Source organism: Pseudomonas sp. SBB6 (genome assembly GCF_024213215.1).
GTDB lineage: Bacteria > Pseudomonadota > Gammaproteobacteria > Pseudomonadales > Pseudomonadaceae > Aquipseudomonas > Aquipseudomonas donghuensis.
Genome location: NZ_JANAVH010000003.1, coordinates 1 through 56861, shown reverse-complemented (window position 1 = coordinate 56861; position 56861 = coordinate 1). Strand labels below are relative to the sequence as shown.

Annotated in this window: 52 protein-coding genes, 5 tRNA genes and 1 riboswitch (1 of these 58 running past the window's edge); of the genes, 34 read left to right on the top strand and 23 right to left on the bottom strand. The window is 61.8% G+C overall.

The features are described from left to right. On the bottom strand, positions 1 to 382 hold the 5' portion of the coding sequence (locus NLX68_RS06370; RefSeq protein ID WP_254283354.1) for a TrkH family potassium uptake protein. The gene continues 1073 nt to the left of window position 1, outside the view; the window shows 382 of its 1455 coding nt (coding positions 1-382); it begins with the start codon at positions 380 to 382; its stop codon lies off the left edge, out of view. Between the two features lie 100 nt (positions 383 to 482). Between NLX68_RS06370 and NLX68_RS06365 the strand changes: the two genes are divergently transcribed. Beyond that, positions 483 to 1037: a nitroreductase family protein gene (locus tag NLX68_RS06365; RefSeq protein ID WP_254283353.1), complete on the top strand. Its 555-nt coding sequence runs from the start codon at positions 483 to 485 to the stop codon at positions 1035 to 1037. A 123-nt stretch (positions 1038 to 1160) separates the two neighbouring features. Here NLX68_RS06365 and NLX68_RS06360 read toward each other — a convergent pair whose 3' ends face one another. The 6 genes from NLX68_RS06360 to NLX68_RS06335 form a co-directional block, all read right to left on the bottom strand. Continuing rightward, positions 1161 to 2495, bottom strand: coding sequence for a HAMP domain-containing sensor histidine kinase (locus NLX68_RS06360; RefSeq protein ID WP_254283352.1), 1335 nt, complete (start codon positions 2493 to 2495; stop codon positions 1161 to 1163). Positions 2496 to 2558: 63 nt separating this feature from the next. Further along, positions 2559 to 3020 (bottom strand): Spy/CpxP family protein refolding chaperone, encoded by a 462-nt coding sequence (locus NLX68_RS06355; RefSeq protein ID WP_254283351.1) that lies wholly within the window; start codon positions 3018 to 3020, stop codon positions 2559 to 2561. A 119-nt stretch (positions 3021 to 3139) separates the two neighbouring features. Further along, on the bottom strand, positions 3140 to 3817 hold the full coding sequence (locus NLX68_RS06350; protein WP_254283350.1) for a response regulator transcription factor: 678 nt from the start codon (positions 3815 to 3817) through the stop codon (positions 3140 to 3142). Positions 3818 to 3824: 7 nt separating this feature from the next. After that, positions 3825 to 4229 (bottom strand): translation initiation factor 2, encoded by a 405-nt coding sequence (locus NLX68_RS06345; RefSeq protein ID WP_010223028.1) that lies wholly within the window; start codon positions 4227 to 4229, stop codon positions 3825 to 3827. A gap of 121 nt (positions 4230 to 4350) precedes the next feature. Next, on the bottom strand, positions 4351 to 4650 hold the full coding sequence (locus NLX68_RS06340) for a YciI family protein (RefSeq protein WP_010223027.1): 300 nt from the start codon (positions 4648 to 4650) through the stop codon (positions 4351 to 4353). Between the two features lies 1 nt (position 4651). After that, positions 4652 to 5260 (bottom strand): septation protein A, encoded by a 609-nt coding sequence (locus tag NLX68_RS06335; protein WP_254283349.1) that lies wholly within the window; start codon positions 5258 to 5260, stop codon positions 4652 to 4654. 66 nt (positions 5261 to 5326) lie between these two features. Between NLX68_RS06335 and NLX68_RS06330 the strand changes: the two genes are divergently transcribed. The 6 genes from NLX68_RS06330 (at position 5327) to NLX68_RS06305 (ending at position 11858) form a co-directional block, all read left to right on the top strand. Then, the gene (locus NLX68_RS06330; protein ID WP_254283348.1) at positions 5327 to 6190 is read left to right on the top strand and encodes a PHP domain-containing protein; all 864 of its coding nucleotides are present in this window, start codon (positions 5327 to 5329) and stop codon (positions 6188 to 6190) included. 13 nt (positions 6191 to 6203) lie between these two features. Next, on the top strand, positions 6204 to 6833 hold the full coding sequence (locus tag NLX68_RS06325) for an L-threonylcarbamoyladenylate synthase (protein WP_254283347.1): 630 nt from the start codon (positions 6204 to 6206) through the stop codon (positions 6831 to 6833). Positions 6834 to 6961: 128 nt separating this feature from the next. Further along, the gene (locus NLX68_RS06320) at positions 6962 to 7660 is read left to right on the top strand and encodes a ScpA family protein (RefSeq protein WP_162471132.1); all 699 of its coding nucleotides are present in this window, start codon (positions 6962 to 6964) and stop codon (positions 7658 to 7660) included. Between the two features lie 15 nt (positions 7661 to 7675). Continuing rightward, complete coding sequence (scpB, locus tag NLX68_RS06315) at positions 7676 to 8455, top strand: SMC-Scp complex subunit ScpB (RefSeq protein ID WP_254283346.1); 780 nt, start codon at positions 7676 to 7678, stop codon at positions 8453 to 8455. A 150-nt stretch (positions 8456 to 8605) separates the two neighbouring features. After that, entirely contained in the window at positions 8606 to 9736 is a 1131-nt protein-coding gene (gene rluB, locus NLX68_RS06310) for a 23S rRNA pseudouridine(2605) synthase RluB (protein WP_254283345.1), read from the top strand. A gap of 700 nt (positions 9737 to 10436) precedes the next feature. Next, a complete protein-coding gene (locus NLX68_RS06305; protein WP_254283344.1) occupies positions 10437 to 11858 on the top strand; it encodes an amino acid permease in 1422 nt (473 codons plus the stop codon). A gap of 45 nt (positions 11859 to 11903) precedes the next feature. Here NLX68_RS06305 and NLX68_RS06300 read toward each other — a convergent pair whose 3' ends face one another. From NLX68_RS06300 to NLX68_RS06275, 6 genes are all read right to left on the bottom strand, one after another. Beyond that, positions 11904 to 13031: a DUF1120 domain-containing protein gene (locus NLX68_RS06300; protein WP_254283343.1), complete on the bottom strand. Its 1128-nt coding sequence runs from the start codon at positions 13029 to 13031 to the stop codon at positions 11904 to 11906. An 87-nt stretch (positions 13032 to 13118) separates the two neighbouring features. Further along, positions 13119 to 15581, bottom strand: a complete 2463-nt coding sequence (locus tag NLX68_RS06295) for a fimbria/pilus outer membrane usher protein (RefSeq protein WP_254283342.1) — start codon at positions 15579 to 15581, stop codon at positions 13119 to 13121. Then, positions 15578 to 16294 (bottom strand): fimbria/pilus chaperone family protein, encoded by a 717-nt coding sequence (locus NLX68_RS06290; protein WP_115088150.1) that lies wholly within the window; start codon positions 16292 to 16294, stop codon positions 15578 to 15580. Before NLX68_RS06290 ends, NLX68_RS06295 begins: the two co-directional genes overlap by 4 nt. Before the next feature lie 137 nt (positions 16295 to 16431). Further along, positions 16432 to 17067: a DUF1120 domain-containing protein gene (locus NLX68_RS06285; protein WP_254283341.1), complete on the bottom strand. Its 636-nt coding sequence runs from the start codon at positions 17065 to 17067 to the stop codon at positions 16432 to 16434. 128 nt (positions 17068 to 17195) lie between these two features. Next, a complete protein-coding gene (locus NLX68_RS06280) occupies positions 17196 to 17831 on the bottom strand; it encodes a DUF1120 domain-containing protein (protein WP_254283340.1) in 636 nt (211 codons plus the stop codon). A 164-nt stretch (positions 17832 to 17995) separates the two neighbouring features. Continuing rightward, positions 17996 to 18649 carry a DUF1120 domain-containing protein gene (locus tag NLX68_RS06275; RefSeq protein ID WP_254283339.1) on the bottom strand — a complete coding sequence of 218 codons (654 nt, stop codon included), beginning with the start codon at positions 18647 to 18649 and terminating at the stop codon, positions 17996 to 17998. Between the two features lie 21 nt (positions 18650 to 18670). On the opposite strand from NLX68_RS06275, the gene NLX68_RS26500 reads away from it, so the two are divergent. After that, a complete protein-coding gene (locus NLX68_RS26500; RefSeq protein WP_367949525.1) occupies positions 18671 to 19330 on the top strand; it encodes a helix-turn-helix domain-containing protein in 660 nt (219 codons plus the stop codon). 326 nt (positions 19331 to 19656) lie between these two features. After that, positions 19657 to 20070: an alternative ribosome rescue aminoacyl-tRNA hydrolase ArfB gene (gene arfB / locus NLX68_RS06265; protein WP_115088144.1), complete on the top strand. Its 414-nt coding sequence runs from the start codon at positions 19657 to 19659 to the stop codon at positions 20068 to 20070. Here arfB and NLX68_RS06260 read toward each other — a convergent pair. From NLX68_RS06260 to phhA, 5 genes are all read right to left on the bottom strand, one after another. Continuing rightward, positions 20067 to 21263, bottom strand: coding sequence for an MFS transporter (locus tag NLX68_RS06260; RefSeq protein ID WP_254283338.1), 1197 nt, complete (start codon positions 21261 to 21263; stop codon positions 20067 to 20069). The genes arfB and NLX68_RS06260 overlap by 4 nt on opposite strands. A 100-nt stretch (positions 21264 to 21363) precedes the next feature. Beyond that, positions 21364 to 21492 carry a hypothetical protein gene (locus tag NLX68_RS26440; RefSeq protein WP_010226630.1) on the bottom strand — a complete coding sequence of 43 codons (129 nt, stop codon included), beginning with the start codon at positions 21490 to 21492 and terminating at the stop codon, positions 21364 to 21366. A 230-nt stretch (positions 21493 to 21722) separates the two neighbouring features. Beyond that, positions 21723 to 22916 carry an amino acid aminotransferase gene (locus NLX68_RS06255; RefSeq protein WP_254283337.1) on the bottom strand — a complete coding sequence of 398 codons (1194 nt, stop codon included), beginning with the start codon at positions 22914 to 22916 and terminating at the stop codon, positions 21723 to 21725. Beyond that, entirely contained in the window at positions 22916 to 23272 is a 357-nt protein-coding gene (locus NLX68_RS06250; protein ID WP_036994257.1) for a 4a-hydroxytetrahydrobiopterin dehydratase, read from the bottom strand. The genes NLX68_RS06255 and NLX68_RS06250 overlap by 1 nt, the downstream gene beginning before the upstream one ends. A gap of 41 nt (positions 23273 to 23313) precedes the next feature. Beyond that, positions 23314 to 24102 (bottom strand): phenylalanine 4-monooxygenase, encoded by a 789-nt coding sequence (gene phhA / locus NLX68_RS06245; protein WP_254283336.1) that lies wholly within the window; start codon positions 24100 to 24102, stop codon positions 23314 to 23316. Positions 24103 to 24383: 281 nt separating this feature from the next. Between phhA and NLX68_RS06240 the strand changes: the two genes are divergently transcribed. Continuing rightward, the gene (locus tag NLX68_RS06240) at positions 24384 to 25940 is read left to right on the top strand and encodes a sigma-54-dependent transcriptional regulator (RefSeq protein ID WP_213570568.1); all 1557 of its coding nucleotides are present in this window, start codon (positions 24384 to 24386) and stop codon (positions 25938 to 25940) included. Between the two features lie 125 nt (positions 25941 to 26065). On the opposite strand, the gene NLX68_RS06235 is transcribed toward NLX68_RS06240, so the two are convergent. After that, positions 26066 to 26326, bottom strand: a complete 261-nt coding sequence (locus NLX68_RS06235; RefSeq protein WP_254283335.1) for a DUF2790 domain-containing protein — start codon at positions 26324 to 26326, stop codon at positions 26066 to 26068. A 404-nt stretch (positions 26327 to 26730) separates the two neighbouring features. Here NLX68_RS06235 and acs point away from each other — a divergent pair, with 404 nt between their 5' ends. The 13 genes from acs (at position 26731) to astE (ending at position 41316) form a co-directional block, all read left to right on the top strand. After that, entirely contained in the window at positions 26731 to 28692 is a 1962-nt protein-coding gene (gene acs / locus NLX68_RS06230) for an acetate--CoA ligase (protein WP_254283334.1), read from the top strand. Positions 28693 to 29207: 515 nt separating this feature from the next. Then, positions 29208 to 29993: an ABC transporter substrate-binding protein gene (locus NLX68_RS06225; RefSeq protein WP_254283333.1), complete on the top strand. Its 786-nt coding sequence runs from the start codon at positions 29208 to 29210 to the stop codon at positions 29991 to 29993. Between the two features lie 90 nt (positions 29994 to 30083). Further along, positions 30084 to 30773, top strand: a complete 690-nt coding sequence (locus NLX68_RS06220; protein WP_010226646.1) for an ABC transporter permease — start codon at positions 30084 to 30086, stop codon at positions 30771 to 30773. Then, positions 30770 to 31468 carry an ABC transporter permease gene (locus tag NLX68_RS06215; RefSeq protein ID WP_100783128.1) on the top strand — a complete coding sequence of 233 codons (699 nt, stop codon included), beginning with the start codon at positions 30770 to 30772 and terminating at the stop codon, positions 31466 to 31468. The genes NLX68_RS06220 and NLX68_RS06215 overlap by 4 nt, the downstream gene beginning before the upstream one ends. A 66-nt stretch (positions 31469 to 31534) precedes the next feature. Beyond that, complete coding sequence (locus NLX68_RS06210) at positions 31535 to 32299, top strand: ABC transporter ATP-binding protein (protein ID WP_010226650.1); 765 nt, start codon at positions 31535 to 31537, stop codon at positions 32297 to 32299. A gap of 98 nt (positions 32300 to 32397) precedes the next feature. Further along, positions 32398 to 33378 carry a transcriptional regulator ArgR gene (argR, locus tag NLX68_RS06205; protein WP_010226652.1) on the top strand — a complete coding sequence of 327 codons (981 nt, stop codon included), beginning with the start codon at positions 32398 to 32400 and terminating at the stop codon, positions 33376 to 33378. A gap of 305 nt (positions 33379 to 33683) precedes the next feature. Next, on the top strand, positions 33684 to 34904 hold the full coding sequence (locus NLX68_RS06200) for an aspartate aminotransferase family protein (protein WP_254283332.1): 1221 nt from the start codon (positions 33684 to 33686) through the stop codon (positions 34902 to 34904). Positions 34905 to 35036: 132 nt separating this feature from the next. After that, entirely contained in the window at positions 35037 to 36056 is a 1020-nt protein-coding gene (gene aruF, locus NLX68_RS06195; protein ID WP_254283331.1) for an arginine/ornithine succinyltransferase subunit alpha, read from the top strand. 74 nt (positions 36057 to 36130) lie between these two features. After that, on the top strand, positions 36131 to 37156 hold the full coding sequence (gene astA / locus NLX68_RS06190; RefSeq protein ID WP_010226656.1) for an arginine N-succinyltransferase: 1026 nt from the start codon (positions 36131 to 36133) through the stop codon (positions 37154 to 37156). Continuing rightward, entirely contained in the window at positions 37153 to 38619 is a 1467-nt protein-coding gene (gene astD / locus NLX68_RS06185) for a succinylglutamate-semialdehyde dehydrogenase (protein ID WP_254283695.1), read from the top strand. The genes astA and astD overlap by 4 nt, the downstream gene beginning before the upstream one ends. A gap of 24 nt (positions 38620 to 38643) precedes the next feature. Then, positions 38644 to 39993 carry an N-succinylarginine dihydrolase gene (astB, locus tag NLX68_RS06180; protein WP_254283330.1) on the top strand — a complete coding sequence of 450 codons (1350 nt, stop codon included), beginning with the start codon at positions 38644 to 38646 and terminating at the stop codon, positions 39991 to 39993. A gap of 14 nt (positions 39994 to 40007) precedes the next feature. Beyond that, entirely contained in the window at positions 40008 to 40298 is a 291-nt protein-coding gene (locus tag NLX68_RS06175) for a topoisomerase II (RefSeq protein ID WP_010226660.1), read from the top strand. A gap of 10 nt (positions 40299 to 40308) precedes the next feature. Then, positions 40309 to 41316: a succinylglutamate desuccinylase gene (astE, locus tag NLX68_RS06170; RefSeq protein WP_010226661.1), complete on the top strand. Its 1008-nt coding sequence runs from the start codon at positions 40309 to 40311 to the stop codon at positions 41314 to 41316. 84 nt (positions 41317 to 41400) lie between these two features. On the opposite strand, the gene NLX68_RS06165 is transcribed toward astE, so the two are convergent. Then, positions 41401 to 41907, bottom strand: a complete 507-nt coding sequence (locus tag NLX68_RS06165) for a 6,7-dimethyl-8-ribityllumazine synthase (RefSeq protein ID WP_010226662.1) — start codon at positions 41905 to 41907, stop codon at positions 41401 to 41403. A gap of 92 nt (positions 41908 to 41999) precedes the next feature. Continuing rightward, positions 42000 to 42151: riboswitch (FMN riboswitch) on the bottom strand. 353 nt (positions 42152 to 42504) lie between these two features. Here NLX68_RS06165 and alaS point away from each other — a divergent pair. The 8 genes from alaS to mgtE all read left to right on the top strand — a co-directional run bounded on the left by alaS (position 42505) and on the right by mgtE (position 49306). Then, positions 42505 to 45123 (top strand): alanine--tRNA ligase, encoded by a 2619-nt coding sequence (alaS, locus tag NLX68_RS06160; protein ID WP_254283329.1) that lies wholly within the window; start codon positions 42505 to 42507, stop codon positions 45121 to 45123. Positions 45124 to 45211: 88 nt separating this feature from the next. Then, positions 45212 to 46447: an aspartate kinase gene (locus NLX68_RS06155; protein WP_010226665.1), complete on the top strand. Its 1236-nt coding sequence runs from the start codon at positions 45212 to 45214 to the stop codon at positions 46445 to 46447. A 185-nt stretch (positions 46448 to 46632) separates the two neighbouring features. Continuing rightward, complete coding sequence (csrA, locus tag NLX68_RS06150; protein WP_010226667.1) at positions 46633 to 46821, top strand: carbon storage regulator CsrA; 189 nt, start codon at positions 46633 to 46635, stop codon at positions 46819 to 46821. A 72-nt stretch (positions 46822 to 46893) separates the two neighbouring features. Further along, a tRNA-Ser gene (locus NLX68_RS06145) sits at positions 46894 to 46984 on the top strand. 108 nt (positions 46985 to 47092) lie between these two features. Continuing rightward, positions 47093 to 47169 (top strand) — tRNA-Arg (locus NLX68_RS06140). Between the two features lie 76 nt (positions 47170 to 47245). Next, positions 47246 to 47322 (top strand) — tRNA-Arg (locus NLX68_RS06135). Positions 47323 to 47398: 76 nt separating this feature from the next. After that, positions 47399 to 47475 (top strand) — tRNA-Arg (locus NLX68_RS06130). Positions 47476 to 47863: 388 nt separating this feature from the next. After that, positions 47864 to 49306: a magnesium transporter gene (gene mgtE / locus NLX68_RS06125; RefSeq protein WP_010226669.1), complete on the top strand. Its 1443-nt coding sequence runs from the start codon at positions 47864 to 47866 to the stop codon at positions 49304 to 49306. A 157-nt stretch (positions 49307 to 49463) separates the two neighbouring features. On the opposite strand, the gene NLX68_RS06120 is transcribed toward mgtE, so the two are convergent. Beyond that, positions 49464 to 49790: an Arc family DNA-binding protein gene (locus tag NLX68_RS06120; RefSeq protein WP_010226671.1), complete on the bottom strand. Its 327-nt coding sequence runs from the start codon at positions 49788 to 49790 to the stop codon at positions 49464 to 49466. A gap of 115 nt (positions 49791 to 49905) precedes the next feature. On the opposite strand from NLX68_RS06120, the gene NLX68_RS06115 reads away from it, so the two are divergent. Further along, positions 49906 to 50097 carry a hypothetical protein gene (locus NLX68_RS06115; protein WP_081492854.1) on the top strand — a complete coding sequence of 64 codons (192 nt, stop codon included), beginning with the start codon at positions 49906 to 49908 and terminating at the stop codon, positions 50095 to 50097. A gap of 36 nt (positions 50098 to 50133) precedes the next feature. Next, the gene (phnN, locus tag NLX68_RS06110) at positions 50134 to 50730 is read left to right on the top strand and encodes a phosphonate metabolism protein/1,5-bisphosphokinase (PRPP-forming) PhnN (RefSeq protein ID WP_254283328.1); all 597 of its coding nucleotides are present in this window, start codon (positions 50134 to 50136) and stop codon (positions 50728 to 50730) included. 3 nt (positions 50731 to 50733) lie between these two features. Here phnN and NLX68_RS06105 read toward each other — a convergent pair whose 3' ends face one another. After that, the gene (locus NLX68_RS06105; RefSeq protein ID WP_010226675.1) at positions 50734 to 50925 is read right to left on the bottom strand and encodes a hypothetical protein; all 192 of its coding nucleotides are present in this window, start codon (positions 50923 to 50925) and stop codon (positions 50734 to 50736) included. Positions 50926 to 51229: 304 nt separating this feature from the next. Between NLX68_RS06105 and NLX68_RS06100 the strand changes: the two genes are divergently transcribed. After that, positions 51230 to 51306, top strand: a tRNA-Arg gene (locus tag NLX68_RS06100). Positions 51307 to 51389: 83 nt separating this feature from the next. Here the strand turns inward: NLX68_RS06100 and NLX68_RS06095 are convergent. Beyond that, on the bottom strand, positions 51390 to 56861 hold a 5472-nt coding region (locus NLX68_RS06095; RefSeq protein WP_254283327.1), incomplete at its 5' end, for a VCBS domain-containing protein.

Below are 56861 nucleotides of genomic sequence, written 5' to 3'. Positions count from 1 at the left end.
CCGGCGACATGCTGTCGAGGCCGCTAAGGACGGTAGCGCCGGTGGCGGTGATACCGGACATGCTTTCGAAAAAGGCATCGGTGTAGCTGATGTGCTGGGTCAGCAAGAACGGCAGGGCAGCGAAGATGCACACCACCAGCCAGCTGCTGACCGTCAGCAGGTACATGTCGCGGGGGCGCAGGTGCACGTGCTCGGGGCGGCCCGGGATGACCAGGGCAAGGCCGGCAACAAAGGTGATCATGCTGGCCCAGAGGAACGACGGCAGGTCGCCCGTGCGATCGAAGATCACCAGGGTGGCCATGGGCACGACCATGCTGATCGCCAGGGTGATCAGGAAGATGCCGATGATGAAACCAATGATCCTTAAGGTCGGCAACGCCATGTGATCTGCTCTGACTCGAAACGGAAGGGCGCCATTCTACCTATGGACCTTTTTAAGTAAACGCTAGAATAGCCCGACATTTATTTACAAGGGGTAGCCAATGGAGGCTCTCGACGCATTGCTCAACCGTGTTTCGGTTCCACGTCTGATGGACCCGGCACCCAATGCCGCACAACGTGAGGCGCTGTTTCAGGCCGCCCTGCGTGCGCCGGACCACGGCCAGTTGCGGCCCTGGCGCTTTCTGACGGTCGAGGGCGAGGCGCGCTTCAAGCTTGGCCAGTTGCTGGCCGACGCGGTGAAACTCAACGGTGACGCCAGCGAAGCGGCACTCGACAAGGCCCGGGCCATGCCCTTGCGGGCACCCTTGCTGGTGGTTGTGGTCGCGCGCCTGCAGGATCATTTCAAGGTGCCGCAGTCCGAGCAGCGCCTGGCGGCCGGTTGTGCGGCCCACGGTATTCTGCTGGCCGCCCATGCCCAGGGTATCGGTGCGGTGTGGCGCACCGGTGAGCTGTCGTACAGCAAGCATGTGGCCAAAGGGCTGGGGCTGGCGGATAGCGAAGAGATCATCGCCTTCCTGTACCTGGGTACCCCGCAGCATGAGCCGCGCACGGCGCCGGTGCTGGCGACCGCTGACTTCGTCAGTGCCTGGGGGTAAGTTTTTGTAGGGGCTGTACCGCCCCTATCGCCGGCAAGGCCGGCTCCCACAGTGGACCTGTGTGCACCGGACCTGTGGGAGCTGGCTTTGCCAGCGATGGGCTGCGCAGCAGCCCCGGCATTCTCAAGCCTTGCCCGGCCCGACTAGCGGCAATTCCAGCCTGGCCACAAACCCGCCTTCCGGGTGATTGCCCAGGCTCAGGTTGCCGCCGTGGCGCTCCGCCGCCTTGCGCGCAATGGCCAGGCCCAGGCCGTGGCCGGCGGCGCTTTGCCCGGGCGCACGGTAGAACGGCTCACCCAGTTGCGCCAAGTGCTCCGCGGCCACTCCCGGCCCGTGGTCACGCACGCTCAGCACTATCTTGTCGTTATCCCGTACCCCGGTAATTTCAATCGGTTGCCCAACCGGATTGAAACGCACGGCGTTGCGCAACAGGTTATCCAGCGCCCGTTCCAGTAGCGTCGGCCAGCCTTGCAGGTTGAGCCCGGTTTCATGCTGCAGCTGGATGTCCTGCTCCGGCGCACCCAATTGCGCGTCCTTGTGCGCGGAGGCCAATAGCGCATCGAGGTCCACCGGCTCGGCCCGCGCCTGCTCGGCATCGACCCGCGCCAGCACCAGAATCTCGCTGATCAGCGCTTCCAGACGGTCGCACTCGCGGGTCAGGCGTGGCCACAGGGCTTGGCGCTGCTCGGGTCCGGCGCGTTCGGCCAGGGCCAGGGCGATGCGCAGGCGTGCCAGGGGCGAGCGCAGTTCATGGGATACATCGCGTAACAGCTGGCGCTGGCTGCCGATCAGGCTCTGCAGCCGAGCCCCCATGCGGTTGAAGTCGTTGGCCAGCACGCCGAACTCATCACGGCGGTTGGCCAGGCGTGCCAGGCTGTTCTGCTGGTAGGCGGTTTGCCCCAGGTCATGCACGGCGCCGCGCAGGCGGCTCAGGGGGCGCGTGATCGACAGGGTCACCAGCAGGCTGAACAGGGTCAGCACCACCAAGGCAATCCCCAGCGCACTGAGCGGCCAGAGCAGGCTGTCGCGGTGCCAGGCGTCCAGCTCCGGATGCGGAATGCGGTAGATAAACAGGTAGGTTTCACCGCTGTCGGGGCTGGTGTACTCCTCGGTCAGGCGCCGCCACGGCAGGTGCCTTTCGTCATTGTGGCGGCGTGCTTCGAAAGCGGCGGCGCGGCGCGGGAAGGTTCCAGGTACCACGGCATCGCCACTGTCATTGAGTACCTGCACGTCGATGTTGTAGCGGCGCTTGCGGTGTTCCAGGTAATGCTGGGCATGTTCCGGCCCTTGCTGCTCATAGCGTTGGGTCCAGTTCTTGGCCAGGGTACTGAGGCCCGGATGGCGACTGAGAATCCAGGCGTCCTGGTTCAGCATGTGGCCGAGCAGAATCGACAACCCGGCAACCAGGGCGATGGCCAGCCAGAAACTGGCCAGGATGCGCCAGAACAATGAACGCAAAAGAGACACCTCTAACGGAACAAGCCCGGTCTGCTGGGGCAGGCCGGGCGGGCGACTGACAGCTTACTGGGCCTTTTTGGCTTTTTCAGCTTTCCAGGCTTTGAACTCGGCCCATTCGGCGCGGCGTTCATCCTGCTTCTTCTTCATTTCGTCGAACTGCTTTTGCTGTTCGGGTTTGAGCAGGGCGCGAATCTCGGCCTGGGTTTTGTCTCTCTTGGCCTTGAGCTCATCTTTCAGGGCCTGCTGGTCAGCGGCCGGGAGTTTTTCCAGGTAGCGCTGGGTGATTTCGTGGCGGCTCTTCATCTGCTCGCCCATCAGCTTGCCGATCTGCTGGCGCTGTTCGCGGCTCAGGTCCAGCTGGGCGAAAGGCGCTCCACCGCGGTGGTGCTCGCCTCCACCGCGGTGGTACTCGCCTTGGTGCTCGCTATGATGCTCCCCGTGGGGCGAGCCGCCAGCATCAGGCATGGCCATGGCGACGGTAGGCAGGGCGGCAGCGAGCATCAGGGCGATAAGGGTCTTGCGCATGGTGACTCTCCTTGTTGAGACCGGTCATTACCGGATGTACCCAGTCTAGAGAGATCAAGGTCAGCGGCGGTCAGGCAAGGGTAAAGCTTGAGTAAAGACGCCTGGTCGCTGCACTGACATTAGAGGCTGTAGTAGTAACCGCGGCTGCGCAGGGCAACGATGCGCGGGCGCCCGTCCGCGTGCGGGCCGATCTTCTTGCGCAGGTTGCTGACATGCATGTCCAGGCTGCGGTCGTACAGGGTCAACTTGCGGCCCAGGGCGAGCTGTGCCAGTTCCTGCTTGTCCAGCGGCTCGCCGGGCTGGCGCAACAGGGCTTCGAGGATGCGGCTTTCGGAGAGGGTCAGGGCCAGTTCGTGCTCATCGATGCTGACCACGCCACGGGCCGGGCTGAAGCACAGGTCGCCAATTTCCACCTGGCTGGGCGTCGCACTCGGGTGGCTGCGGCGCAGCACGGCGCGCAGACGGGCGGTGAGCTCGCGCGGATCGCAGGGTTTGGCCAGGTAATCATCGGCGCCCAGTTCCAGGCCGAGAATGCGGTCCAGCGGCTCGCCACGGGCCGAGAGCATCAGCACCGGCAATTCGGTGTACTCACTGCGCAGTTGCTTGAGCAGTTCCAGGCCGCTGCCGTCGGGCAGCATCACATCCAGCACCACGGCGGCCGGCGCTTGTTCAGCCAGGGCCTTGCGGGCACTCTGGCCATCGTGGCAGGCACGTACCACGAAACCTTCCTGGGTCAGCCAGCTGCCGAGCAGCTCGCAGAGTTCCTGGTCATCATCAATCAGTAACAGCTCGCTCATGACTCACTCAATTCAACCATTGCCGACGCTTTCTGTGTCCGCCACTGGCAAAGATACCGCAGAGTGCCGCAAACAGGGCAACTGCGCCACCAATCAAAAACCATTGTTGCTGGTCGGTGATGAGTTTCGGTGCGGCGCTGGCCTGTGATTCCTTGATCGCCAGTTTCAGGCGCTGGTTTTCCTGGCGCAGGCGAGTGAGCTGGGCGCTTTCGCGTTCACTGTCGGCGTTGTGCAGTTGCTGGACCAGGGTTTCGCGCAAGCGCTCGCTTTCCTTCAGGCGCTGTTGCAGCTCGGTGATCTGGCTACCGGCACTGAGCGACAACGGGGTGCTGGAGCCGGCGGGCTCTTCGGCCTGGGCGAAGGGGGTCAGCAGCAACAGGCACAGCAGCAGGGACAACGGACCTTGACGCATCGGAACTCCTGATTCCATTGAGTGGTTCAGGAGGTTGTCGGCCATCAGGCGAGAATAATGAGCAGTTGCGCAGCGAAAGCTGCAAAGGGCGGTGTGCCTGCTCGGCCACCGCCCCAGGGGATTACGGCAGGACTTGCTTGAACGGCTTGACGATGACGTTGGCGTAGACGCCGGCGGCAATATACGGGTCGGCATCGGCCCAGGCCTGGGCGGCGCTCAGCGAGTCGAACTCGGCGACGATCAGGCTGCCGGTGAAACCAGCGGCGCCGGGGTCGTTGCTGTCGATTGCCGGGTGCGGGCCGGCCAGGACCACACGGCCTTGTTCCTTGAGCTGCAGCAGGCGTTCGATGTGCGCCGGGCGGGCGGCCAGGCGTTTTTCCAGCGAATCGGCTACGTCTGTGGCAATGATGGCGTAAAGCATGTCATTCCTCGTGCTTAGGGGTTGAAGGCGGGGTGCTGGAGTCGGCGTCATGCAGGTGGCGGGACAGGTAGAGGCCCTGGGCCACCAGGAACAGCACGGTCATGCCCAGGCTGCCGAACACCTTGAAGTCGACCCAGAAGCTCTGGAAGGTAAAGGCGACGAACAGGTTGGCGGCACCGCAGAACAGGAAAAAGCCGATCCAGGCGATGTTCAGGCGCGTCCATACCGGCTCCGGCAGGGTCAGGGCGTGGCCCATGATGCGCTTGATCAGCACCCGGTCACCGATGAAGTGGCTGCCGGCAAAGGCCAGGGCGAACAGCCAGTTGACCACCGGCGCCTTCCATTTGAGGAAGGTTTCGCTGTGAAAGGCCAGGGTCAGGCCGCCGAATACCAGGCAAGCGACCAGGGTCAGCCACTGGCCCTTCTCCAGCTTGCGCTGGCGAATGAACAGGGCGCCGTAGACCACCAGCGAGCTGATGATCAGCATCGCCGTGGCGCTGTAGATGCCACCGAGCTCAATGCTGTGCCCGGCGAATTCGACGGCACGCGGTTCGAGCTTGTAGACGATGAAGAACAGGAGCAGCGGGATGAAATCGATGAATTGTTTCACAGTGGCAGCCAGAAGCAGGATGTGTCGGCATAATAACAAACATCAATGACAGCGAAAGCGCCACCTATGAATGTTGATCTGCACTGCCACAGTACGGCCTCCGACGGCGCCTTGTCGCCAACGGTACTGGTTGCCCGGGCCCATGAGCACGGCGTGCGGATGCTCTCGCTGACCGATCACGACACCCTCGAGGGCCAACTCGAAGCGCGCGCCGCGACCCAGGCGCTGGGTATGCAGTGGGTCAGCGGCATCGAGCTGTCGTGCACCTGGGGCGGGGCGACCATCCACGTGCTGGGCTACAACTTCCCGCTCGACGCCGCGCCTTTGCAGGCCGCGGTCGAGTCGCTGCACCGTGGTCGCTGGCTGCGTTCGGAAGAAATCGACCGACGGTTGGCGCTCAAGGGCATGAAGGGTGCGCTCGAGGGTGCCCGGGCCATTCAGCAGGAGCTGGGCGACAGCGGCAATGCCCCGGCGCGCCCGCATTTTGCCGAGTACCTGGTGCGCGCAGGCTATGTAAAAGACCGCGCCGAGGCGTTTCGCAAGTGGCTGGGGGCCGGCAAGCTGGGCGATGTGAAGCTGCATTGGCCAACCCTGGAGGAAACCGTCGAGACCCTGCGCCAGTCCGATGCCTGGGTCAGCCTGGCCCATCCGATGCACTACGATTTAACCCGCAGCAAGCGCCGCCGGCTGATTGCCGACTATATTCAAGCAGGCGGCCAGGCGCTGGAAGTGGTCAACGGCATGATGCCGGCTGAACAGGTAGGCACTCTGTCGATCCTGGCCCGTGAATTCGGTCTGCTGGCCAGTGCCGGCAGTGATTTTCATGGCCCGGGCACCTGGGGCGAGATCGGTGTCTACCGGCCGTTGCCAGAGGACCTGCCACCACTGTGGCGCCGATTCAAACATGAGCAGCCTATCGCGGCAGTCTGAACAGGAAGAGAACGTGAGTCAGTTTTTCCAGATTCATGCGGAAAACCCGCAACCGCGCTTGATCAAACAGGCCGTCGAAATCATTCGCAAGGGCGGTGTGGTGGTCTATCCCACCGATTCCTCCTACGCCATGGGCTGCCAGATCGGCGACAAGAACGCCGTTGAACGGGTTCGCCGCCTGCGCCAGCTGGACAAGAACCACAACTTCACCCTGATCTGCTGCGACCTGTCGCAGATGGGCCTGTTCGCCAAGATCGATACCGCCACCTTTCGCCTGCTCAAGGCCCATGTGCCGGGGCCGTACACCTTCATCCTCAACGCCACCCGTGAAGTGCCGCGCCTGCTGCTGCACGAAAAGCGCCGCACCATCGGCCTGCGAGTGCCGTCCAACCCGATCGCCCTGGCCCTGCTCGAAGAACTCGATGAGCCGCTGATGAGCGTGAGCCTGATCATGCCCGGCGAAGACGAGCCGATGACCGACCCCTACGAGATCCGTCAGGCCCTGGAGCATCACGTCGACCTGATCATCGATGGCGGCTTTGGCGACCTCAAGGCCTCGACCGTGATCAGCCTGGCCGGTGACGAGCCGGAAGTGATCCGCATCGGGTGTGGCGATCCTGCGCCGTTCATGGTCGAAGCGTGAGCCAGGCGACCCGCACCGAGCCGAGCATCGATCCGCAAGCAGGGGCCCAGCAGGAACTGCCGCTGGTGCTGGTGTATGGCGAAGCCATGACCGAGATGCCGGTGGACCTGTACATCCCGCCGGATGCCCTGGAAGTGTTCCTGGAGGCCTTCGAAGGCCCACTGGACCTGCTGCTGTACCTGATTCGCAAGCAGAACGTCGACATCCTCGACATTCCGGTGGCGGAAATCACCCGCCAGTACATGGGCTACGTCGAGCTGATGAAGACCGTACGCCTGGAGCTGGCCGCCGAGTACCTGGTGATGGCGGCGATGCTCGCCGAGATCAAATCGCGGATGTTGCTGCCGCGTTCCGCCGAGGTCGAGGAGGAAGAAGCCGACCCGCGCGCCGAGCTGATCCGTCGCCTGCAGGAGTACGAACGCTTCAAGGCCGCCGCCGAAGGCATCGATGGCCTCAGCCGCGTCGGCCGCGAGGTCGTCGTGCCGCGCCTGGACGCGCCACAGGCCAAGGTGCGTAAACTGTTGCCCGAGGTCAGCCTGGAAGAACTGCTGGTGTCGATGGCCGAAGTGCTGCGCCGTGGCGACCTGTTCGAAAGCCACCAGGTCAGCCGTGAGGCGCTGTCGACTCGCGAGCGCATGAGCGAAGTGCTTGAACGTCTCAAGGGCGGCGGTTTCGTGCCCTTCGTCGAGTTGTTCACGGCCGAGGAGGGCAAGCTCGGGGTGGTGGTGACCTTCATGGCGATTCTCGAATTGGTCAAGGAATCCTTGATCGAACTGGTGCAAAATGAGCCCTTTGCGCCGATCCATGTCCGCGCCCGCGCCGAGTAACAACTGAGCAAGCCCATGAACCTGAATGAACCGCGCGACCTGGCGCCCCTGCTCGAGGCCTTTTTGCTGGCCTCGGGCAAACCGCAATCCCTCGAGCGCCTGTACGAGCTGTTCGAGGAGGCTGAGCGCCCGGAGCCTGCGGTGTTCAAGAAGGCCCTGGAGGTGCTGCGCAAATCCTGCAATGGCCGCGCCTTCGAGCTCAAGGAAGTGGCCTCGGGTTTCCGCCTGCAGATTCGCGAGGACTACGCGCCCTGGGTCGGCCGGCTGTGGGAAGAGCGCCCGCAGCGCTACTCCCGGGCACTGCTGGAGACCATGGCGCTGATTGCCTACCGTCAGCCCATCACGCGCGGCGAGATCGAAGACGTGCGCGGTGTGGCGGTCAATACCAACATCATCAAGACCCTGCTCGAACGCGAATGGATTCGTATCGTCGGCTACCGTGAAGTGCCCGGCAAACCGGCGATGTTCGCCACCACCAAGGCCTTTCTCGACCACTTCAACCTGAAGAACCTCGACGAGTTGCCGCCCTTGGCCGAATTGCGCGAGATGGAGCCGGAGCCGGAACCTGTGCTGGAACTGGACGACGCGCCGGTGCCGGCGCACCTGCAGGCCCTGGCCGATGCCAGCGCCGAGCCGCAGGAGGCGCCGGAAGAAACCAGCTTCCGCAGCTTGCTGACCGAGCTGGACGCCATGGAAGAAGGGCTCAAGACCGACTTCGATGACTTGATCGACGAAACACCGGTCGACCTCGATGCCGAGCCGTTGGAAACCGAACCGCAGGCGCCGCATCAGTAACCTCGGCCTTCGGGCGGAGAGTCCCGGCAACTTTTGCAATTTCGACTAGTCTCAGGTGCGTTCACGCCGCGATCAGCGTATGATTCGCGACCCTTTTTGGCGCTTGCTCGCCATACCAGATTTTTGTCAATACACCGGGAGGTGCCCAGCATGAGTGAAAAAGACCTGCAAGAAACCCAGCCATTGCCGCCATCAGGCGAGAAACTGCAAAAAGTTCTCGCCCGTATCGGCGTGGGCTCGCGCCGTGACGTCGAGGCCTGGATCAGCCAGGGCCGGATCAAGGTCAATGGCGTCGATGCCAGCCTTGGCCAGCGTGTCGACCTGCACGATGCGATTTCGGTCGACGGCCGCCTGATCAAGCGCGAAGAAGCCGCCGAAACCGTGCGCCGGGTGATCATGTACAACAAGCCCGACGGCGAAATCTGCACCCGTGACGACCCGGAAGGCCGTCCGACCGTATTCGACCGCCTGCCACGCCCGAAAGAAGGCCGCTGGATCAACATCGGCCGCCTCGACATCAACACCACCGGCCTGCTGATGTTCACCACCGACGGTGAACTGGCCAACCGCCTGATGCACCCGTCCTATGAAATGGACCGTGAGTACGCGGTGCGTGTGCGTGGTGAAGTCGACGAAGACATGATTGCCCGCCTCAAGGCCGGTGTTGTGCTCGAAGACGGCCCGGCGCGTTTCACCGACATCCAGGAAGCGCCTGGCGGTGAAGGCTTCAACCATTGGTACCACTGCGTGGTGATGGAAGGCCGTAACCGTGAAGTACGTCGCCTGTGGGAATCCCAGGGCCTGGTGGTCAGCCGCCTGAAGCGCGTGCGTTTCGGTCCGGTGTTCCTCAACTCCGACCTGCCGATGGGCCGCTGGCGCGAAATGAGCCAGCAGGAAGTCGATATCCTCGCGGCTGAAGTGGGCCTGACTCCGGTGGCCATGCCGGCGTTGAACCACAAGTCCAAGGACAAGCTCGAGCGCCTGCAGCGCAAGTCCACCCGTCCTTTGGGCCGTGGCGAGCGCGTGCGCACCTTGCGTCCGGCTCAGGATGCAGCCACTGCTGGTGAGCGCCCTGCACGTCAGCCCCGTGGTGAAGCCGAACGTCCTGCCCGTCAGCCGCGGGGCGAGGAGCGTCCAGCCCGCCAACCGCGTGGCGAAGCCCCGCGCAAGGACAGTGGCCGTGGCAGCAGCACGGTGGCCGAGCGCCCGAGCGACATGAACAAGCGCGGCAAGCCGGCACCCAAGCGTCCGGGCAGCACCCGCAACAAACCACGCCCGTAAGGTGGGTGGGTAGGCGCGGGCTTGTCCCGCGATTGCGTTGGATCGGATAAATCGTAATCGCGGGGCAAGCCCGCTCCTACAGTGTTGAAGAAGCCAACCTTCGGGTTGGCTTTTTTTTGCTCAAAATTTCCTTGTCTTACAGATACTTCCGTAAGGTGTGGAAAGAATTTAAACCGCCTTGTAAATGTTTCGTTACAAATGCTTGCCAGTTATCGGGCCGTTCCTGCGTTTTTTTTTCTGCTGTAAACAGAACTTTCCGAGTCGCCCGGGGCGGGGCGCTTTACGTAACCGTCAACAGCTTGCCCGCAGGTCTGCGCAGCGGTGAGATAGGCGCCATTGCGATGCGTAGCCGGGCCGGAGAGCCAGGCATTGATAAGAACAAATGGAGGCGCTATGTACGCCAATTACCCCCCCAGGCTTGACCCTTTCCTCAGGAACGGTGCGTTTTGTCGTCAGACAGTCACGCAACGTGTTGACCCCTGCGCGTCTGCAGGGGTATACAATGCGCCGCGTTTTAACTGTGACCCCAATGCGTACCTCGCACTCTTGCTGACACCCGGTTGATGCGTCCAGGGCTCTTGCCCGCGACCTGAACCCTCGTCCAAGAACCTTCAAGGTAACCACCTTGTTAATTCCGCTGCGCCACGAGCGCGGTGGGTCCGATTCCGTCACAGATAAAAACAAGCAGGTGACTTCGTTCATGAGTGGACAAAACACGCATTCAGGCGAGCTGAAACGCGGCCTGAAAAATCGCCATATCCAGTTGATCGCCCTGGGCGGTGCAATTGGTACCGGGCTGTTCCTGGGATCGGCCGGGGTGATGAAATCGGCGGGCCCGTCGATGATCCTCGGCTACGCGATCTGTGGCTTCATTGCCTTTATGATCATGCGCCAGCTGGGTGAAATGATCGTTGAAGAGCCGGTAGCCGGTTCCTTCAGTCACTTCGCGCACAAGTATTGGGGTGGTTTTGCCGGCTTTCTCTCCGGTTGGAACTGCTGGATGCTGTACATCCTTGTCGGCATGTCGGAACTCACCGCGGTCGGCAAGTATGTGCACTACTGGTGGCCAGAGATTCCGACCTGGGCCTCGGCGGCAGCCTTCTTCATCCTGATCAACGCCATCAACCTGGCCAACGTCAAAGTGTTTGGCGAGGCCGAGTTCTGGTTCGCGATCATCAAGGTCCTGGCCATTGTCGGCATGATCGCCCTGGGCAGCTGGATGCTGGTCAGTGGTAGCGGCGGCCCGCAGGCTTCGGTGAGCAACCTGTGGGAACATGGCGGCTTCTTCCCCAATGGTGTCAGCGGCCTGGTGATGGCCCTGGCGATCATCATGTTCTCCTTCGGTGGCCTGGAAATGCTCGGTTTCACCGCCGCTGAAGCCGACAAGCCGAAGACCGTGATCCCCAAAGCGATCAACCAGGTGATCTACCGCATCCTGATTTTCTACATCGGTGCCCTGGTGGTGCTGCTGTCGCTGACTCCATGGGACAGCCTGGTGACCAGCCTGGACTCGGCCGGTGGCACTTATGGTGCAAGCCCGTTCGTGCAGGTGTTCTCGCTGCTCGGTAGCGATGTGGCCGCGCACATCCTCAACTTCGTGGTGCTGACTGCGGCGTTGTCGGTGTACAACAGCGGTACCTACTGCAATGCCCGCATGCTCTACGGCATGGCCGAGCAGGGCGATGCTCCGGCCAGCCTGTCGAAGATCGACAAGCGCGGTGTGCCGGTACGCTCGATCCTGGCCTCTGCTGCAGTGACCCTGGTGGCCGTACTGCTCAACTACTTCATGCCGCAGCATGCACTGGAGCTGCTGATGTCGCTGGTGGTGGCTACCCTGGTGATCAACTGGGCGATGATCAGTTACTCGCACCTGAAGTTCCGCCAGCACCTGGACAAGACTGGCCAGACGCCGCTGTTCAAAGCGCTGTGGTACCCCTATGGCAACTACATCTGCCTGGCCTTCGTGGTGCTGATCCTGGGCATCATGCTGCAGATCCCGGGCATCCAGATCTCGGTCTATGCGATTCCGGTCTGGCTGCTGGTGATGGGCGTGTGCTACAGCCTGAAAACCAACCGCAGCAAAGCGGCGGCTGCGGCTACCCCTGCCTCGCTCAAGCGCTGATTCACCCGGTTGAAAAAAACGCCCCGCTCTGCGGGGCGTTTTCGTTTACAGGTAGATGATCTCGATAGTGGCCGAGCCGTCGAGGTGGATGTCCTGGCGGTTGTCCAGCTCGTCGGTGGCAGCGATCACCGGCATGATGTTGATCGGCGTGCTCAGGTGGCGGATGGCGATCGGGCCGCTAATGTTGTTCTCGACATCGTTGAAGCCGAGCAGGGTGGTGGTGGTCAGCGGTTTGCTGGTACTGCCCGCGGTGCTCCAGCCCGTGCCGCGGGTCGACTGGGTGACGTACACCGCCGGCAACTGGTCGGCGCTGATGTGCAGCGGGTCGATCTGCACCTCGTACAGGCCGATCTTGTTCTCGCTGGCATCACGGCCCAAACCATAGAAGTTAAGGGAGTCGACCACGGCGCTGCCATCGCGGTTGTCCTGCATCAGCAGGGCATAGCGCGCCGGGCTGTCGCACTGGATCGACAGGTTCAGCTGGCGCGTGGGCAGACGCGTGCGTTTGTCGCTGTTCAGGCTCTGCATGCTGATCTTGCCGTAATCCACCACCCCGCCCTGAGACAGCATCGGCGTGCAGGCTGCTGGCTGGATCTGCCATTGCAAGGCAAGTTCTGCATGGCTGCCGGGTAGCGGAGCAACGAACTGCCCGGTTGTACGGAACGCGGTCGACTCGCGCACTTCAAAGGCCTTGGCGGACAGTTCGGCTTCGAATACCAGGTTCAGGTTCAGGCTGCGGCCTTGCACCGCCTGGCCGGCGCGGACGGGGACCATGCCGCTACGCGGTTGCCAGCCCAGCGAGCCACTGGCCGGGCCCGGTAGCGCGCCGGCCTGCTCGATCCGGGCCAGCTCGACTCGCTCGCCGTCGACAACGGCATCCTCGGCACGCATTCGATAGTACCCGCCAGCGCTCAGTTCGAAGCGCTCGGTATCCAGGGCATTGGCTGTGTAGAACAGGCTCAGGTCGGTGGGTTCGCTGCAGCTCAAGGTCAATTGGGCGGTTTTCTCCAGTAGCGCCAGGCCCGGGCTGCCGGGCTGCAGGCGGGTTCGGTCGAGGGTGCCATAGTCCAGCGGCGCCGGCGTGACCTGCAGTCGGCATTCGCCGGCAATGGCAGTCAGCGGCAGGCTGAAGAGAAGAAGCAATACAAGCTGGGAATTTTGCCGGGTGTTCATGATTTGACGCGTCCTCACCAGAGCGGTGTGTGGAAGGACGACACAACGTGTGGTTGCCGTCTGGCGTCATGTCGTCGCGAAAGGGCTTCAACTGCAGGTGCGTTGGACCTGGGTGTAGTAGCTGTCACTGACGGCGACAGTGTCCGGATCAAGGGTGACGCGGCACTCGCGGGCCTGGTGATCGCTGACGATCAGGTGACCGATGTCGGCGCTGTTGTCGATGAACACCAGTCCGCCCGGCTGCACCAGGTTGATGAAACGCCCGCGGTCGTCGAACACCGAAGCGCCACTGGCCAAGGGCTGGCCGCTGTCGTCGAGCAAGGTCAGCAGTACCCGCCGGGTACTCCAGGCCCGGAAACTCAGGCGCGGCACCGCACCGCGACTGGCGTGCAGCACACCGGCACCCTGGTCGACATTGATGTGGGTCGGCAGGCTCTGGCTGTCTACCTCGACCGGGCTTTTGCCATAGGCGGCCAGCGAGGCGATTACCGCGTTGCCGGCGTAATCGGTCCACACCGGCCCGCTTGGCGTGCTGGCCTTGACCCCGGAGGTGTCGGTGACCGAAAGGATCGCGAAGGTGTCGCGGATCGGGTAGGGCGAGGGTGTGATCCCGGCGCCATGTACCGCGATACCGCCGCGCAGGCCCAGGTTGTAGTTGGTGTTATCGCCATCACCGCTGTAGTTCAGGTCCAGTTGGGTGTAGCGCGGTAACGCGGAAAGACCGGCGCTGGCCAGGGTGCTGGAATCGCCCGAACGATGCTCGGCACCCAGGCGGTAGCCAAAGCTGTCGTTGACCTGTTCGTTGTAGGCAACGGTGCTAGTGGTGCTAGTGTCGTTATGGCGTACGCTGCTGCGCAGGCGCCGACGACCATCCAACGGGATGCTGGCGCTGAAGTACAGGGCGTCGTCGTTGTAGCCATCGTTGCTTCCGAGGGCTTTTTCCACCGTCGCCGAGAGCGTTACACCGTTGTAGCTGTTGCCCCAGGACAGGAACAGCCGCTGGCTGCTGTCGTGCTCGTAATAAGTGGTTTGCGTGTAACCCAGGTTGAGGCTGCCCAGGGTGTGGCTGGCCCAGCGCAGGCTGGTGCTGAACTGGTCGCGGTAGCTGGAGATGAACTGATCGTTGTCGCGGTAGGTGCTGTCGAGCAGTTCACGGTAGCCGCGGCTGCGGTGGTTGCCGGCCACCAGGCTGCTCCATTGCTCGTGCAGTTGCCAGTTGAGCTGGCCGCCCAGTTGCGCGCCTTGCTGGTCGAGGCTGCTGGCGTGTGTGCCGATGGCAAAGACTTCAGCGCTGACCAGTGGCGTGAGCGCCGTGCCGAGGCTGGCGCCCAAGCTGCGATAGCCCTGGGCGAGGATCAGGCCGCTGCTCAAGCTTGAGGTGTCGCCCAGCGCGCCGGTCTGGCCCAGGCTCACCACCGCCGGGTCGTCCGTGCCATGACCATGGCTGCGCACCACGCCGGCGCCGACACTGTAACCGCTTTGCGGGCGAGCGCTGGCCGCGAGGCTGGCCGGCACACGAAAGCGCCGTTGCTCGCCATTGGTCTCGATCACCGTCACTTCCAGATCAGAACGCGAGGTAATGCGCGGTATGTTAGTGAGGGTGAAGGGCCCAGGCTGCACCACGGTGCTGTACAACAAGGCGCCGTTCTGGTGCACCTCGACCCGCGCCTGACTGTTGGCGATGCCTTGTACGCTGGCGGTGTCCAACTGCGAGAGCAGGCCGTACTCGGGAGTGACCTGCGCACCGATGATCTGCGCACCGTTGAGCACCGGGTTGACGAGGCTGATCTCGCCGGCCTGGAACAGGCTGCGCTGCTGGGCGAAGCTGCGTTGCACATAAGTGTCGAGCATCTCGCTGCGCACCTTGCCGTCGAAGCGGCTGTGCACCTGGCGGCTGCGCAGGATCCAGTTGTCCAGGTTCACCCCCACTTCGGTGTTGGCTGCGGCATAACGGCTGGACTCACCGTCATAGCGGTTGAACGAGCCGAAGATGTCGTAGTTCAACAGCCCGGCGACACCGCCCTGGCTGTAGTCATCGGACCATTGTCGTTCGTCCAGTAGCGCCTGGTCCGGCACGAATAACCGCACCTGGTGCTGGCCGGGTTGCAATTCGACCTGGGCCTGGGGGAAGGCCGTGCCCAGGGCCCGGCAGTCCGGGTCGGCGGGCATGTCCTGTTCATCCAGGGTGGTGGACCATTCGGCGGGTTGGCGCAGCCCGGCGAAGGCCAGCAAGGCGTCATCGACGCACAGGCTGCCATCCTCGCCGAAACGCGCCTGGGTGGTGCCCTTGTCGCGGCCGTTGACGCTCAGGCTGACCTGCTGGCGCCCAGGCGGGAAGCGCGTTTGCCGGCCGAACAGGGCGGCAAGTTTAGGGTCGATACCGCGCTGGCGCAGTACCTCCTGGTCGAACACGCTGTGCTCGGGCGGGGTCGGTTCATTGGCCGCGCGCGCCGGCTTGAAAGTCTCCAGGCCCAGCAGGGTGAGACACAACCCCAGTATCAATTGCTCGCGCGGGCGGGGTTTGCCAATGGCATCAACGATGACCTTCACAGGATGCTTGCCTCATAGGGATCGACCGCAAAGCCATAGACCGTGGCTGGTTGAAAGCGCACGGTGTTGGCCGCGGCGGCGGCATCAGGCAAGTCGAGGGTGATGGTTTCGTTGGCCAGCACGTAGGTGCGGCCAAGGTCGAGGGCGTGCTGCCCGGGCAGCAGTTTCAGTTCCTGGGCTAGGCGCACCACGTAAGGCGTGTTGTTCTCCACCCGCAGCTGTTTGCCGTCGATGCGCCAGGCCAGGCCTTTCCAGGGTTCGCTGTTGCGTGCCAGGCCCTTGGGGTGAAGGATCACCGGCAGGTTCTGGCGCACGCCGAAGTTGACCCGCATGGCCCCGGGGTCGCCCGGCGCGGTTTCGCGGATGCCTTCGAAGATCACCCGGCGCAGGCGTTGGGTCTGCAGCGGCTCGTTACCCACGTAGTGGAAAATCACTTGCTGCTCTTTACCTGCCTCCACCCGGGCCACCGTGGGCTGCACCACCAGCAGGTTGTCGGTGTCTTCGCTCGGGTTTTCGATAAATACCGCCAGCAGGGCGGCATGGGGGTCGGTGTTGGTGACCACGAAGTCGCTGCCGTTGGCGCGGGCTTCTTCAACGATCACCACCGAGGTTCGGGGCACCATACCGTCGGCGTGTGCCTGTATCAGAGGTAGGGTGCAGATGAGAATCGCAGGCAGCAGGCTGCCGGCAAAGGATTTGCACGCAATAGTCATGGTTGTAAGGTTCTTGTGCGGTGCCGAGCGCAGCTCCCCTCGAGTTGCATCCGGCAAGCTCGAAGCGGGGGAGTGCGCTGGCCGTGGAGTAGGGCCGGGTCGCGAGAATCCTTGTTCACGACCCCTGGAGTGAGCGACTAGAGATAGACCAGCTCAACGGTCGTACTGCCGTCCAGCTCTACGCGGTCGCTGAAAGGCAGCTCCTTTTTGACATGACCATGGATGTTCATGACGACGCTCACGCTGCTCGCTGCTGAAGGCCTGGGCTCGACACCCGTGGAGAAGCCGACCCGAAAGGTAGGCATGAACCCTGCTTCTTCAATCATGGCGATCGGGACAATGGTCCAGGAGTTGCCGGCGTCCAGTGACTCCACGGTCGTGCCTTGCACGCCATCGATCAGGACATCTTCGCTATTCCATCTGAGCAGGTATCCACCAATGTTCTGGTCCTGATGCTTGCCAAGGCCGAACACTGCCCCGGAAGCGCTACCGCTGTCTCGGCGATTGTCACTGGCGATGAGGGCAAAGGTCGCCGGGGTGCTGCACTCGATGGAGAGGTTTAGCGACTTTGCAGGCAGCAGGTAGCCGTAAGAAATTTCTTCAAGCTCGGTTACCGCGAGGGAGCCATAATCAACCACACCACCGTTGGCGAATGTCGGGGCACACGCCGATGGCGTAATGTTGCCGGTTATGGTCAGGTCGGTGGTCGCGGCCATGGCCGTGGCAGACGCCAGGCTCACGAGCACAGCAAGGGACAGTGCGGACTTTTTCACAACGCTTTCCTTCTGGTGTTGGCGGTTGCTGGTGGCCCGTATCGCGAATACGGTCGTCCCCCCCCCCCCAGGTAACGGGCAGCAGGGAGGGGATGGCGTTCGGCGGGCTCTTGTGTCAGCGGCGGGTGTTAGAGGTAGATGACTTCGATGGTCGCGCTGCCGTCCAGCTCCATGGCGCCGTTCAGGGTCAGGCCTTTGTTGATGCTGCCGCGCACATCCATGGTTACGTTGACACTGGTTGCTGGCGTCGGGCCCAGGTTAGTGCCGCTGGAGAATCCTGTGAGCGTATTTGGCGCTCGCCCGGCGTCGTGAAGGGCGCCGTTGGTGACGTTGGTCCAACTGTTGCCCCCATCATTGGAAAACAGGTTGAGGCCTTGTGCGCCGTCGACCACGGTGCTTTCGTACTCCCAGACCATGCCGTATTGCCCGATCGACTGGTCCTGGTGCTTGCCAAGCCCGAACAGCCACGGGCTGGCGGGGCTGCTGTCGCGGCGGTTGTCGTTGGCGATCAAGGCGAAGGTGGTAGGCGCGCTGCATTCAATGGAAAAGTTCAAGGACTTCGCCGGTAGCTGGTACTGGCTAGGGGGCTCTTCGAGGTCGCTCAAGGCGAGGCTGCCGTATTCGACCAAGCCGCCATTGCTCAAGGTCGGCGTGCAGGCGGCCGGGGTGATGATCCCGGTCACGGTCAGGTCAGTGGTGGCGGCTATGGCGTTGGCCGTTGCCAGGGACATCAGCACAGCAAGGGACAGGACGGAGTTTTTCACAACGGTTTTCCTTTTAAGTGTTGGTGTTGGGTACTGCGAGGTGTCCCGTTTCGCGGGCGCAGTTGACCGCTCCCTGGCCAATGGCAGGGAAAAGTCGCGGGCGTTCGGCGGGCTCTTTTATGCGGTCGGTGAAGGACCGTTACGCGTTTGCGTTCTGTGACCGGCTAGAGGTACTGCAGCTCGATGACCATGTGCCCATCCAGCAGCTCTTCGTCCAGATGTGTCATGTCGTTGCGCAGCCAGCCCGTAACTTCCAGCCGCAGGTTCAACTGCTCGGCGGCTGATGGGCTGTTCTGGCCGCGCCGGGCAAAGCCCAGGCGTGAGTCGGGCTTGTCGCCCAGGTGCTCGAAGCCGCCACCGGGCATGCGCGTCCAGGTGCTGCCTTTGTCTTCGGAATAGAGGGTGTCGGCTGGCAGGCTGTCGAGGGTCGCGTCACTGTCTGCCCACACCGCGCTGTAAAAGCCCAGGGCCTCGCCGCTGGTGGTGGTGCCCAAACCGAAAGCTCTGGGCGCTGGCATCGAGGCGCTATCGCGGCGATTGCCGGTGGCTACCAGGGCGAAACGGGTTGGACGGTCGCAAACGACGGTGAAGGTCAGGTTGCGCGGCGGCAGGATCGAGTGATCGGGAATGACGGGTTGGGGGGGGAGTTCGGGCATGGAAATATTGCCGAAATCGACCTGGCCGTTTCCGGAAAGCGACGGCGTGCAGGCTGCCGGGGTGATGGTGCCGCTGATGTTGACGTCAGTAGTGCTGGCATGTGCGCCAGCACTGACAAAGGTCAGCAGTGCGGTCAGGGTGCACAAAGGTTTGGTGCTCATTGTTCGGTCCTTTGAAAATGAATGAACCTCCGTGCCGTTGTGGGTCTTATGCAGGAATCGGCAGCGGATGGTTCTTCAGGCAGCGTAAGGCAAGCTTGCTCTGCCAGTTACCAGGGACGAATCCCTGATCCTGTGTCATCCGTGACGATTTTTCACACGTTTTTGTTAGACGATAGAACGTGCGAATGTTTGGTTTTATGTGCTTTGCTTGGCCTTGCCCAGGGTAAACAGCGGGAGCATAGTGCTCGGCAAGGCCGTCTGTGTTGTTCGGATGCCGATTATGCCCAAAAAAATGTTCGTGTAAAGGGGTTTTGTTTGAAAAATTGTGCAAATACTGCACCGAAATCGGCAGAGAGCGGAGAACGATTGCGCCAGGAGCGTACCCGTCTGGGCTTGCGTCAGGATGATTTCGCCCAGCTTGGCGGGGTCAACCGCAATACCCAGGGCAGTTATGAAAAAGGCGAGCGCAACCCGGACGCCGCTTACCTGGCGGCGGTAGCAGGCGCAGGTGTCGATGTGCGATACGTGATTACGGGTGTGCGCACGATTGATGGTGGCGCTTCGTTGAACGAGCCGGAACAGCGATTGCTGGCTCAATACCGATCATTGGCTATCGCCGACCAAGAAGTTGTGCATAGAATTGTCGGGGCCATGCACGACGCGAAAGGTGGTGGCGCATAGCCATTATCTCAGGTTTCCTACGAAACGCTCGGAACAGTCCTAGTGGGTCCGCAGGGAATTGCTCGTAACGTCGATGCATTCAGTCTCGTTAGGGAAGGGTGATCATGTCGGAGCATAAAACCTGCGCATTCAACACGGAACGTGACGCTTCATCGGTGCAAGCCTTGAGCGAAGTCGAAAACGAGCTACTGATTTTGTTTCGCCAATTGTCCCCAGTTGATCAGGGCTGCGTGCACCGGGTGGCTGAGGTGCTGTGCCAGGGGGCGGAGGGGGGCGCTCGTGAACGCTGTTGAGCAACCGGCCTCATTGTTTTTAAAGGATTTACGATGTTGCAGTTATCCAACGCGGTGCAGATACCGGACGACGAGATCGAGTTGACCGCCATCCGCGCCCAGGGCGCCGGCGGCCAGAACGTCAACAAGGTCTCCAGCGCCGTGCACCTGCGTTTTGACACCCAGGCCTCATCGTTGCCGGCGTTCTACAAGGAGCGCCTGCTGGCGCTGAGTGACAGCCGCATCACCCGTGACGGGGTGATCATCATCAAAGCCCAGCAGTATCGAACCCAGGAGCAAAACCGTGCCGATGCCCTGGAGCGCCTGCGCGAACTGATCCTCTCGGCCATCAAGGTCGAGAAGGCGCGACGCCCGACCCGGCCGACCCTGGGTTCGAAGACCCGGCGCCTGGACACCAAGAGCAAGCGTGGGGCCATCAAGGCCGGGCGCGGCAAGATCGATTATTAACCCAGGTGTCGTGGTGGCTGCAGACGGGCTTGGCGATACAGATACAGGCTCAGCAGCAAACCGCAGAATGACGCGCCAGCGGCAAAGACAAAGATCGAGGCAAAGCCGAAGCCGGCAGCAATCGCCCCAGCCACTGGCCCGGTAATCCCCAGCGACAGGTCGATGAACAGCGAATAGGCGCCCACGGCTGCGCCGCGATTGGAGGCGGACACCAGATTGACTGCCTCGACCCCCAGGGCCGGGAACACCAACGAGAAGCCAAAGCCGCTCAGCGCCGCACCGGCCAGGGCCAGCTCGGCACTCGGAGCCTGCCAGAGCAGCAGCAGGCCGAGGGTTTCCACCGACAGGCAGGCGATCGCCACCCGATAACCACCGATACGGTTGATCAGGTTGCCGAACAGCAGTCGGGCACCAATGAAGCAGGCGCCGAACAGGCTCAGGCACAGCGCCGCGTTGTTCCAGTTGTGGCTGGCGTAGTACAGGGTGATGAAGGTGGCGATGGTGCCAAAGCCGATCGAGCCCAAGGCCAGCCCCGAGCCGTGGCCGAACACCCGGCCAAGCACGTGCAGAAACGGCAGGCGTTCACCGGCAACCACAGGGGCGGCGGTTTTCGGCCAGGCCAGCGCCAGGCCCAGCACGCACAGCAGCAAAATGCTGGCGCCCATGCTCCACAGACCGAACTGTTGCACCAGTACTACGCCCAGCGGCGCGCCGATGGCCAGCGCACCATAACTGGCGATGCCGTTCCAGGAGATCACCTTGGCAGTGTGTTGCGCGCCCACCCGACCAATGCCCCAGCCGATGGCGCCGGAGCCGACCAGGCTTTCGGCGCTGCCCAGCACCAGGCGCCCGACCAGCAGGCTGGCCAGGCTCAGCCAGGGCGCATGCTGCAGCCACGCCGAAATCAACATGAACACGCCGCTCAAGCCGCAGCCGGCCAGGCCGTAGAGCACTGCGCGCTTGCTGCCCTGGTTGTCGATGATGCGGCTGGCATACGGACGGCTGAGCAGGGTGGCCAGGTACTGGACGCTGATCACCAGGCCCGCAACCACGGCGCCGAAGCCCAGGTCGTTATGCACATAACCGGGCAGCACGGCCAGGGGGATGCCGATGTTCAGGTAGCCGATGAAGGTAAACAGGACGATGGAGACGACTTGCAGGGTGACCGCAAGGGGGCGCGGTGAGTCGGGCATGTGCGGGCTTTCGTAGAAGAGGAATTCTTGACGGTGTGAAAACGTGTTGACGGGGTGGTCCCTGCATCAGCCGTTTTCACACAGTCTGATCGTTGCGCGATTATTCCTGGTCGGCGCTGGAAGTTTCGTCACCGTCGTGGTCAGCCTGGGCTGCTTCGGCGCTGTGAGTGGCAGGAGTCTGCTCTTCTGGGTTCAGGCTTGGGAAGGGAAGATTCGGGATTTCATGCATCTCGTCGTTCCTCGCAAGTGTATGGAAAGGCTGCGCAAGGCGCGCATGGGCTTGTGAAAGCCCGTGCAGGATACAGGAGTCTGAATGACAGTATGAATTTTCCTGCTGATTGGTGTTGAAGAGCGGGGGATCTTCGGGGCTGCTTCGCAGCCCATCGCTGGCAAGGCCAGCTCCCACAGGGTTTGGTATATGCAGATCCCGTGTGGGAGCCGGCCTTGCCGGCGATGCTTTTAGCGACAGACGTCGGCGATGGCGGCAGCCAGTGCTTCAAGGCGTGCCGCATCGGCGCCGGCGATGTTCGCCCGGCCAGTGCCGACCATGTACACGCTGTGCCGTTCACGCAGTTGCTTGACCTGCTCCGGCGACAAGCCGGTGTAGGAGAACATCCCGCGTTGTTCGGCGATGTGCGTGAAACGTTCGCTCAGGCCATGGGGTGCCAGGGCCTCGACCAGCCCGACCCGCAGCTCGGCGATGCGCTGGCGCATGGCGTCGACTTCTTCGACCCACAAGCGCTTGAGGTCGGCGTCGCCAAGAATCTGCGCCACTACCGCCGCGCCATGATCCGGTGGCGTCGACCACAGGTTGCGCGCCAGCAGGGCCAGTTGGCTGCGCACATCCAGCAGCTTCTCGGCATCATGGCTGCACACCAGCAGGGCGCCGGTGCGCTCGCGGTACAGGCCGAAGTTCTTCGAGCAGGAACTGGTGATCAGCAGCTCGGGCAGTTCAGCGGCGAACAGCCGTACCGCCCAGGCGTCTTCCTCCAGGCCGTCGCCAAAGCCCTGGTAGGCAAAGTCGATCAGCGGCAGCAGCTCGCGCTGGCGCACCACCTCAAGCACCGCGTGCCAGTCATCCCGAGACAGGTCAAAACCGGTCGGGTTATGGCAGCAGGCGTGCAGCAGTACCACATCGCCCTTGGGTGCCGCTTGCAGGGCGGCCAGCATCCCCGCCACGTTCAGGCGATTGTCGGCGCCGACGTAGGGGTAGTGGCTGACCTTGAGGCCGGCACCGGCGAAGATGGTCTCGTGGATCGGCCAGGTCGGATCGCTCAACCAGATGCCGCGGCCCGGCAGGCAGTGTTCGATGAACTCCGCCGCCAGGCGCAGGGCGCCGGTACCGCCCGGGGTCTGGGTGGCGCCTGCGCGCTGGTTGCTGAGCAGCGACGAATCACTGCCCAGCACCAGTTCGCTGATCAGCCGGCCAAAGGCCGCATCGCCATGACCGCCGACGTAGCTCTTGCTGGTCTGCTGTTCAAGCAGGCGCTGTTCGGCCTGCTTGACCGCCGCCGGAATCGGCGTCAGGCCCTGGGCATCCTTGAACACCCCGACACCGAGGTCGAACTTGTTCGGGTTGCTGTCCTTGGCATATGCCTCCATCAGCCCGAGGATCGGATCGCCGGGTACGCGCCCGATGGCGCCGAAGTGCATTACTTGCGGCCTTCGGCGGTGCTGGCGACCTCGTCGGTGCGCGCGGCCATGATGAAGTCGTTACGGTGCAGGCCCTTGATCGAGTGGCTCCACCAGGTCACGGTGACCTTGCCCCATTCGGTCAGCAGGCCTGGGTGGTGGCCTTCGGCTTCGGAGATTTCGCCAACGGCGTTGGTGAAGGCCAGGGCGTGCTTGAAATTCTTGAACAGGAAGACTTTTTCCAGCTGCATGATGCCGTCACGGACTTCGATGTTCCAATCCGGGATCTGCTTGATCAGTACCGGCAGTTCTTCGTCGCTGACCTGTGGAGCATCGGCACGGCAGGCTTCGCAGTGGGCTTGGTTCAAGGCGTTCATAAGGTTTTCCGCAAGTGGTTGTTATTGGTTTGCAAGGTCGCTCAAGCGGCGACCTTGGGTGGAAACTTCGGTGCGTGCAGGCCCATCTTCATCGCTGTGTGGACCATGCCCATGATGTCTTCGTGGGCCAGGTCGAACAGGCGCTTGAGGTTAGGCAGGGCAAAGTACAGCGGTTGCAGGATATCGATGCGGTACGGCGTGCGCATGGCCTCCAGCGGGTCGAACGGCTGGTGCTCGGGTGCGTCGGACAGGCTGTAGACGGTCTCTTTCGGTGAGGACAGGATGCCGCCGCCGTAGATCTTGCGACCCTGCGGGGTGTCGACCAGGCCAAACTCGATGGTCATCCAGTAGAGGCGGGCAAGGTACACGCGCTCTTCCTTGGTGGCCTGCAGGCCGAGCTTGCCATAGGTGTGGGTGAACTCAGCGAACCAGGGGTTGGTCAGCAGCGGGCAGTGGCCGAAAATCTCGTGGAAAATGTCCGGTTCCTGCAGGTAATCGAGCTCTTGTTCGGTGCGAATGAACGTCGCCACCGGAAAGCGTTTGCTGGCCAGCAATTCGAAAAAGGTCTGGAAAGGAATCAGTGCGGGGACGCGGGCAACTTGCCAGCCAGTGGTGGCACCCAGCACCTTGTTGATCTCGCCCAATTGCGGAATGCGGTCGTGCGGCAGGCCCAGTTGATCGATGCCGTCCAGGTATTCCTGGCACGCGCGGCCTTCGATCACCTTCAGTTGGCGGGTGATCAGGGTGTTCCACACCGCATGTTCATGCTGCGGGTAGTCGATAAAACCCTGCGCATCGGGCTCGCGAGCCACGTATTGCGTCTGTTTCATGCTGCTCTCCTGCTGGGGGCCATTCTTGTTATGTGATCAAGCCATTACCCCTAGTGTTACCCTGCTAGCGTGCCGGTTGTAGCGTCCTGGCGGCTGATTTGCCGTGATAGTTACTCGCATTTGTAACGATAACTTTACGAAATTGACAGAATCCCGATAAATCAGGGGGTTTGCTCCTTGAAAGACAGGCTGCCTGTCACATAATCTTTACGAAAATTATTCGGTCGCTGCAAAAAAAATCGCTGCCGTGCCGCGTACCAGGCCTTCTAGTAGGACATTTCATGCGTATTAAAGTGCATTGCCAGAACCGCATCGGCATCCTGCGCGACATTCTCAACCTGCTGGTGGAGTACGGCATCAACGTCGCTCGCGGCGAGGTCGGCGGCGAGCATGGCAATGCCATCTATCTGCACTGCCCGAACCTGATCAACTTGCAGTTTCAGGCCCTGCGACCAAAATTCGAGTCGATTGCCGGGGTGTTCGGGGTCAAGCGTGTAGGCCTGATGCCCAGCGAGCGCCGGCACATGGAACTCAATGCCTTGCTCGGTGCCCTGGATTTCCCGGTGCTGTCGATCGACATGGGCGGCTCTATCGTTGCCGCCAACCGTGCGGCGGCGCAATTGCTCGGGGTGCGGGTCGACGAGGTGCCGGGCATTCCGCTGTCGCGTTATGCCGAGGATTTCGACCTGCCGGAACTGGTGCGTGCCAACAAGTCGCGTATCAATGGCCTGCGGGTCAAGGTCAAGGGCGATGTGTTTCTCGCCGACATCGCGCCGTTGCAATCCGAGCACGATGACAGCGAGGCGCTGGCCGGCGCGGTATTGACCCTGCACCGCGCTGACCGCATCGGTGAGCGCATTTATAACGTGCGCAAGCAGGAGCTGCGTGGCTTCGACAGTATTTTCCAGAGTTCGCGGGTCATGGCGGCGGTGGTCCGCGAGGCGCGGCGCATGGCGCCGCTGGATGCCCCGCTGCTGATCGAGGGTGAAACCGGCACCGGCAAGGAGTTGCTGGCCCGCGCCTGCCACCTGGCCAGCCCCCGTGGCCAGGCGCCGTTGATGGCGCTCAACTGTGCAGGGCTGCCCGAATCGATGGCTGAGACCGAATTGTTCGGTTATGGCCCAGGGGCCTTTGAAGGGGCGCGGGCCGAAGGCAAGCTCGGATTGCTGGAGCTGACGGCTGGCGGCACCCTGTTCCTGGATGGCGTGGGTGAGATGAGCCCGCGCTTACAGGTAAAACTGCTGCGCTTTCTGCAGGACGGCTGCTTTCGTCGTGTAGGCAGCGATGAAGAGGTGTATCTGGACGTGCGGGTGATCTGTGCGACCCAGGTCGACCTGTCCGAGCTGTGTGCCCGTGGCGAGTTCCGCCAGGACCTCTACCATCGCCTCAACGTTCTTTCCCTGCATATTCCGCCATTGCGCGAATGCCTGGATGGCTTGCCGCCGCTGGTTGAGCACTTTCTCGATCAGGCCAGCCGGCAGATCGGTTGCTCACTGCCCAAGCTTGCCCCAGCAGCAATGGAGCGCCTGAGCCAGTACCACTGGCCGGGCAATGTACGGCAGTTGGAGAACGTGTTGTTCCAGGCGGTGTCGCTGTGTGATGGCGGGGTGGTCAAGAGCGAGCATATTCGCTTGCCGGAGTACGGCGGGCGTCAACCGCTGGGTGACTTCTCCCTTGAGGGCGACCTGGGGCAAATAGTCGGGCGTTTCGAGAAAGCGGTACTGGAACGTTTGCTGAGCGAATTTCCCAGCAGCCGGGCATTGGGTAAACGCTTGGGTGTTTCCCATACCACCATTGCCAACAAGTTGCGTGAACATGGCGTTGGCAAATCGGATTAATTAATCCGCTGTTAATAAAGTAAGGGGAATAACGGCGGGTTGTTAGTTGCACGCATGAGGTTCAATGAGTGCAGCGCGCCTCGTTGATTAACAACCGAGGCGCTGCAGGCGGTCGATCCGTTGGCTCAACCGTTCGAGCAACCGTTACCCATCACTCGGTACTCGAGTATGTGGCGCTTGCCCTGGGAGTCTTCGTAGGTCATGCGCGCCGGGACCACTTCGCAGACATTCGGCACTTCGCTCATGGAAATGACTTTGGCGATGTCCAGGTGCTGCGCGTAACTGTACTGTTCAACCGGGATCTGCTCGGCGCCGCCTTGTGCAACTTCGTCGGCCATGGCCACGCTGCAAAGACTACCCAGTGCCAATACCAGTAAAGCTTTCATCTTCATGTTTACCTGTCTAAGGTCGTAAGGGGGCACGCAGCGCTTGTGGCGCCGCGTGTACAACAGGATCAACTATCACGATTAGTTGCCGATTAACTTCCCTTCGTGGGGGGCTACAAGAAAGTTAATCGTGGTGCCGTTGCTGGCGAGGTGAATTCTAGGAGTGCGGCCTGCGCTTAAACAGCCACGGTTTTGATAAACACTGTTGGCAGAAACTGTAACAATCGTCTGGCAGGCTGCCGGGATATTTTTATTTTCCGCCGTGCAGGCCCGGTCTTGACCCTTCGTCGCTGGCCGCAGGGAGAAAAGACGAGGTCGTTACTACCAACGTCGAATGGCCGGCGCAGTCTGGTACAGTTACAACGAGGTCATACAAAAACAACTATTACACCGAGGTAACAAAGATGAGTGCGGCTCCCCTGTATCCCGTTCGTCCCGAGGTTGCGGCCAACACATTGACCGACGAGGCGACCTACAAGGCCATGTACCAGCAGTCGGTGATCAACCCGGACGGCTTCTGGCGCGAGCAGGCTCAGCGCCTCGACTGGATCAAGCCTTTCACCAAGGTCAAACAGACCTCCTTCGACGATCACCATGTCGATATCAAATGGTTTGCTGATGGCACTCTGAACGTTTCCTACAACTGCCTGGATCGCCATCTGGCCGAGCGTGGCGATCAAACTGCAATCATCTGGGAAGGCGACGACCCTTCCGAGCACCGCAATATCACCTACCGCGAACTGCACGAGCAGGTTTGCAAATTTGCCAACGCCCTGCGCGGTCAGGATGTGCACCGTGGTGACGTGGTCACTATCTATATGCCGATGATCCCCGAGGCCGTGGTTGCCATGCTGGCCTGTGCCCGTATCGGTGCGATCCACTCGGTGGTGTTCGGTGGCTTCTCGCCTGAAGCGCTGGCCGGGCGCATCATCGACTGCAAATCGAAGATCGTCATTACCGCTGACGAAGGTCTGCGTGGTGGCCGTCGTACCGCGCTCAAGGCCAACGTCGACCTGGCCCTGACCAACCCGGAAACCAGCAGCGTGCAGAAGATCATCGTCTGCAAGCGCACCGGTGGCGACATCGCCTGGCACCAGCACCGCGACATCTGGTACGAAGACCTGATGAAGGTTGCCTCCAGCCACTGTGCGCCGAAGGAAATGGGTGCCGAAGAGGCGTTGTTCATCCTCTATACCTCCGGCTCCACCGGCAAGCCCAAGGGCGTGCTGCACACCACTGGCGGCTATATGGTCTATGCCGCGCTGACCCACGAGCGGGTGTTCGACTACCGCCCGGGTGAAGTCTACTGGTGCACCGCCGACGTTGGCTGGGTCACCGGTCACAGCTATATCGTCTATGGCCCGCTGGCCAACGGCGCGACCACTGTGCTGTTCGAGGGCGTGCCGAACTACCCGGACATTACCCGCGTGTCGAAGATCGTCGACAAGCACAAGGTCAACATCCTCTACACCGCACCGACCGCGATCCGCGCGATGATGGCCGAAGGTCAGGCCGCCATGGCCGGTGCCGATGGCTCCAGCCTGCGCCTGCTGGGTTCGGTGGGCGAGCCGATCAACCCGGAAGCCTGGAACTGGTACTACCACACCGTCGGCAAGGAGCGTTGCCCGATCGTCGACACCTGGTGGCAGACCGAGACCGGCGGCGTGCTGATCAGCCCGCTGCCAGGTGCTACCGCGCTCAAGCCGGGCTCTGCGACCCGTCCGTTCTTTGGTGTGGTGCCGGCGCTGGTGGATAACCTCGGCAACCTGATCGAGGGCGCTGCCGAAGGCAACCTGGTGATCCTCGATTCCTGGCCGGGCCAGTCGCGTTCGCTGTACGGCGATCACGACCGCTTCGTCGATACCTACTTCAAGACCTTCCGTGGCATGTACTTCACCGGTGACGGTGCTCGCCGCGACGAAGACGGCTACTACTGGATCACCGGTCGCGTTGACGATGTGCTCAACGTTTCCGGCCACCGCATGGGTACCGCCGAGATCGAAAGCGCCATGGTCGCCCACCCGAAAGTCGCCGAGGCCGCCGTGGTTGGCGTGCCGCACGACATCAAGGGGCAGGGCATCTATGTCTACGTCACCCTCAACGGTGGTGTCGAGACAACCGAGCAACTGCGCCTGGAACTGAAGAACTGGGTGCGCAAGGAAATCGGCCCGATCGCCTCGCCGGATGTCATCCAGTGGGCGCCGGGGCTGCCGAAAACCCGTTCGGGCAAGATCATGCGCCGCATCCTGCGCAAGATTGCCACGGCCGAGTACGACGGCCTGGGTGATATCTCGACCCTGGCCGATCCGAGTGTGGTGCAGCACCTGATCGATACCCACAAGGACATGAACAAGGCTTCGGCCTAAAAGCATCGCGGGGCAAGCCCGCTCCTACACAGCGATCGAGTCCAAACAAAGCCCCGCCGGGTTACTCCGGCGGGGCTTTTTGCATTCTGTTACTTCGACAATCATCGGTAACCCTTCTGTCACCGCTTTCGCACAAAAGCGGGGCAAAGCGAAACGCCCGGGTGCATTTTTGGGGCATTTTGCCGGTGCTTTTTGGCCTGCTGAAACGCTACGCTTGCCGGATTAGAAGGCTTTGCCAATAATAGGCCCGCTTATTGCTTCATTGATTGGTTATTTGTCTTTTGCTTTTGCATATTCCGCGAAAGCTGTCAATATCTCCGGCCCTGCGTTCCTGCGCTTCTGTAACTAGTTGTCGCATTGAAGAAATATCGGCTTCGGAGCTGTCGTTAAAATGCCGATCACTCGCTCGTCGCGTCTGCTTCAATGCCGACCCTGCGCAGCTCGCGTTGTACCCATTCGCATATCGGGCAGTCGTCAACCCTGCCTTGTATTGCCCTTTACCGATGGAGTTCCAGATGAAGAAACTCGCACTGCTTGGCGCCTTGGCGCTGTCCGTGTTTTCCCTGGCAGCGCTGGCTGATGAAAAACCGTTGAAAATCGGGATTGAGGCCGCCTACCCACCGTTCGCATCGAAGGCGCCGGACGGCAGCATCGTCGGCTTCGACTACGACATCGGCAACGCCTTGTGCGAAGAGATGAAGGTCAAGTGCACCTGGGTCGAGCAAGAGTTCGACGGCCTGATCCCGGCACTTAAGGTGCGCAAGATCGACGCCATCCTGTCGTCCATGTCGATCACCGACGATCGCAAGAAGTCCGTGGACTTCACCGGCAAGTACTACCTGACCCCGGCTCGCCTGGTGATGAAGGAAGGCACTGCGGTCAGCAACAGCCTGGCGGAGCTGAAAGGCAAGAAGATCGGCGTGCAGCGCGGCGCGATCCACGACCGCTTCGCCAAGGAAGTCCTGGCTCCGCAAGGCGCGACCATCGTCCCTTACGGCACCCAGAACGAAATCTACCTGGACGTCGCCGCTGGCCGTCTGGATGGCACCGTGGCCGATGCTACGCTGTTGGAAGACGGTTTCCTGAAGACTGACGCTGGCAAGGGCTTCGCGTTCGTTGGCCCGTCGTTCACCGACGCCAAGTACTTCGGTGACGGCATCGGTATCGCCGTGCGCAAAGGTGACAAGGTCAACCTGGATCGCATCAACGCTGCCATCGCGGCCATCCGTGCCAACGGCAAGTACAAGCAGATTCAGGACAAGTACTTCAACTTCGACATTTACGGCCCTGAAGCCAAGTAAATCGTCGACGTTTCACCTGTTCAATGGTGCAAGCAGCAGAGGCTCTGAGGTTTGCACCATTTTTTCATCCCTAAGGTCGAGGACCTCATCATGTTGAAAGGCTACGGGGCAGTCATCCTCGACGGAGCGTGGCTGACGCTACAGCTCGCCTTGTCGTCCATGGCCCTGGCCATCGTGCTCGGTCTGATCGGTGTGGCGCTGCGTTTGTCGCCAGTGCGCTGGCTGGCCTGGCTCGGCGATCTGTATTCCACCGTGATCCGTGGGATTCCCGATCTGGTATTGATCCTGCTGATCTTCTACGGCGGCCAGGATCTGCTCAACCGCGTCGCGCCGTTGCTCGGCTTTGACGACTATATCGACCTCAATCCGCTGATGGCGGGTATCGGCACCCTGGGTTTCATCTTTGGTGCCTATCTGTCGGAAACGTTCCGTGGCGCGTTCATGGCCATTCCCAAAGGGCAGGCCGAAGCCGGCATGGCCTATGGCATGAGCAACCTGCAGATTTTCTTCCGGGTGCTGGTGCCGCAGATGATTCGCCTGGCGATCCCTGGCTTCACCAACAACTGGCTGGTCCTGACCAAGGCTACCGCACTGATTTCGGTGGTCGGCCTGCAGGACATGATGTTCAAGGCCAAGCAGGCGGCCGACGCCACCCGCGAGCCTTTCACCTTCTTCCTGGCGGTAGCGGCGCTGTACCTGGTGATCACCAGTGTTTCGCTGCTGGCCCTGCGTTACCTCGAGAAGCGCTACTCGGTTGGCGTAAAGGCGGCTGATCTATGATTTTCGACTACAACGTCATCTGGGAAGCGCTGCCGCTGTACCTGAACGGCCTGCTGACCACCCTCAAGCTGCTGGCGCTGTCGCTGTTGTTCGGTTTGCTGGCGGCCATCCCGCTGGGGCTGATGCGGGTGTCAAAGCAGCCGCTGGTGAACATGAGCGCCTGGCTCTACACCTATGTGATCCGCGGCACGCCGATGCTGGTGCAGCTGTTTCTGATCTACTACGGCCTGGCCCAGTTCGCAGTGGTGCGGGAAAGCTTCCTCTGGCCGTGGCTGTCCAGTGCGACCTTCTGTGCCTGCCTGGCCTTTGCCATCAACACCAGCGCCTATACCGCCGAAATCATCGCCGGCAGCCTCAAGGCCACGCCGCACGGCGAGATCGAGGCGGCCAAGGCCATGGGCATGTCGCGGGTCAAGATGTACCGCCGCATCCTCCTGCCATCGGCCCTGCGCCGGGCGCTGCCGCAGTACAGCAACGAAGTGATCATGATGCTGCAGACCACCAGCCTGGCGTCGATCGTCACCCTGATCGACATCACCGGTGCGGCGCGCACGGTCAACGCCCAGTACTACCTGCCGTTCGAGGCCTACATCACTGCCGGCGTGTTCTACCTGTGCCTGACCTTCATTCTGGTGCGCCTGTTCAAGCTGGCCGAGCGCCGCTGGCTCGGCTACCTGGCGCCGCGCAAGCACTGAGGCCTGCGCCTATTATTTCGCCCTGAGCGTTAGCTCAAGACTGACTGCTTTGTGAGAATCGACAGCATGTACAAACTCGAAGTCCAAGATCTGCATAAACGCTACGGCAGTCACGAAGTGCTCAAGGGCGTGTCCCTGGCGGCCAAGGCAGGCGACGTGATCAGCATCATCGGCTCCAGCGGTTCGGGCAAAAGTACTTTCCTGCGCTGCATCAACCTGCTTGAGCAGCCGCACGCGGGCAAGATCCTGCTCAACAACGAAGAGCTCAAGCTTGTGGCCAACAAGGACGGCGCGCTCAAGGCCGCCGATCCCAAGCAGTTGCAGCGCATGCGTTCGCGCCTGTCGATGGTGTTCCAGCACTTCAACCTGTGGTCGCACATGACTGCGCTGGAAAACATCATCGAAGCGCCAGTGCACGTGCTGGGCATGTCGAAAAAAGACGCCCTGGAAAAAGCCGAGCATTACCTGGCCAAGGTGGGTGTCGCCCACCGCAAGGACGCCTATCCTGGGCATATGTCCGGTGGTGAGCAGCAGCGCGTGGCGATTGCCCGGGCGCTGGCCATGGAGCCGGAAGTGATGCTGTTCGACGAGCCGACCTCGGCGCTCGACCCGGAGCTGGTCGGCGATGTGCTCAAGGTCATGCAGTCGCTGGCCCAGGAAGGCCGGACCATGGTCGTGGTCACCCACGAAATGGGCTTTGCCCGCGAGGTGTCGAACCAGCTGGTGTTCCTGCACAAGGGCCTGGTGGAAGAGAGCGGCAACCCGCGCGAAGTACTGGTCAACCCGCAATCGGAGCGTCTGCAACAGTTCCTTTCGGGCAGCCTGAAGTAAGATTGCCGTTTTGCACCAAAATGGGTCATGCTGCGTCGTACCCGCAGCATGACCAGGCTCTAACTTCTTGACCTTTTTCAGGTTTCGGACCGCACCCCATGACCACCCAGCGAATCGGTTTTCTCATCTGGCCCAGCACCAAGGCCCTGACCCTGGCGCTGGCTGAAGAGGTGTTGCGGGTTGCCCAGAAGGTCCATCCGGAAGTGGTCTACGAGCTGTCGTTCCTGCAGGCCGAAGCACCTGGCGAAGGTGCCTGGCGCTTGCCGGGCGAGCCGTGGGCCGGCAAGCTCGAAGGTTGCCAGAAGTTGTTTTTGCTGGCTGACGAGCCGCCCCAAGCCGTGGCGTCGAGCCTGGCCAGCGCACTCAAGCAGCTGGTGCGTGCCGGTTGCGTGGTCGGCGGCCTGTCAGCGGGGGTTTACCCGTTGGCGCAGTTGGGCCTGCTCGATGGTTATCGGGCGGCGGTGCACTGGCGCTGGCAGGATGATTTCGCCGAACGCTTCCCCAAGGTCATTGCCACCAGCCACTTGTTCGATTGGGATCGCGACCGTTTGACGGCGTGCGGCGGCATGTCGGTAATCGACCTGCTGCTGGCGGTGCTGGCTCGCGATCATGGTGCCGAGCTTGCCGGCGCGGTATCTGAAGAGCTGGTGGTCGAGCGAATTCGTGAAGGCGGCGAGCGCCAGCGCATTCCGCTGCAAAACCGTCTCGGCTCCAGCCATCCGAAGCTGACCCAGGCCGTGCTGCTGATGGAAGCCAACATCGAAGAGCCGCTGACCACAGACGAGATCGCCCAGCATGTGTGTGTATCGCGCCGCCAACTGGAGCGGATCTTCAAGCAATACCTCAACCGCGTGCCGAGCCAGTACTACCTGGAGCTGCGCCTGAACAAGGCACGGCAGATGCTGATGCAGACCAGCAAGTCGATCATCCAGATCGGGCTGTCCTGTGGCTTCTCCTCGGGGCCGCATTTCTCCAGTGCCTATCGCAACTTCTTTGGTGCAACGCCGCGTGAAGATCGCAACCAGCGACGTAGCAGCAGCCCGTTCGAACTGTCTTCGGTGCCCGCCGAGCGCGGTTGATCGCCGATGCTATCGCCGGCAACGCCGGCTCCCACTGTACTTGTGTATGCACAGCCCTTCGTGGGAGCCGGCCTTGCCGGCGATGGCTGTGCAGCAGCCCGAATACAGTAGTGTCCCCGCATCCCTCACACCGTTTAAACTGCGCCTTTGCGATCCTATTTGTCGCATTGCCGAAAGCCTTGGTAAAACAGGGTTTGGCGCTATAAGAAGTTGTCGCTTGGCGGCAAGGTCAGGCGCCGATCTGTCCTTACAATCCCCCCATCGCTCGCCAGTTCCAGGCAGGCGTTCCTCTTCAGGAGACTCCGATGTCCGTTGAGCAAGCTCCGGTGCAACGCGCCGATTTCGACCAGGTGATGGTCCCCAACTATGCACCGGCGGCTTTCATTCCCGTCCGTGGAGCGGGTTCCCGCGTCTGGGATCAGGCGGGCCGCGAGCTGATCGATTTCGCCGGCGGCATCGCCGTTAACGTCCTTGGCCATGCCCACCCGGCGCTGGTTGGCGCCCTGACCGAGCAGGCCAACAAGCTGTGGCACGTGTCCAACGTGTTCACCAACGAGCCGGCCCTGCGCCTGGCGCACAAGCTGGTCGACGCGACCTTCGCCGACCGCGCGTTCTTCTGCAACTCCGGCGCCGAGGCCAACGAGGCGGCGTTCAAGCTGGCTCGTCGTGTTGCCCACGACCGTTTCGGCCCCGAGAAGCACGAGATCATCGCCACCGTGAACAGCTTCCACGGGCGCACCCTGTTCACCGTCAGCGTCGGCGGCCAGCCGAAGTACTCCGACGGTTTCGGGCCGAAAATCACGGGTATCAGCCACGTGCCGTACAACGATCTGGAAGCGCTGAAAGCGCAGATTTCCGACAAGACCTGCGCCGTGGTCATCGAGCCGATCCAGGGCGAGAGCGGCGTGGTGCCGGCAGACGTTGCCTACCTGCAAGGCGCCCGTGAGCTGTGCGACAAGCACAACGCGCTGCTGATCTTCGACGAAGTGCAGACCGGCGTTGGCCGTACCGGCGAGCTGTTTGCCTACATGCACTACGGCGTGACCCCGGACATCCTCTCCAGCGCCAAAAGCCTGGGCGGTGGTTTCCCGATCGGCGCGATGCTGACCACCGAAGCGCTGGCCAAGCACCTGACCGTCGGCACCCACGGCACCACCTACGGCGGCAACCCGCTGGCCTGTGCCGTGGCCAACGCGGTGCTGGATGTGGTCAACACCCCTGAAGTGCTGGCCGGCGTCAAGGCCAAGCACCAGAAGTTCAAGGCGCGCCTGGAGCAGATCGGTGAGAAGTACGGCCTGTTCACCCAGGTGCGTGGCGTTGGCCTGCTGATCGGTTGCGTGTTGTCCGAGGCCTGGAAAGGCAAGGCCAAGGACGTCTTCAATGCCGCCGAGAAAGAAGGCCTGATGGTGCTGCAAGCCGGCCCTGACGTGGTGCGTTTTGCCCCGAGCCTGGTGATCGACGATGCCGACATCGACGAAGGCCTGGACCGTTTCGAGCGTGCTGCGGCAAAACTGACTCAGGGCTGATTCAAGCCTTTAGTCCTTTCATCGGCCCTGCGGGGCCGGTGAAACCGAATTCCAGAGCAGGTGCCTGCGGGCGCCTGCTGTTTTTCTCTGAGCCGGCGGATGTCGGCCTGTTTTCCCGAAAGGAGTGACACCATGCTGGTGATGCGCCCCGCGCAAATGGCTGATCTGGGCGAAGTACAGCGTCTTGCCGCAGACAGCCCCATTGGTGTCACGTCCTTGCCGGATGATGCCGGTCGCCTGAGCGACAAGATTGCCGCCTCGGAAACCTCCTTCGCTGCCGAAGTCAGCTTCAATGGCGAGGAGAGCTATTTCTTCGTCCTCGAAGACAGCAGCACCGGCCAGCTGGTCGGCTGTTCGGCCATCGTCGCCTCGGCGGGCTATTCCGAGCCGTTCTACAGCTTTCGTAACGAGACCTTCGTGCATGCGTCGCGGGAGCTGAAGATCCACAACAAGATTCACGTCCTGTCGCAGTGCCACGACCTGACCGGCAACAGCCTGCTGACCAGCTTCTACGTGCTGCCGGAACTGGTCGGCAGTGGCTGGGCCGAGCTCAACTCCCGTGGCCGCCTGCTGTTCATGGCCGCCCACCCGGAGCGCTTTGCCGAGTCGGTGGTGACCGAGATCGTCGGCTACAGCGACGAACATGGCGATTCACCGTTCTGGGACGCCATCGGCCGCAACTTCTTCGACCTCAACTATGCCGAGGCCGAGCGCCTGTGCGGCCTCAAGAGCCGGACCTTTCTGGCCGAGCTGATGCCCCATTACCCGATCTACGTGCCGTTGCTGCCGGATGCCGCGCAAGAGGCCATGGGCCAGGTTCACCCGCGGGCGCAGATCACCTTCGACATCCTGATGCGCGAAGGCTTCGAGACCGATCACTACATCGACATTTTCGACGGCGGCCCGACCTTGCATGCGCGGGTCTCCGGTATCCGTTCGATTGCCCAGAGCCGGGTGATGCCGGTCAAGCTGGACGATACCGCCAGCAAGGGTGGGCGCCCGTACCTGGTCTGCAACGGCCAGTTGCAGGATTACCGTGCGGTGCTGCTGGAGCTCGATTGGGCACCTGGCAAGCCGGTCAGCCTGAGTCTTGAAGCCGCCGAAGCCCTGGGCGTCGGCGAAGGCGCCAGCGTGCGTCTGGTCGCGGTTTGATCCCTGCGGTTCGATAACCGAGCACCCAGGTCGAGTTTTGCGGCAGGCCCAAGGCCGCCGCCCGAGGAGATAGCATGATCGTTCGTCCCGTACGCAGCAGCGATTTACCCGCGCTGATCGAGCTGGCGCGCAGCACCGGCACCGGCCTGACCACCTTGCCGGCCAACGAAGAGCGCCTGGCACACCGGGTCGGCTGGGCCGAGAAGACTTTCCGTGGCGAAGCCGAGCGTGGCGATGCCGATTACCTGTTCGTGCTGGAAAACGACGAAGGCGTGGTGGTGGGGATCTCCGCCATCGCCGGTGCGGTCGGCCTGCGTGAGCCCTGGTACAACTACCGGGTCGGCCTGACCGTCAGCGCGTCCCAGGAGCTGAACATCTATCGGGAAATCCCCACCCTGTTCCTGGCCAACGACCTGACCGGCAACTCCGAGCTGTGCTCGCTGTTCTTGCGTGGCGATCACCGCAGTGGTCTCAATGGCCGCCTGCTGGCCAAGGCGCGCCTGCTGTTCATCGCCGAGTTCCCGGAGCTGTTCGGCAACAAGATCATCGCCGAAATGCGCGGCATGTCCGATGAGCAGGGGCGCTCGCCGTTCTGGGAAAGCCTGGGCCGGCACTTCTTCAAGATGGAATTCAGCCAGGCCGACTACCTGACCGGCGTTGGCAACAAGGCCTTCATCGCCGAGCTGATGCCCAAGTTCCCGCTGTACACCTGCTTCCTCTCGGAAGCGGCGCGCAGTGTGATTGGTCGGGTGCACACTGACACAGAGCCTGCGTTGGCAATGCTCAAGAGCGAAGGCTTCAGCTACCAGGGCTATGTCGATATCTTCGACGCGGGCCCCGCAGTGGAGTGCGAAACGTCGAAGATCCGCGCTGTGCACGACAGCCAGGCCCTGGTGCTGGCCGTTGGCACCCCGGGTGACGACGCCACCCCTTTCATCATCCACAACCGCAAGCGCGAAGACTGCCGCATCACCGCCGCACCTGCGCGCCTGGCGGCCGGCACCCTGGTGGTCGATCCACAGACCGCCAAACGCCTGCGCCTGAGCGCCGGTGACCAGGTGCGTGCCGTACCACTGTCCGCTGCCCGGGAGGCCAAATAATGACGACTCACTTTATCGCCGGTAGCTGGCAGGCAGGGCAGGGTGAAGCGCTGCAATCGCTCGATCCGGTCAGCCAACAGGTTGTCTGGCAAGGCCGGGGCGCCAATGCCGAGCAGGTCGACAGTGCGGTCAAGGCCGCGCGCCAGGCCTTTGCCGGCTGGGCGCTGCAGTCGCTGGACGCGCGCATCAGTGTGCTCGAAGCCTTTGCCGCCGCGCTCAAGGCCAATGCCGACGAACTGGCACGCTGCATCGGTGAAGAAACCGGCAAGCCGCTGTGGGAAGCTGCGACCGAAGTGACCAGCATGGTCAACAAGGTGGCGATTTCGGTACAGAGCTACCGCGAGCGCACCGGTGAAAAGAGCGGCCCGCTGGCCGATGCTACCGCCGTGCTGCGGCACAAGCCCCATGGCGTGGTCGCGGTGTTCGGCCCGTACAACTTCCCCGGCCATCTGCCCAACGGTCACATCGTGCCGGCGCTGCTGGCCGGTAACACCGTGGTGTTCAAGCCGAGCGAGCTGACCCCGAAAGTCGCCGAGCTGACGGTCAAGTGCTGGATCGAGGCCGGCCTGCCGGCGGGCGTGCTCAACCTGGTCCAGGGCGCCCGCGAAACCGGCGTGGCCCTGGCCGCCAACCCGGGCATCGACGGCTTGTTCTTCACCGGCTCCAGCCGCACCGGCAACCTGCTGCACCAGCAGTTCGCCGGGCGTCCGGACAAGATCCTGGCCCTGGAGATGGGCGGCAACAACCCGCTGGTGGTCGACCAGGTCAAAGACCTGGACGCCGCGGTGTACACCATTATCCAGTCGGCGTTCATTTCCGCCGGCCAGCGCTGCACCTGTGCACGCCGCCTGCTGGTACCGCAAGGCGCCTGGGGTGATGCGCTGCTCAAGCGCCTGGTCGAGGTGAGCAAGAACATCTCTGTCGGTGCGTTTGATCAGCAGCCGGCGCCGTTCATGGGCTCGGTGATTTCCCTGGGCGCCGCCAAGGCATTGCTCGATGCACAGGCGCAACTGCTGGGCAACGGTGGTATCGCGCTGCTGCAAATGACCCAGCCGCAGGCCACGGCGGCCTTGCTGACCCCGGGCATCATCGATGTCAGCGCGGTAGCGGATCGCCCGGACGAAGAATTCTTCGGCCCGCTGCTGCAGGTGATTCGCTACAGCGATTTCGATGCGGCGATCGCTGAGGCCAACAACACCCAGTACGGCCTGGCAGCCGGCCTGTTGTCCGATTCCCACGCGCGCTACCAGTACTTCTGGCTGCAAAGCCGTGCCGGCATCGTTAACTGGAACAAACAACTGACCGGCGCCGCCAGCAGCGCGCCATTCGGTGGTGTGGGGGCCAGCGGCAACCACCGCGCCAGTGCCTACTACGCGGCCGATTACTGCGCTTACCCGGTAGCCTCGCTGGAGACCGCCAGCCTGACCCTGCCCGCCACACTGACGCCAGGCGTCTCCCTATAACAAAAGGTCCACGGAGCCTTGCCGATGAAATCGTTTGAAGTGAATTTTGATGGTCTGGTCGGACCGACGCACAACTACGGCGGGCTGTCCTACGGCAACGTTGCTTCGCAAAGCAACAGCCAGCAGGCGTCCAACCCGCGGGAAGCGGCGCGTCAGGGCCTGGCGAAGATGAAGGCGTTGATGGAGATGGGCTTTCAGCAGGGCGTTTTGGCCCCGCAGGAGCGTCCGGACGTGGCCGCGTTGCGCCGCCTGGGGTTTGCCGGCACTGACGCGCAAGTGGTCGAGCGGGCAGCCAAAGAGGCCATGCCGCTGCTGGTCGCCAGTTGCTCGGCATCGAGCATGTGGGTGGCCAACGCCGCCACGGTCAGCCCGAGTGCCGACACCGCTGACGGCCGCGTGCATTTCACCGCCGCCAACCTCAACTGCAAATACCACCGCAGTATCGAGCACCCGACAACCAGTCGCGTGCTCGGCGCCATGTTCGCCAACCCGCAGCACTTTGCCCACCACGCGGCGCTGCCGGCCGTGGCGCAGTTCGGTGATGAAGGCGCGGCCAACCACACGCGCTTCTGCCGCAGCTATGGCGAGGCCGGCGTCGAGTTCTTCGTCTATGGCCGCAGCGCCTTCGACACCCGTTATCCGGCGCCGCAGAAGTACCCGGCGCGCCAGACCCTCGAAGCCTCGCAAGCCGTCGTGCGCCTGCACGGGCTGAGTGAGGAGGGTGTGGTCTACGCCCAACAGAACCCGGCGGTGATCGACCAGGGCGTGTTCCATAACGATGTGATCGCGGTGGGTAACGGCGAAGTGCTGTTCTACCACGAGGACGCCTTCCTCGAGACTGAGGCGATGCTTGCTCAACTGCAGGCTAAACTGGCTAAACGGGGCGGTAACTTCAAGGCGATCTGCGTACCGCGCTCGGCTGTCACGGTAGAAGACGCAGTGCGTTCCTACCTGTTCAACAGCCAGTTGCTGTCTCGCGCCGATGGTTCGATGCTGCTGATCGTGCCGGAAGAGTGCCGCAACAACGAGCGGGTCTGGGCCTATCTGAGCGCCCTGACCAGCGCCGGCGGGCCGGTTGGCGAGGTCAAGGTCTTCGACCTCAAGCAGAGCATGCAGAACGGCGGCGGGCCGGCGTGCCTGCGCTTGCGCGTGGCATTGAATGAAACGGAACTGGCGGCGGTCAATCCAGGCGTTATCATGACCGCACCGCTGTACGACACCCTGACCCAGTGGGTCGACAAGCACTACCGCGATCGCCTGAGCGAAACCGACCTGGCCGATCCGCAGCTGTTGCTGGAATGTCGTACGGCACTGGATGAGCTGACCCAGATCCTCAAACTGGGTTCGGTCTATCCGTTCCAACTCCAACCTTGAGAGAGAATTCGACTATGTCCGACGCCCTGCAGCTGATCCTTGAAGATGACGATGGCACCCAGCTGGAAACTTCCTGCACCCGCTTTGCGGTGGTCTGGCAAGGCAAGGAGGTATGGATTCAGCAGGATGGCCGTGGTCAGCTGCTGATCGGCGTCGACGTCGAAGAAGACGACACCGAGTACGCCAACCTGCTGCTGCGCCCGCTGGCCACCAACCTGGTGAGCCTGCAGCTGGAAATGGAACCGGCCGATGCCGGCGACGATGATGATCACGTCCATGGTCCCGATTGCGGCCACCATCACTAAGGAATAGCCCATGCTCGCCCTCGGCAAACTGCTTGAACTGACCCTGGCCGGTCGCGAACCGGCAGAGAAGACCCAGCTGACTGTCGATGGCGTACGCATGCGCTGGCTCGGCGAGGGCGCCCTCGAAGTGCGCCCGCCCGAAGCCCGTGACAATGGCCTGGACCTGCTGCTGTCAGCAGGTATCCATGGCAACGAAACCGCACCGATCGAGTTGCTCGATCGGCTGCTGCACGACATCGCCCGTGGCGATCTCAAGCCCTGTGCCCGTATTCTCTTCCTGTTCGGTAACCCCGAGGCGATCCGCCGCGGTGAGCGTTACATCGAGCAGGACGTCAACCGCCTGTTCAATGGCCGCCACGATCAGACCAGTGGTGCCGAAGCCCTGCGTGCCTGTGAGCTGGAGCGCCTGGCGGCGACTTTCTTCAGCATCCCTGGGCGCAGTCGCCTGCATTACGACCTGCACACCGCCATTCGCGGGTCGAAGATCGAGCAGTTCGCCCTCTATCCGTACAAGGACGGTCGCCAGCATTCGCGCCGCGAGCTGGCGCGCCTGGGTGCGGCCGGCATGGAGGCGGTGCTGCTGCAAAGCAAGGTCTCGATCACCTTCACCGCTTATACCTATGAGCAGCTTGAGGCCGAAGCCTTTACCCTGGAGCTGGGCAAGGCGCGGCCGTTCGGGCAAAACGCCCAGGTCAACCTCGAGCGCCTGGAAACCCGCCTGAAACAGATCATTGAAGGCACTGAGCCTGAAGCGCCTGAAGCACTGGATGGTTTGCAGCTGTTCAGCGTGGCTCGCGAAATCATCAAGCACAGCGAGCACTTTCGTCTGAACCTGCCCGCGGATATCGAGAACTTCTCCGAGCTTGAGCCGGGCTACCTGCTGGCCGAGGACATCGCCGATACGCGCTGGATCGTCGAGGAGCAGGGCGCCCGCATCATTTTCCCCAACCCCAAGGTCAAGAATGGCCTTCGGGCGGGGATTCTGATCGTTCCCGCCAACCCCGAACAGCTGGGCTGATTGGGTGGGGGCGGGCTTGCCCCGCGATTGCGATCTACCTGCTGCATCGCATCGCGGGACAAGCCCGCTCCTACAGCGGCATTCTCAGCCGGCCATTTTCTGTGGCACTTCATTGCGGCGCAGAGCGCGCAATTTCTGCAGGGTATCGGCACAGGTCTTGGCCGCCTCGGCACCCTTGACCAGGAAATGCTCGAAGTAGAAGTTCTGGTGCTCATCGCCGGCATGGAAGTGGTGCGGGGTCAGCACCACCGAGAACACCGGTACTTCGGTTTCCAGTTGCACCTGCATCAGGCCGCTGATCACCGACTGGGCAACGAACTCGTGGCGGTACAGGCCGCCATCGACCACCAGGCCGGCGGCGACGATACCGGCGTAGCGACCGCCACGGGCCAGCAGCTTGGCGTGCAGGGGGATCTCGAAGGCGCCGCCGACTTCGAAGAAGTCGATGTCGCTGGCCTGATAGCCTTGTTTACCCATTTCCTCGACAAAGGCCTTGCGTGCCTGGTCGACAATTTCCTTGTGCCAGCAGGCCTGGATGAAGGCGATGCGCTCGTGGGAAGGGTTCTTGCTATCGATTGCGGTGGGTTGCATTGAAACGGACTCCTGTTTGTATGAGAAACAGGGCGCTGGATCGAAGGGGATTTCGCCGTGCAGGTGCACAACGACAGGCGCGGCTGCACCTATCCCGTTCTCTCTTTATCCGGACTATGACCGTCGGCCCCGGAATCACACCGGGTCTGCTGACCTTGCAGGCTGGCCTGCAAGCGCTCGCGGGCTATGCGCGTTGCGCGCAATTACCGCCGGTGGGGAATTGCACCCCGCCCTGAGAACGTTGCCGTCGATACTCGGCGGCGGGGAATTATTAGCACAGATGTCAGGTAAACGTATAGGCTGCTAACGGTTTTTTCCGGATGAATGACATTTCATCCGGGAAACCTTGCCAATTGCTGTGTGCGGCCCCAGTAATACCGTGTCACCAGATCAAAATCGGGCCCATAGAGGCCGGGCGGGGTGGCGGCGAGCGGTTTTTCGCTGTCGTTGTCGTTGCAGGCCGTCCAATTGACGGTTTCTATAGCATAAACACACTGCACCCAAGCCGAAGGCCCGATATAATGCGGCCCTTTGCCGTCGTTTCGTCAATTTGACGCAAGCATTTGCCTTAAGGCCGCCGTTTCCGTGGAAGAACCTATGAAAAGCGCAGAAATCCGTGAAGCCTTCCTTCGCTTCTTCGAAGAGCAGGGACACACCCGAGTTGCCTCCAGCTCCTTGATTCCGGGCAACGACCCGACCCTGCTGTTCACCAACGCGGGGATGAACCAGTTCAAGGACTGCTTCCTTGGCCAGGAAAAGCGCGCCTACACCCGCGCCACCAGCAGCCAGAAGTGCGTGCGCGCTGGCGGCAAGAACAGCGACCTGGAAAACGTCGGCTACACCGCCCGTCACCACACCTTCTTCGAAATGCTGGGCAACTTCAGCTTCGGTGACTACTTCAAGCGTGACGCCATCACCTACGCCTGGACCTTCCTGACCAAGGTGCTGAACCTGCCGGAAGAGAAGCTCTGGGTCACCGTCTATGCCAGCGACGACGAGGCATACGACATCTGGACCAAAGAGATCGGCGTGCCGGCCGAGCGCATGGTGCGCATTGGTGACAACAAGGGCGCGCCATACGCCTCCGATAACTTCTGGACCATGGGCGATACCGGCCCGTGCGGCCCGTGCACCGAGATTTTCTACGATCACGGTGCCGACATCTGGGGCGGCCCACCCGGCTCGCCGGAAGAAGATGGCGATCGCTACATCGAGATCTGGAACAACGTCTTCATGCAGTTCAACCGCACCGCCGATGGCGTGCTGCACCCGCTGCCAGCGCCGTCGGTGGATACCGGCATGGGCCTGGAGCGTATCAGTGCGGTCATGCAGCACGTGCACTCGAACTACGAGATCGACCTGTTCCGCAACCTGCTCAGCGCTTCGGCCGCCGCCATTGGTTGCGCCAACCAGGAGCAGTCGTCGCTCAAGGTGGTGTCCGACCACATCCGTTCCTGCAGCTTCCTGATTGCCGACGGCGTGCTGCCGTCCAACGAAGGCCGTGGCTACGTGCTGCGCCGCATCATCCGTCGCGCCTGCCGCCACGGTAACAAGCTGGGCGCCACCGGCAGCTTCTTCTACAAGATCGTTGCCGCCCTGGTGGCCGAGATGGGCGAAGCCTTCCCTGAGCTCACGCAGCAGCAGGCCAACATCGAGCGCGTGCTCAAGGCTGAAGAAGAGCAGTTCGCCAAGACCCTGGAGCAGGGCCTGAAGATCCTCGAGCAGGACCTGGCCGAGCTCAAGGGTACCGTGGTACCGGGCGACGTGGTGTTCAAACTGTACGACACCTACGGTTTCCCGATGGACCTGACCGCCGACATCGCCCGCGAGCGCGAGTTGACCATCGACGAAGCAGGCTTCGAGCGCGAGATGGAAGCCCAGCGTGAGCGCGCCCGTTCCGCCAGCGCCTTCGGCCTGGACTACAACACCCTGGTCAAGGTCGATGTAGCCACCGAGTTCACCGGCTACAGCGCCACCGAAGGCAGCGCCAGCATCGTTGCTCTTTATAAGGACGGTAAAGTCGTCGAACAGTTGGGCGAAGGCGAGGAGGGCGTGGTCATCCTCGACCGCACGCCGTTCTACGCCGAATCCGGCGGCCAGGTCGGTGACACCGGCTACCTGCAGGCCGGCAATGTGCGCTTTGACGTGCGCGACACCACCAAGACCGGCGGCGCCTTCCTGCACCACGGTGTGGTGGCCAGCGGCACCCTGGTCGTCGGTACTCAGGTGCAGACCCGCGTCGATGCCGACGTCCAGCACGCCACCTCGCTGAACCACTCCGCCACCCACCTGCTGCACGCGGCGCTGCGCCAGGTGCTGGGCGATCACGTACAACAGAAGGGCTCGCTGGTCGATAGCCAGCGCCTGCGCTTCGACTTCAGTCACTTCGAGGCGGTCAAGCCAGAGCAGCTCAAGGCCCTGGAAGACATCGTCAACCGCGAAGTGCGCAAGAACTCCGAGGTGCAAACCGAAGAGACCGATATCGAAACCGCCAAGCAGAAGGGCGCCATGGCGCTGTTCGGCGAGAAGTACGGCGACAGCGTGCGAGTGCTGAGCATGGGCGGCGATTTCTCCGTCGAACTGTGCGGCGGTATCCACGCCAAGCGTACCGGTGATATCGGCCTGCTCAAGATCATCAGCGAAGGTGGCGTGGCCTCCGGCGTACGCCGGATCGAAGCGGTCACCGGCGCTGCCGCACTGGCGTACCTGAACGCTGCCGAAGAGCAGCTCAAGGAAGCCGCGCAACTGGTCAAGGGCAGTCGCGACAACCTGATCGACAAGCTCTCGGCCGTGCTCGAGCGCAACCGCCAGCTGGAAAAACAGCTGGAGCAACTGCAGGCCAAGGCCGCCAGCGCTGCTGGCGACGACCTGTCCAACACAGCCGTCGAGGTCAAGGGCGTCAAGGTCCTGGCCGCGCGTCTCGATGGCCAGGACGGCAAGGCGCTGCTGGCGCTGGTCGATCAGCTGAAGAACAAACTCGGCCGCGCAGTGATCCTGCTCGGCAGTGTCCATGAGGAAAAGGTCGTACTGGTTGCCGGTGTGACCAAGGACCTGACTGGCCAACTCAAAGCCGGTGATTTGATGAAACAAGCCGCTGCCGCGGTGGGTGGCAAGGGCGGTGGTCGTCCGGACATGGCGCAAGGCGGTGGCGTAGACACCGCAGCGCTGGACAACGCGCTGGCCCTGACCGTGCCATTCGTGGAACAGGGCGTTTAAGGCGTACATCGGCCCGCCGTCTAGTGGCGGGCCATGGCGTCGTTAGAATGTTTATTGGGTGCCCTTCATGGGCTGAGGCGGCTTTGAAATGGCGTTGATCGTACAGAAATTTGGCGGTACCTCGGTCGGCACAGTCGAGCGAATCGAGCAGGTTGCCGACAAGGTCAAGAAGTTCCGCGAAGCCGGCGATGACCTGGTGGTTGTACTGTCGGCAATGAGCGGTGAAACCAATCGCCTGATCGACCTGGCCAAGAAGATCAGCGATCAGCCGGTTCCGCGTGAACTGGATGTGATCGTCTCCACCGGCGAGCAGGTGACCATCGCCTTGCTGGCCATGGCCCTGATCAAGCGCGGTATTCCGGCGGTGTCCTACACCGGTAACCAGGTGCGGATCCTCACCGACAGCGCGCACAACAAGGCGCGCATCCTGCAGATCGACGATCAGAAAATCCGTGGCGACCTCAAGGCCGGCCGCGTGGTGGTGGTCGCAGGTTTCCAGGGTGTCGACGAGCACGGCAACATCACCACCCTTGGTCGGGGTGGCTCCGATACCACTGGCGTGGCCCTGGCGGCAGCGCTGAAGGCTGACGAGTGCCAGATCTACACCGATGTCGATGGTGTCTACACCACCGACCCGCGCGTGGTGGCCCAGGCCCAGCGCCTGGACAAGATCACCTTTGAAGAGATGCTGGAAATGGCCAGCCTCGGTTCCAAGGTGTTGCAGATCCGCGCTGTCGAGTTCGCCGGCAAGTACAACGTCCCGCTGCGCGTGCTGCACAGCTTCCAGGAGGGTCCGGGTACCCTCATTACCATTGATGAAGAGGAATCCATGGAACAGCCGATCATTTCCGGCATCGCCTTCAATCGCGATGAAGCCAAGCTGACCATTCGTGGCGTACCGGATACCCCGGGCGTTGCTTTCAAGATCCTCGGCCCTATCAGTGCCGCGAACATCGAAGTCGACATGATCGTGCAGAACGTTTCGCACGATAACACCACCGACTTCACCTTCACCGTGCACCGCAACGACTACGACAAGGCCCACAAGGTCCTGGACAAGACTGCCGCGGAGCTCAACGCCCGCGAAGTGGTGGGTGACACCAACATCGCCAAGGTCTCGATCGTCGGCGTCGGCATGCGTTCCCACGCCGGTGTGGCCAGCCGCATGTTCGAAGCGCTGGCCAAGGAGAGCATCAACATCCAGATGATCTCCACTTCCGAGATCAAGGTCTCGGTGGTTATCGAAGAGAAGTACCTGGAGCTGGCGGTGCGCGCCCTGCACACCGCCTTCGAGCTGGACGCCCCTGCCCGACAGGGTGAGTAAGGCGACTGCCTCAGGGGGCGCGGCTTGGCCGCGCCCTTCGTTTTTCTGGCTGGTGTGAGAAATCTGTGCTTTTGCTCGCGCTAGTCAATACTTAGGCGTAGGTCGGCAGCCGTCACGGGTTGTAGGCTGAAGCCCTTTTTTTTGCAGACTGTTATCCCTGAACTGAATTGCGTGAGGAGAAAGCTATGTTGATTCTGACTCGTCGGTGCGCCGAGAGCCTGATCATTGGCGACGGCGAAATCACCGTGACCGTGCTCGGCGTCAAAGGAAACCAAGTGCGGATCGGGGTAAATGCCCCTAAAGAAGTGGCCGTCCACCGTGAGGAAATCTACCTGCGGATCAAGAAAGAGAAGGACGAAGAACCAACCCATTAATTTTTATCGAGTTTTTTTCAAAAAAGAGTTTGCAAACGGGGAAGGGTCTGGTTATTATACGCCCCGTGTTGCGGAGAGGTGGCCGAGTGGCCGAAGGCGCTCCCCTGCTAAGGGAGTATACCTCACAAGGGTATCGGGGGTTCGAATCCCCCCTTCTCCGCCATTATTCATGTAGGACGCTGTAATCTGCCTGAATCGCCTAAGTCGTTGAAATTAAACGAAAAAGTGGTTGGCAAAATGATTTAGCGGCCTATAATGCGCGGTAACAAATGCACTCATAGCTCAGCTGGATAGAGTACTCGGCTACGAACCGAGCGGTCGGAGGTTCGAATCCTCCTGAGTGCACCATACGACGAAGCCATTTTCAGTTTGAAAGTTGCTTCAGCTGCAACCAGAGGTGATCTGGTCCATCAAGCGCCAACCTGCACTCATAGCTCAGCTGGATAGAGTACTCGGCTACGAACCGAGCGGTCGGAGGTTCGAATCCTCCTGAGTGCACCATACATCAAAGCCATTTTCAATTTGAAAGTTGCTTTAGCTGTAACCAGAGGTGATCTGGTCCATCAAGCGCCAACTTGCACTCATAGCTCAGCTGGATAGAGTACTCGGCTACGAACCGAGCGGTCGGAGGTTCGAATCCTCCTGAGTGCACCATACAACAGAAAGCCCGCCTATCAAGGCGGGCTTTTTGCTTTCCGGCGTTCATCTTCCGGTAAGGCGTGATGCATAAACTGTCATCGTTGCCGTGCCTGCCTCGCGCCATTTTTTGCCGACCCCGATGTGTTTTTTTTCGCGTTGCTGCCGTCGCACTGTTGGCTGCACACGTTGTCACAACAATGTCTCGCAAACGATTGTTCTAGCCGCGATTTTTTCAGCACTCAGACAGCTCAAGCGGTGTATGATTGCGCCCGTCAGCCCCGCCGGGGCTTGTGGAATACCACCATGGACTTACCCAGTAGTTACTCAATAGCAAGTTTTGCCAATCAAGAATTGACTGATTGATCCTCCCGGCGTGCTCCACTGCTGGGAGTGGAGTTCGCCTATGACTGAAATCGAAGTAAAAAAGACGCAAGAGAGCCTGCAGGATCGCCTGGCCCAGGTGGTCGAACTGCTGCACCGTCAACGCGTGGTCGAAGACCTGACCCACCGTCAGGAAGGTCATCACCATGACCTGGTAGAAAACCTGGTTCACCGCCAGAACCTGGTCGAGCTGCAGCGCAAGCTCGACGATCTGCACTCCGCTGACGTTGCCCACATCCTCGAAGCCCTGCCGCTGGATGATCGTCTGACCGTCTGGCAACTGGTCAAGGCCGAGCGCGACGGTGACATCCTCCTGGAGGTGTCCGACTCGGTCCGTGAGACCCTGATCGCCGACATGGACGATCACGAGCTGCTCGCCGCCGCCAAGGAAATGGACGCCGACGAACTGGCCGACCTGGCGCCAGAGCTGCCCCGTGACGTTGTCCACGAGCTGATGGAAAGCCTCGATGCCCAGCAGCGCGAACGCGTGCGTTCGGCCCTGAGCTACGACGAGGATCAGGTCGGTGCGCTGATGGACTTCGAGATGGTCACCATCCGCGAAGACGTCAGCCTCGAAGTCGTCTTGCGTTACCTGCGCCGGCTCAAGGAGCTGCCAGGCCACACCGACAAACTCTTCGTGGTCGATTACGACGGCATCCTCAAGGGCGTGCTGCCGATCAAGCGTTTGCTGGTCAACGACCCGGAGAAGAAAGTCGCCGAGGTCATGGCCAGTGACCCGGTGAGTTTCCACCCGGACGAAGACGCCTACGATGCCGCTCAGGCGTTCGAACGTTACGACCTGATCTCCGCGCCGGTGGTCGACAAGAGCGATCGCCTGATTGGCCGTCTGACCATCGACGAGATGGTCGACCTGATTCGTGAAGAGAGCGAAAACGAAGTGCTGAGCATGGCCGGTCTGCGCGAAGAAGAAGACATCTTCGCCTCGGTCTGGCGCTCGCTGCGCAACCGTTGGGCGTGGCTGGCGATCAACCTGATCACCGCCTTCGTCGCCTCGCGAGTGATCGGCCTGTTCGAGGGTTCGATTGAAAAACTGGTGGCACTGGCGGCGTTGATGCCGATCGTTGCCGGTATCGGCGGCAACTCCGGTAACCAGACCATCACCATGATCGTGCGCGCCATGGCCCTGGACCAGGTCAGCCCCGGCAACACTTCGCGGTTGATGCGCAAGGAACTGGCGGTGTCGCTGATCAACGGCCTGATCTGGGGTGGGGTGATCGGGGTGGTCGCCTACCTGCTGTATGACAGCTGGTCGCTCGGCGTGGTGATGACCGGCGCCATGACCCTCAACCTGTTGCTGGCGGCGCTGATGGGGGTGTTGATCCCGATGACCCTGGTGCGCCTGGGGCGCGATCCGGCGATGGGCTCCAGCGTGATGATCACGGCAGTGACCGACAGTGGTGGCTTCTTTATCTTCCTGGGCCTTGCCACCATCTTCCTGCTCTGATTGGCCATCAGGCAAAAAAACACCCCTCGCGAGGGGTGTTTTTTTGCCTGGCGTTTATTGCCCTGGCTGTTTCGCAACTGGCCAGGCGTGTAATCGGCGCGCCACAGGCAAAAAAGCCAATGCGCAAGCATTGGCCTTGGGGGATTGAGCCGCGGAATCAGGAGGCGTCAGCGGCCATCTCGGCGTCATGGGCAATCAACGACACCAGCGCATTCTGCTGGCGATGGGAAAGCTGGCGGAAACGTTGCAACAGTTCGCGTTCGTGCAGGGACAGTTCCGGGCTGTCCAGACGCATGCTCAGTTCTTCACCCAGTGCGCCTTCCTGAATAAGGCTTTGCTCCAGGCGAGCGATGATTTCCGAGTTCATGCTGCGGTGATGGTTGCGCGCTACCTCGGCAATGCGCTCACGCATTCCGTCGGGGAGGCGGACGACGAATTTGTCAGCGGTGCGGCTTGAGTAAATAGCCTGTTTCATTGGGCGCATATAATTGACCGGTTTTAGTTCAGGGGGAAGCGGTTCTCGAAATTGGCCGCACGATGTCACTACGACCATCCCGGCGTCAAAATGTTCAACCTGAATTGTGAATGAGGTGTGAATCATGCCTCATTATCGCCGGTTCCTTGGCGTCAATTCTGTGACAAATATTGAACCGGATAAAGGCGTTTTGCCAGTACCAATTATCAGAAATGAGCACTGGTTTGAAAAGTTTTCATTTTCTCGGTTTCCGGTTATTCAGACCTTCGTCGGCTACAGCATGCAACAAGCGGAAACAGCCACGGAAAGCGTCTAGAATGCGCGTGCTTTCCTACCATTGAGCATAGTGGCTATGCAGCATGACGCAAGCGCGACGCAGCGTACAGCAACCCCGGGCCGACTGGTGTACCTGATGGGACCCTCTGGGGCCGGAAAAGATTCCCTGATTGATGCGGCGCGCAGCGAACTTCAACGCCATAACGTGCACGTTGCCCGGCGCGTGATTACCCGTTCGGCCGAGGCCAAAGGCGAAGATGCGCTGGGTGTATCTGCTGAACAGTTCGAGCGCCTGAGCACCGAGGGCGCTTTTGCCCTGCAGTGGCGGGCCAACGGCCTGGCGTATGGCATACCGGTGCAGATCGATGCCTGGCTGACCGAGGGGCATGCGGTGCTGGTCAATGGTTCGCGCGTGCATTTGCAGCAGGCCCGTGAACGCTACCCGGACCTGTTAGCGGTACTGCTGCGGGTGGATCACCACGTATTGCGCCAGCGCTTGCTGGATCGCGCACGGGAATCTGCGCAAGACATCGAGCTGCGTCTGGCGCGTGCCCAGCAGGTGAGGGTAGAGGACGGCGAGGTACAGGTACTCGACAACTCCACGTCGCTGGCCGTTGCGGTACAGCGTTTGCTCGCGCTGTTGCGCGAACAAGGCGTGCTTGGCGCGAACTGAGCCCTAGAATACCAGCCGTTCGCTGCTGACCCTGGGTGCGTTCTGTACCGGCGCGGGCTGGGTAGCGAACACCGCCAGCTGCGCCTTCATCGATGGCGCCGCCTGCGCAGGCACGGCAATACCGTCAGGTTGCACAATCAGGCCAACCAGGGCGGCCAGAGCCAACGCATTGAGCACAAGCAGGGTGCTGTTCATGGGCATACTCCGCAAAAGTGAGGGCTGACCCCGAGCCACTTTCTATGAAGTAGACAATGCACACTGCATACCAGCCTTTACTATCGTTTTTACCTTTAAAATTCAGTAAGTTGTGTTGATTTTTGGTCAGCTTTTTCGTGCAGACTGCAATGATGGCTGACTGCCTCATTGCAGATTGCACGATCAGGGCATCCGGGCGGATAAAGCCCACAGGCAAAAAGCCCCACGGATGACATGACAAACGCCGGCCTGCTGGTTAACATGCACGCCGTCCTTGCCGCGCGACGCTCGTTGCCGGCTTTGCGTCTCAGTAGCTCAATTGGATAGAGCATCCCCCTCCTAAGGGGAAGGTTGGCAGTTCGAACCTGCCCTGGGACACCATAAATTTGAAAGCCCCACGCAGAGTGATCTGGTGGGGCTTTTTTGTGGCTGTCTGCAGCGTTGGATTCAACTCCAGCCCAACATCAAGCCGTCAGCGTATGGTCAGCCTCCCCAAACCAGGTGCGCACCAGATCGGTACCGCTCGTGCCCGTGTTGGCAAGGACCGCCACATCGGCGAAGTTCGTACCATTGGCTGCGCCATCGACATCCACCTTCACGGTGATGTCGCTGCCGGACTGCGCCAGTTGGACAAAGTCGGACACCTGGCTGGTACCGCTAACGAAGTTGGCACTGAGCAATGCGCAGAGGTCGACTGTGTCACCTTCGGTGAAGTTGTAGTCGAGAATATGGTCGCCGCCTTCATTCACGTTGAAGTAGGCGAACACATCGGCTCCCGCGCCACCGCTGAGAGTGTCCTCCCCGCCACGACCCACAATGATGTCGTTGCCGTCGCCGCCACTGAGTACGTCCGCCGCCATACTCCCCACCAGTGTGCCGCTGGATTCGCCGTGGTAACTGACCTGGGTGCCGGCCTCGCCGCCGTCGGTGGCCTGGAAGTCATTCACCGAGTAGTGCCCCAGCAGATTCACTTCAGCCCGGTGCACACCGTCATCCACCGTCAGCAGGCCGCCGGCGCCAGAGGCGTTGGCGTTGTAGCTGAGTTGGGTGTTGGCGCCGAAGGCGAGATCGCCGAAGGTCAGCATGTCATCGCTTTCCAGACCGAGGATGCCGACCAGCGAGCTCGCCGCTTCGGCCTGTGCGATCACCAGCGTGCCTGCACCTTCGCCGTGGAAGGCGACTGAGGTATGGGCGGTGCCATCGAAGCTCAGGGTTGCGTCGCCGTCGATGGTGGCATCGCCATTGCCGGTCACGTCGGCCAGCAGGTGCAAGTCGCCACCATTGGCCCACAGGTGGCCGGAGTTGTCGACCGCACTGGCCACCGTCATGCCGCCTGTACCCGTAGATTCCAGCACTCCGCTGTTGGTGATGGTGTGGGTGCCGGTGTCGAGCACCAGACTGTTCAGCCCGCTGGCCAGGATCAGCCCCGCATTGACCAGCACCATCTGCCCTGCGCCCAACTGGCCGGCACCGGAAATGCGGTTGTCGGCATTGGTCAGCACGGTGTCGGCGCTGCCACCGAAAATCACGTTCTGCGCGCTGTCGGATAGCTGCACCTGACCGCCACCGGTCAAGGTTGCGCCACGAAACAGAATCTCAAGGTGGGTCGCACTGCCGGCGGAGCCGAGCTCGATCGTGCCGGTGTTATGGATGTTGCCACCGAACGGCATGATCGCGCCGTCGGCAATGCTGAGGGTACCGGCGTTGTTGGTGAGCGGGTCCACATCGAACTGGAAGTTCGCTTCGCTCAAGTCCGCCGCATCGACACCTTTCAGGGTGACCGTCTGGCCGGAGCCGATGTTGACCAGCGCATCGCCGTTTGCGTCGTTAGCGATACTCAAGTCAGCATAACCAGTGACACCGGTGAAGCCGATCAAGTCGATCTTGTCCGCCGCCGCATCGAAGCTATGGATGACGTTATTGCCGATCGGCTGGGCGAACACGAACAGGTCGGCGCTGCTGGAACCGGTGAGGTTGTCGTCCGCTGACAAGGCGAAGATTGGCGAGCCGGGGGCGTAGGCCTCGACGTTGTCACGAATGACTTCGCTTTCCACCGTGCCATCGGCATTGGTCCAGGTCATGGTGACTGGCAAAACCCTGGCGCCCACGAAATCCGCCGCTGTTGTGACCGTCAGTGTGTCCAGGCTGCTCTGGTCCACCGTCCAGGTGCCGTTGCCATTGTCGGTGCCCTGGTTCAGGGTCCAGCCTGCGGGAAGACCGGAAATGCTCACCGTGGTGACATCTGCGTGAGTCACCGCATCGGTCAGGCCCAGGTTAATCGGGCTGCCGGCAACACCGGCTGGACCGAGGATACTGTCATGGACAACGATGTCTGAGGCTGTGATGTTAGCGACCCCGGCCAACGTCGTAACGTTGTTCAGCGTTGCCACTTGTACCCGACTCGCCGTATTGCTCCAGTCTGTGTCAAACCAGATTTCGCCCTTGCCGGTCGTCGAGTTGAATACGATCACGTAGGTGTTGGTGGCACCGCCGCCAGTGCCGGTTGTGATCTGTGACGTCGTCTGCGAATTCGAGTCGATCAGATCAATCTTGTTGTCGTCATTGTTGTTGATGTTGCTGATGCTGTTGCGAGTTTGAAAGTCGGCGGAGAGCAGCGCTGTACCGGCCGAACTCCCTGCGGTTGTGAAGCCGACACCACCCGTCACGGCACCATCCAGGAAGCCAATCTTGTCGATGTTGTCCGTGTAGTCGGTGATCGTGTCCGTGCCACCGTTGGTGCGCAACCGGAATTGGTCAGCCCCGCCATTACCGGTCAGCGTATCGTTGCCCGCCTGGCCGTTGATGGTGTCGGCCCCGCTGCCGCCGCTGATGTTATCGACGCCGGATGAGCCATTGATATTGAAGGCTTCGGTCTGGTTGCCCAGGTTGAGCGTCAGCCCTGAAACCGTCAGCGTCACGTTTTCGATATTGGCGATCTGGGCGTTGCTGGTGCTGGTGAAGTTCGCGCTGACGTTGAGCGTATCGGTATTGGTTCCGCCGTCGAGCAGCGTGTCGTTCTGCGTACCGTTGATGATGTCGTTGCCACCCGCCGCGCTGATGCTGTCTGCACCTGTGCCGCCGGTGATGGTGTCGACACCCGAAGAACCGGTAATGGTGAAGCCTTCGGTCTGGTTGGAGAGGTTCAGGGTCGCTGCCGTTCCGATCAATACATTCTCGATACCGGTAATTTGCCCGTCGCTTGTGCTCGTGAAGTTGGGACCCGTACCCAGGGTGTCGGTGCCAGTACCGCCATCCAGCAGTGTGTCGTTGTCAGTGCCAAAGATCGTGTCATTCCCGCTGCCCGTGACGATTTGATCGGCACCCGAAGTACCAAAGATGGTGAAGCTTTCGGTTTGAGCGTTCAGGATCAGTACTCCTGACGCTGCGGTGAGTTGTATGTTTTCAATGTTCGCGATCTGGCTGTCGCTCGTATTGATGAAGACACTACCGACATTGAGGGTATCGGTTCCGGTGCCGCCGTCGAGCAGGCGGTCATTCGCCGCGCCAACGATCACGTCGTTGCCCGCGCCGCCAAAAATCCAGTCAGCACCGGCACCGCCGGACAGATTGTCCGTGCCACCGAAGCCGTAGATCGCCGTATCGGAACTGCCCGCCTGGAAGTTGTTGCCCGCGCTCGTGCCGAGATAGAGTTCCACCACGCTCGCCGCAACACTGCCATCTTTCACCTGCAAGGTGCCCGACACCACGGAGCCTTGCTCCACGGGGGACAGATTCGTGCTGGCGCCGCTGGTGATCGAGGGGTTGCCGAATGCTGCGGCAAATGGACTCTGCAGCGACAGCGTCGCATTGTCCGGGTCGGCCGCGACGAAGCTGATCGACGTCTCGGTTATGGCCAAGCCAGAAGTCGTCGGTGCGTCGTTGACTGCCGACACCGTGACGGTCGTTGTTGCGACATTGCTGGCATGGTTGGCCGCCGTCCCATCATCCACCTGGAAGCTAATGGTGCGCGCCGTCGTTGAAGGGTTGTCGCTACTGTTGGAGTAGGTCACCGAGCGCAGCGCGGTCTGATACTGCGCCACCGTAGCGGCTCCGGTCAGTGTCAGCACGCCAGTGCCAGCGTTGTAGCTGCCGGTAATGCCGTTCTGGTTGGTGAACGCGAGTACGTCTTGACCCGTGGCGAAGTTACTGGTGATCGATACTGTCGCGCCCGTCAGGTTGCTACTGTCGATATCGGTGACCGTCAGCGCCGAGTTGATCGTCGTCGCTACCTGGTTTTCTGTGTATGACAGAGACCCACCAGCCGTCATTACCGGCGCGTCGTTGCTGCCGGTGATGTGGACGGTGACCGAGGTGAGGGTGCCATCGGCACTGCTCACCGCGAAGGTGTCGGTGTAAGTGGTGCCGGCGATGAACTCGTTGTGGGCGGAGTCGGCGACATAGCTCCAGGCACCGCCCGTGCTGATGGAGAACTGGCCATAGCTGCCGGCGGTGTTGGACTGGGCGACGAAGGTTGTGGCGCTGTCGACGTCGCTGATGGTCAGACTGCCGTTGGTGGTCAGCGGGGCATCGGTTTCGGTCAGCGTGACGCTGGCCGAGGAGAGCACGGCGGCATCGTTGCTGCCGGTGATGGTCATCGTCACTGCGGTCGCGGTGCCGTCGGCGCTGCTCACCACGAAGGTGTCGGTGTAGGTGGTGCCGGCGACGAACTCGTTGTGGGCGGAGTCGGCGACATAGCTCCAGGCACCGCCCGTGCCGAGGGAGAACTGGCCATAGCTGCCGGCGGTGTTGGACTGGGCGACGAAGGTCGCGGCGCTGTCGACGTCGCTGATGGCCAGGGTGCCGTTGGTGGTCAGTGGGGCATCGGCTTCGGTCAGCGTGACGCTGGCCGAGGACAGCACGGCGGCGTCGTTGCTGCCGAGGATATGCACGGTGACCGACGTGAGGGTGCCGTCGGCACTGCTCACCGCAAAGGTGTCGGTGTAGGTAGTGCCGGCGGCGAACTCGTTGTGGGCGCTATCGGCGACATAGCTCCAGGCACCATTGGTGCCGAGGGAGAACTGGCCGTAACTGCCGGCGGTGTTGGTCTGGGCGACGAAGGTCGCGGCGCTGTCGACGTCGCTGATGGTCAGACTGCCGTTGGTGGTCAGCGGGGCATCGGTTTCGGTCAGCGTGACGCTGGCCGAGGAGAGCACGGCGGCATCGTTGCTGCCGGTGATGGTCATCGTCACTGCGGTCGCGGTGCCGTCGGCGCTGCTCACCACGAAGGTGTCGGTGTAGGTGGTGCCGGCGACGAACTCGTTGTGGGCGGAGTCGGCGACATAGCTCCAGGCACCATTGGTGCCGAGGGAGAACTGGCCGTAACTGCCGGCGGTGTTGGTCTGGGCGACGAAAGTCGCGGCACTGTCGACGTCGCTAATGGTGAGGGTGCCAGCCGTGGTCAGTGGGGCGTTGGTTTCGGTCAGGTTGGCGATGTCGGCGGACAGCACCGCAGCATCGTTGCTGCCGTTGATGGTCACCGTCACTGCGGTCGCGGTGCCGTCGGCACTGCTCACCGTGAAGGTATCGGTGTAGCTGCTGCCGGCGACGAACTCGTTGTGGGCGGAGTCGGCGACATAGCTCCAGGCACCATTGGTGCCGAGGGAGAACTGGCCGTAACTGCCGGCGGTGTTGGTCTGGGCGACGAAGGTCGCGGCGCTGTCGACGTCGCTGATGGTCAGACTGCCGTTGGTGGTCAGTGGGGCATCGGTTTCGGTCAGCGTGACGCTGGCCGAGGACAGCACGGCGGCGTCGTTGCTGCCGAGGATATGCACGGTGACCGACGTGAGGGTGCCGTCGGCACTGCTCACCGTGAAGGTATCGGTGTAGGTGGTGCCGGCGATAAACTCGTTGTGGGCGGAGTCGGCGACATAGCTCCAGGCACCATCGGTGCCGAGGGAGAACTGGCCGTAACTGCCGGCGGTGTTGGTCTGGGCGAC

Excerpts from the sequence above, each read along its gene's own strand:
- astE (WP_010226661.1), top strand. The coding sequence starts at position 40,309 with ATGCTCGCCCTCGGCAAACTGCTTGAACTGACCCTGGCCGGTCGCGAA.
- NLX68_RS06105 (WP_010226675.1), bottom strand. The coding sequence starts at position 50,925 with ATGAACAGCACCCTGCTTGTGCTCAATGCGTTGGCTCTGGCCGCCCTG.
- NLX68_RS06300 (WP_254283343.1), bottom strand. The coding sequence starts at position 13,031 with ATGAACACCCGGCAAAATTCCCAGCTTGTATTGCTTCTTCTCTTCAGC.
- acs (WP_254283334.1), top strand. The coding sequence starts at position 26,731 with ATGAGTGCGGCTCCCCTGTATCCCGTTCGTCCCGAGGTTGCGGCCAAC.
- NLX68_RS06305 (WP_254283344.1), top strand. The coding sequence starts at position 10,437 with ATGAGTGGACAAAACACGCATTCAGGCGAGCTGAAACGCGGCCTGAAA.
- arfB (WP_115088144.1), top strand. The coding sequence starts at position 19,657 with ATGTTGCAGTTATCCAACGCGGTGCAGATACCGGACGACGAGATCGAG.
- NLX68_RS06155 (WP_010226665.1), top strand. The coding sequence starts at position 45,212 with ATGGCGTTGATCGTACAGAAATTTGGCGGTACCTCGGTCGGCACAGTC.
- NLX68_RS06220 (WP_010226646.1), top strand. The coding sequence starts at position 30,084 with ATGTTGAAAGGCTACGGGGCAGTCATCCTCGACGGAGCGTGGCTGACG.
- NLX68_RS06200 (WP_254283332.1), top strand. The coding sequence starts at position 33,684 with ATGTCCGTTGAGCAAGCTCCGGTGCAACGCGCCGATTTCGACCAGGTG.
- NLX68_RS26440 (WP_010226630.1), bottom strand. The coding sequence starts at position 21,492 with ATGCATGAAATCCCGAATCTTCCCTTCCCAAGCCTGAACCCAGAAGAG.
- NLX68_RS06250 (WP_036994257.1), bottom strand. The coding sequence starts at position 23,272 with ATGAACGCCTTGAACCAAGCCCACTGCGAAGCCTGCCGTGCCGATGCT.
- NLX68_RS06165 (WP_010226662.1), bottom strand. The coding sequence starts at position 41,907 with ATGCAACCCACCGCAATCGATAGCAAGAACCCTTCCCACGAGCGCATC.
- NLX68_RS06115 (WP_081492854.1), top strand. The coding sequence starts at position 49,906 with ATGCCTCATTATCGCCGGTTCCTTGGCGTCAATTCTGTGACAAATATT.
- aruF (WP_254283331.1), top strand. The coding sequence starts at position 35,037 with ATGCTGGTGATGCGCCCCGCGCAAATGGCTGATCTGGGCGAAGTACAG.
- NLX68_RS06290 (WP_115088150.1), bottom strand. The coding sequence starts at position 16,294 with ATGACTATTGCGTGCAAATCCTTTGCCGGCAGCCTGCTGCCTGCGATT.
- astB (WP_254283330.1), top strand. The coding sequence starts at position 38,644 with ATGAAATCGTTTGAAGTGAATTTTGATGGTCTGGTCGGACCGACGCAC.
- NLX68_RS06350 (WP_254283350.1), bottom strand. The coding sequence starts at position 3,817 with ATGAGCGAGCTGTTACTGATTGATGATGACCAGGAACTCTGCGAGCTG.
- phhA (WP_254283336.1), bottom strand. The coding sequence starts at position 24,102 with ATGAAACAGACGCAATACGTGGCTCGCGAGCCCGATGCGCAGGGTTTT.
- phnN (WP_254283328.1), top strand. The coding sequence starts at position 50,134 with ATGCAGCATGACGCAAGCGCGACGCAGCGTACAGCAACCCCGGGCCGA.
- NLX68_RS06240 (WP_213570568.1), top strand. The coding sequence starts at position 24,384 with ATGCGTATTAAAGTGCATTGCCAGAACCGCATCGGCATCCTGCGCGAC.
- alaS (WP_254283329.1), top strand. The coding sequence starts at position 42,505 with ATGAAAAGCGCAGAAATCCGTGAAGCCTTCCTTCGCTTCTTCGAAGAG.
- NLX68_RS06255 (WP_254283337.1), bottom strand. The coding sequence starts at position 22,916 with ATGCACTTCGGCGCCATCGGGCGCGTACCCGGCGATCCGATCCTCGGG.
- argR (WP_010226652.1), top strand. The coding sequence starts at position 32,398 with ATGACCACCCAGCGAATCGGTTTTCTCATCTGGCCCAGCACCAAGGCC.
- NLX68_RS06345 (WP_010223028.1), bottom strand. The coding sequence starts at position 4,229 with ATGCGTCAAGGTCCGTTGTCCCTGCTGCTGTGCCTGTTGCTGCTGACC.
- NLX68_RS06175 (WP_010226660.1), top strand. The coding sequence starts at position 40,008 with ATGTCCGACGCCCTGCAGCTGATCCTTGAAGATGACGATGGCACCCAG.
- NLX68_RS06340 (WP_010223027.1), bottom strand. The coding sequence starts at position 4,650 with ATGCTTTACGCCATCATTGCCACAGACGTAGCCGATTCGCTGGAAAAA.
- NLX68_RS06215 (WP_100783128.1), top strand. The coding sequence starts at position 30,770 with ATGATTTTCGACTACAACGTCATCTGGGAAGCGCTGCCGCTGTACCTG.
- NLX68_RS06120 (WP_010226671.1), bottom strand. The coding sequence starts at position 49,790 with ATGCGCCCAATGAAACAGGCTATTTACTCAAGCCGCACCGCTGACAAA.
- scpB (WP_254283346.1), top strand. The coding sequence starts at position 7,676 with ATGAACCTGAATGAACCGCGCGACCTGGCGCCCCTGCTCGAGGCCTTT.
- mgtE (WP_010226669.1), top strand. The coding sequence starts at position 47,864 with ATGACTGAAATCGAAGTAAAAAAGACGCAAGAGAGCCTGCAGGATCGC.
- NLX68_RS06260 (WP_254283338.1), bottom strand. The coding sequence starts at position 21,263 with ATGCCCGACTCACCGCGCCCCCTTGCGGTCACCCTGCAAGTCGTCTCC.
- NLX68_RS06210 (WP_010226650.1), top strand. The coding sequence starts at position 31,535 with ATGTACAAACTCGAAGTCCAAGATCTGCATAAACGCTACGGCAGTCAC.
- csrA (WP_010226667.1), top strand. The coding sequence starts at position 46,633 with ATGTTGATTCTGACTCGTCGGTGCGCCGAGAGCCTGATCATTGGCGAC.
- astA (WP_010226656.1), top strand. The coding sequence starts at position 36,131 with ATGATCGTTCGTCCCGTACGCAGCAGCGATTTACCCGCGCTGATCGAG.
- NLX68_RS06330 (WP_254283348.1), top strand. The coding sequence starts at position 5,327 with ATGAATGTTGATCTGCACTGCCACAGTACGGCCTCCGACGGCGCCTTG.
- NLX68_RS06355 (WP_254283351.1), bottom strand. The coding sequence starts at position 3,020 with ATGCGCAAGACCCTTATCGCCCTGATGCTCGCTGCCGCCCTGCCTACC.
- NLX68_RS06225 (WP_254283333.1), top strand. The coding sequence starts at position 29,208 with ATGAAGAAACTCGCACTGCTTGGCGCCTTGGCGCTGTCCGTGTTTTCC.
- NLX68_RS26500 (WP_367949525.1), top strand. The coding sequence starts at position 18,671 with ATGAACCTCCGTGCCGTTGTGGGTCTTATGCAGGAATCGGCAGCGGAT.
- rluB (WP_254283345.1), top strand. The coding sequence starts at position 8,606 with ATGAGTGAAAAAGACCTGCAAGAAACCCAGCCATTGCCGCCATCAGGC.
- NLX68_RS06275 (WP_254283339.1), bottom strand. The coding sequence starts at position 18,649 with ATGAGCACCAAACCTTTGTGCACCCTGACCGCACTGCTGACCTTTGTC.
- NLX68_RS06365 (WP_254283353.1), top strand. The coding sequence starts at position 483 with ATGGAGGCTCTCGACGCATTGCTCAACCGTGTTTCGGTTCCACGTCTG.
- NLX68_RS06235 (WP_254283335.1), bottom strand. The coding sequence starts at position 26,326 with ATGAAAGCTTTACTGGTATTGGCACTGGGTAGTCTTTGCAGCGTGGCC.